The following is a 56394-nucleotide window of genomic DNA, read 5'->3' on the forward strand; positions in this document are numbered from 1 at the left end:
TACACACGACCAAACACTCTTCCCCCCCACCCCGCTCTGCCGATCTCGCGCCGCCCGGCGGCGGCGGACCACCGGGCCGGGCGCGCGGCGGGGCGGCGGCGCCGCCTCGGGGGCGCCGCCCGACCGGGTCCGCGAGCTGGCGACGTACTGGTTGGAGACCTTTGACTGGCGGGCGGTCGAGGCGCGGCTGAACGCCCACCCGCAGTTCATCACCGAGATCGACGGCGAGGAGATCCACTTCCTGCACGTCCGGTCGTCCCGGCCGGACGCCACCCCGCTGGTGCTCACCCACGGCTGGCCCGGCTCGGTGGTCGAATACCTGGACGTGATCACCCCGCTCACCGCGCCGGCCGACCCGGCCGCGCCCGCCTTCCACCTGGTGATCCCGTCGCTGCCCGGCTTCGGCTTCTCCGGCCCGACCCGCAGCGCCGGCTGGAACCGCTACCGCACCGCCCGCGCCTGGGCGACGCTGATGGCCCGCCTCGGGTACGACCGCTACGGCGCCGTCGGCAACGACGCCGGCTCGATGATCTCCCCCGAACTGGGCCGCGTCGACGCCGAGCACGTGCTCGGCGTGCACGTCACCCAACTCTTCTCGTTCCCGTCCGGCGATCCGGCCGAGTTCCAGGGGCTTTCCGAGGCGGACCAGGCCGCGTTGCAGCACCTCCAGTGGTTCTACGAGAACAAGTTCTCCTTCAACCAGGTGCAGAGCCAGCAGCCGCAGACCCTCGCGTTCGCGCTGGCCGACTCGCCCGTCGGCCTGCTCGCCTGGAACGGCCAGCTCTTCGACGAAAGCCTCGACCCGGACTTCGTCCTGGCCAACATCGCCATCTACTGGTTCACCGGCACGGCCGGCTCGTCGATGCGGTTCTACTGGGAGGACGCGCACGCCACCGAGCAGCCGACCGGCCCGACCACGGCACCCACCGGGCTGGCCATGTTCCCCGGCGACTTCCAGTCGATCCGCCGCTTCGCCGACCGGGACCACGCCAACATCGTCAGCTGGCACAGCTTCGACGCCGGCCCCGAGCGGCGCGGGGACGTCGCCGGGCACTACGCCGCGCACGAGGCGACCGACGTGCTGGTCGGCGATCTCCGGCAGTTCTTCGCCGGGCTCCGCTGAGCCCGCGCCGGGGCCGGCGCAGTCCGGCCCCGGCGGAGACGCCGCCACCGACCACGCCGGTCCCCGTGGGGGACGGCCGCCGCCGACCACGCCGCTCCTCCGCCGGGACGGCCGCCACCGGTCGGGCCGGCGGGCACGCCACGTCGCGCCGGCCGGGGAGGAATCGTCAGTCGGTGGCCAGCAGCAGCCTGATCCAGCGCCGGTTGCCGACCGGACCGACGTTCAGCACGATCTCGTCCCGCCCACGCGCCAGCAACGTCCCGTCCCGCAACAGGCTCAGGCTCTGCTCGGGCCGGACCGGCCAGTCGACCCGCTTGTACCGGCCGTCGACCACGAGGCCCACGCCGTCCGGGCCGGTCACCCCCACCCGCCCGGCGCCGACCGGCGCCACCGAGAGGACCAGGCGTGGGTGCCCCTCGGCCGGTACCGGCTGCCACACTCCCCGCCACTGCCAGAGCGCCGGGAAGCTGATCCGGTCCGGCCGCTCGCCGACCAGCCAGGGCTCGCCGTCCGGCGCGCGCACCGGGCGGAGCACACCGACCGGGTCCTCCGACGCGGGCACCGCCGTCCGCTGCCAGCTCCGGCCCTGGTCGGTCGAGACCGCCGCGTACGGCCGGCCGCCCTCGTCGGCACCGGCCGCCACCAGCAGGTCACCGGCCTCGGTCACGTCCTGCACCCGGGGCAGGCCGGGCTGGGTGGCCAGCGGGCGCAGGCGCCGACCGTTCCACCGGGCCACCCGCCCGCCACCCTCGTCGGTCACCTGGAAGCGGCCCTCCGGCCCGGTCAGGCCGGGCGGCGGCGACACCCCCGGGTAATGGGTGAAGGTGGCGCCACCGTCGGTCGAGGCGTACCAGCCGAACGGCTCGGCGCCCAGGACCAGGAGCCCGTTCGGGGCGTAGAGCTGCTGGTTCTCGGCCATCGGGCGGGGGTGCGGCAGCGCCCGCCAGGACCGGCCGCCGTCCCCGGTGGCGAAGAGCAGCGCCGGGCAGTCCCGCCCGGGTGGCCGGCCGTCGCAGGTGGCGAAGAGGGCGTACGCCCGCTCGGCGTCGACGAACTCGACGCGCGGCCGGTCGTACCGCGCGGCGACGGCGACCCCGACGTGGCGTACCTCGTCGACGTCCGCCACCGGCGGCGCGCTGGCGACCGGCCGGGACGACGTGGACGCCCGGTCCGGCGGCGGCCGGCGCACGTCCCCGATCGAGCACGCCGCCAGGGCGGGCAGGAACAACAGGATGATCAGCATGTGACCCGGTCGTCGGTCCATCACGCCTCCAGCACAGGTAGCCTCACCCGGGTGCGAGTACGTGTCGAACAGACTGCCCTACCGGGGATCGGCGTACGTCACGATCTGGTGACGGAGTCCGGCCGCCGTCTTGGCGTGGTTTCCCACCGCAACGGCCGGCGGGACCTGGTCCTCTACGACCCCGACGATCCGGACGCCTGCCAGGCGGACATACCGCTCACCGATGACGAGGCCGAGGCGCTGGCCGACATCCTCGGCGCGTCGCTGATGCTCGGCCAGCTCGCCGGGCTGCGCGAGCAGGCCGCCGGGCTGCTCACCGAGCAGGTCGTCATCCCGGCCGGCAGCCGCTACGTGGGCCGTCCGCTCGGCGACACCCGGGCCCGGACCCGCACCAGCGCGTCCATCGTGGCCGTGCTGCGGCAGGGCGAGGTGATCGTCTCCCCGGACCCCACCTTCCGCTTCGCGGCCGGGGACGTGGTGGTCGTGGTCGGCACCCGCCAAGGGCTCGACGGCGTGACGGCGATCCTCGCCGAAGCGGATCCGGACGGCTGAGGCGCGGATGCACGAAACCACAACTCTGCTCGTCGAGGTCGGCGCACTGCTGCTCCTGCTCGGCCTGCTCGGCCGGCTGAGCCGCCGGTTCGGTGTCTCGCCCATTCCCCTGTACCTGCTCGCCGGCCTGGCCTTCGGCCACGGCGGCCTGCTGCCGCTCAACGCCAGCGAAGAGTTCTTCGCCGTCGGCGCGGAGATCGGCGTCATCCTGCTGCTCGTCATGCTCGGCCTGGAATACAGCGCGAACGAGCTGGTGGGCAACCTCCGCTCGGCCGCCCCGGCCGGCGTGATCGACGCGGTGCTCAACGCACTGCCCGGCTTCGCGTTCGCGCTGCTGCTCGGCTGGGGCTGGGTGGCCGCGGTGGTGCTCGCCGGCGTCACCTGGGTCTCCTCGTCCGGGGTGATCGCCAAGGTGCTCGGTGACCTCGGCCGGGTCGGTAACCGGGAGACCCCGGTGATCCTCTCCGTCCTCGTGATCGAGGACCTGGCGATGGCCCTCTACCTGCCGCTGGTCACCGCCCTGCTCGCCGGCATCGGCCTGATCAAGGGCGGCTTCGCCCTCGCCGTCGCGGTGCTCACCGTGGTGGCCGTGCTGGCCGTCGCCATCCGGTACGGCCACCTGATCTCCGCGGCCCTCTCCGCGAAGGACCCCGAGGCGCTGCTGCTCGGGGTGCTCGGCCTGACCCTGCTGATCGCCGGCGTCGCGGCCAAGCTCCAGGTCTCCGCGGCGGTCGGCGCGTTCCTGGTCGGCATCGCCCTCTCCGGGCCGGTGGCGCACCACGCCACCGAACTGCTCTCCCCGCTGCGGGACCTCTTCGCGGCGGTCTTCTTCGTGTTCTTCGGGCTGGTCACCGACCCGCGGGACATGCCGCCGGTGCTGCTCCCGGCACTGCTGCTGGCCGTGGTGACCATGGCGACCAAGCTGGCCACCGGCTGGCTGGCCGCCCGACGGGCCGGGATCGCCGAGCCCGGTCGCTGGCGGGCCGGCTTCGCGCTGACCCCGCGCGGCGAGTTCTCGATCGTCATCGCCGGGCTCGCGGTCTCCGCCGCGTACCCGGTCGAGCCGAAGCTGGCCGCCCTCGCCACCGCGTACGTGCTGATCACCGTGGTGACCGGCCCGGTGCTGGCCCGACTGCCCGACATGCCGTGGTTCAAGCGCTGGCTGCGTCGGCGCAGCGCCCCGCGGACCCGCCTGCCGGTGGAAGCGGTCAAATGACCCCGACCGGGCCGGGTCGACCATACGGTGGACCCGGTCCGGCCAACGGTTGCCGAATTGGTTCCGGGAAGGTCTACCGCTGTCCGGGGCAACCGGGTTAACGTGTCGCCCCAGCAGCCAGTCCGCGGGTGGCCGGTGCCCCCGCCAGCGCAAGCGGAAGGTCGGCCGGTGAACGTGCAGGAAGAGACGTTCCGCGGCTTCGCCAACCCCGTCGACCCGTCGCCGGCCGAGTTGCGGTCGTGGGCGTACCAGCCCGACTCGGTGCCGCTGACCTCCATGCCGCAGGACTGGGACCTGCTGGTCGCCGGTGACCACCTGGTCGGGACGCTCTTCGAACTGGCCATGGACCCGGCCTGCCCGGCCCGCCGGTTCGCCCTGCACTGCCTCTACATCTATGCGGCCGACGGCATCCGGACCAATTTCCGGGCCCACCCGAAGCGCCGCTTCCGCAAGCTGGTCGAGCAGGCCGAGCGGGTCGGTGACGAGCTGATGCGCAACTGGGCGCACAACAGCCGGGTGCTGCTCGCCCGACCGGATCTCTTCGTCTACCGGGACTGGTGCGAGGGCGGTCTGGTCCGGGAGAACCGCCGGCTCTGAGGCTGTCCGTTCCTCGGTGGGGGTGTGGCCCCGCCGTGCCCGCACCGGCTCCGTTGTGGTGATCTCACGCGTGCTGCGCTGGGACGACGAACGGGCCGGGACCCCCCGTGGGTCCCGGCCCGCACGTCGACGGATCGTCAGCTTGCCGATCCGCCCTGCTTCTTGCGCCGCTCGTCCGCTCTGGCCCGGTCGACGCCGTGGTCCACCTGGTCCGCGAAGCGGCCCTCTCTGATCTTCTCGGTGAAGCCGCCCGCCGAGATCCGGTCGAATCGCTCCCGGACCTTCTCGGCCACCTGCTCCAGCCGCTCCTCCGCCTGCTCCGCCACCTTCTTCGCCGATTCCGCCATGGCTCCCCCTGCCAGTTCGGAGTCCGAATTGAGTTGGTTGGCCGCATTCACAGGCTACCGAACCCCACCACCTCGGGACCCCGCTTTTCCCCCGAACCCTCCCGCCGCGGCGCGGGTGGAACGCCATGGAGGTCAAACCGCGCCGGACACCTCCATCGCGTTCCACCCATGCCCGGGATTGCGCGGGAAGCGGGCGTGGACGGGTGGAAGCACCACGCGGGAAGCCCGGGGAGCGAGCACCGCGCCGGGGAACGGGGACGGGGGTGGGCACGGGAAGGCCGGCGCGGCCCCGGTGGGCGCGCCGGCCTTGGCGTACGAGTGGGTCAGCGGTCGGGGTTGCGGCGGGGGCGCCAGACCACGAGCGCGGTGGAGGTGCGGTTGGTGGGGACCAGGTCGCCGCGCGCGAAGCCGCCCAGCGACTCCAGCTCGGCGATCCGGCGGTACGCGGCATCCAGCTCCGCCTCCAGCCGGGCCACCCGCTGCTGGGCCTGCTCGAGCAGCCGCTCCAGCCCGATGATCCGCTTGACCCCGGCCAGGTTGATCCCGTCGTCCTGGCTGAGCCGCTGCACCTCCCGCAGCAGCACCACGTCCCGGACGCTGTACCGGCGGCCACCGCCGGCCGCCCGGCCGGCCTGAACCAGGCCCAGCCGGTCGTACTGGCGCAGGGTCTGCGGGTGCATGCCCGCCATCCGCGCCGCGACCGAGATCATCAGAACCTTGGCCTCGTAGGCAGGGTCACCCGAGCCGACGAACTCCTCCGACATCCCCGCTCACCTCCGCTGCCTGAATCACCGCGTCAACTGACTCGACGCACCCGCGCGTCGAGATGTTCCCGGGCGGCGGGCGGGGTCTGTTCGGCGAACGCCTCCAGCGCCGCTCGCGCCTCGTCCGACACCTTCGCCGGCACCACCACGTCGAGCGTGACCAGCAGGTCACCGGCGCGGCCGTCCCTGCGTACGACTCCCTTGCCCCGGGCGCGCAGCACCCGGCCGCTGGGCGTACCCGGCGGCACCCGCAGGGTCACCGTGCCGTCCAGGGTCGGCACCCGCAGGTCGGTGCCGAGCACCGCCTCCGCGAACGTGATCGGCACGGTCAGGGTCAGGTCGTCCCCGGTACGCCCGAACAGCTCGTCCGGGCGGACCTTCACCTGGACGAACAGGTCACCGGCCGGTCCGCCGCGCTCGCCGGGCTCGCCCCGGCCGGCCAGCCGGATGCGCTGGCCGTCGGAGACCCCGGCCGGAAAGCGGACGTTCAGGGTGCGGGTCTTGGTCACCCCGCCCGTGCCGTGGCACTCCGGGCACTTCTCCTCGACGATGGTGCCCACGCCCTGGCAGTTGCGGCACGGCTCGGAGAAGCTGAACGACCCCTGGTTGCGGGTGGTCACCCCGGCCCCGTGGCAGACCGGGCAGGCGACCGGCTGGGTGCCGGGCTTCGCCCCGTTGCCGTGGCAGGTCTCGCAGACGCCGGGCGCGCGCAGGGTGAGCGGAAGGGTGACGCCGCGAACGGCGTCGGAGAAGTCCAGCGCCACCTCGGTCTCCACGTCCCGACCCCGGGCCGGGCCGCGCGGGCGGGCCGCACCACCGGCGCCGCCGCCGGTGAAGATCGAGCTGAACAGGTCGCCCAGGCCGCCGCCGCCGAACCGCGCCTCGCCGCCGCCCGCGCCCCCGCCGAACAGGTCGGAGACGTCGAACGGCATGCCGCCGGGCTGGCCGCCGCCGCGGGCGTTGCGACGGAACGCGCCCGAGCCGAAGAGCGAGCGCATCTCGTCGTACTCGCGGCGCTTCTTCTCGTCGCCGAGCACCGCGTACGCCTCGGAGACGGCCTTGAACCGCTCCTCGGCCTTCGGGTCACCGGGGTTGTGGTCCGGGTGCGACTCCCGGGCCAGCTTCCGGTACGACTTCTTGATCTCGTCCGGGGAGGCGGATTTCTCCACGCCCAGCGCGGCGTAGTAGTCCTTCTCGATCCAGTCCTTGGAACTCACCGGTCCACCCCCTTCCACGGGACGTATCCCGGTCGTCCCGCCCGCCCGGAGTGGGCGGGCGGGACGTCACGGGTCGGCACTACTCCGGGTCGGCGACCGCGACCATGGCGGGCCGCAGCAGCCGTTCGCCGAGCTGGTAACCCCGGCGCATGACCTGCACGCAGGTCGGTTCGGTCACGTCGGCGGAGGTCTGGTGGGCCACCGCCTCGTGCCGGGTCGGGTCGAACGGGTCACCCTGCTCGCCGAACGCGGTCAGGCCGAACTTGCCCAGCGCGGCGGTGAGCTGCTCCGCCACCGAGCCGAACGGTCCGACCAGGTCACCGTGTTCCCGGGCCCGGTCCAGGTCGTCGAGGATCGGCAGCAGCGCGGTGAGCACGCTGCCGGTCGCCTGCTCCTGCACCAGGTTGCGGTCCCGGTCGACCCGCTTGCGGTAGTTGGCGTACTCCGCCGACACCCGCTGCAGGTCCCGGGTCCGCTCCGTCAGCTCGGCGCGGACCGACTCCAGCTCGGCGTCGGCGGTGCCGGCCGCCGCGGCGGCCTCCTCCTCGTTCGGCTGGGCCGGGGCGTCGACCACCGGCGGCCCGGAGACCGGGGCCTCGGCCTCGATCTCGTCGACCACGACCTCGGCCTCCTCGACCAGCCCTTCGGCCGGCGCGTCCGCCGCGGCGTCCGCCGCCGCGGCGTCCGAGGCCGGCTGCTCGGTGGTCTTGCCGATCTTGCGCTTGTCACGGATGACCACCCGCGGCTGCTCGCCGGCATCCTGCCCGGCGCTCGCGGAGCCACCCGGCGTCGACCCGGTCGAGCCCGGGTCGGCGGCTCGTGGCTTCTCCGTCATGCGGTTACCTCATCCTCTGCCGGGAGAACATGTCCGGGACCGAAGGTCACTTCTTGTCCTCGTCCACGATCTCCGCGTCGACCACGTCGTCGCCGCCGCCGGCCTGCGGGCCACCGGGCGCACCCGCGCCCGGACCGGCCGCCCCCGGACCGGCCTGCTCACCCTGCTCGCCCTGCTGGGCGGAGTAGAGCAGCGAGCCGGCCTGCTGGGAGACCTGGGCCAGCTTCTCGTGCGCGGCCTTGATCTTGTCGATGTCCTGGCCGCCGAGCGCGCTGCGCAGCTCGCCGAGGGCCTCGTTGAGCTGGTCCCGGTTTTCGCTGGGCAGCTTGTCGCCGCTCTCGGCGAGGAACTTCTCGGTCTGCCACTGGAGCGCCTCGGCCACGTTGCGGGTCTCGGCCTCGTCGCGGCGCCGCTTGTCCTCGTCGGCGTGCTCCTCGGCGTCCCGGCGCATCCGCTCGATGTCGTCCTTCGGCAGCGAGGAGCCGCCGGTGATCGTCATCTTCTGCTCCTTGCCGGTGCCCAGGTCCTTGGCGTGCACGTTGACGATGCCGTTGGCGTCGATGTCGAAGGTGACCTCGATCTGCGGCACGCCGCGCGGCGCCGGCGGGAGGCCGGTCAGCTCGAAGGTGCCGAGCTTCTTGTTGTAGGCCGCGATCTCCCGCTCGCCCTGGAACACCTGGATCAGCACCGACGGCTGGTTGTCGTCCGCCGTGGTGAAGACCTCGGAGCGCTTGGTCGGGATGGTGGTGTTGCGCTCGATGAGCTTGGTGAAGATGCCGCCCTTGGTCTCGATGCCCAGGCTCAGCGGGGTCACGTCGAGCAGCAGGACGTCCTTGACCTCACCCTTGAGCACACCGGCCTGCAGGGCGGCGCCGACGGCGACGACCTCGTCCGGGTTGACGCCCTTGTTCGGGTCGCGGCCCGTGAGCTGCTTGACCAGGTCGGTCACGGCCGGCATCCGGGTGGAGCCGCCGACCAGGATGACGTGGTCCACGTCGGAGATCTTGATCCCGGCGTCCTTCACGGCCTGCTCGAACGGGCCCTTGCAGCGGTCCAGCAGGTCCTGCGTCATGCGCTGGAACTCGGCGCGGCTCAGCGTCACGTCGAGGTGCAGCGGGCCGGCCGAGCCGGCGGTGATGTACGGCAGGTTGATGTTGCTGGTGGTGGCGGCGGACAGCTCGATCTTGGCCTTCTCGGCCGCCTCCTTGAGCCGCTGCATGGCCATCTTGTCCTGGGACAGGTCGATGCCGTGCTCGCCGCGGAAGGTCTTCACCAGGTGGTCGATGATCCGCTGGTCCCAGTCGTCACCGCCGAGGTGGTTGTCACCGCTGGTGGACTTGACCTCGATGACGCCCTCGGCCAGCTCGAGCAGCGACACGTCGAAGGTGCCGCCACCGAGGTCGAAGACCAGGACGGTCTGCTCCTTGGAGCCCTTGTCGAGCCCGTACGCCAGGGCGGCCGCGGTCGGCTCGTTGACGATCCGCAGCACGTTGAAGCCGGCGATCTCACCGGCCTCCTTGGTGGCCTGGCGCTGCCCGTCGTTGAAGTACGCCGGCACGGTGATCACCGCGTCGGTGATCTGCTCACCCAGGTACGCCTCGGCGTCCCGCTTGAGCTTCATCAGCGTGCGGGCCGAGATCTCCTGCGGGGTGTACTTCTTGCCGTCGATGTCGACGGTCCAGTTGGTGCCGATCTCCCGCTTGACCGAGCGGATGGTCCGGTCCGGGTTGGTCACCGCCTGGCGCTTGGCGACCTCACCGACGAGCACCTCGCCGTTGCGGGCGAACGCGACGATCGAGGGGGTCGTACGCGAGCCCTCAGCGTTGGCGATGACGGTGGGCTCACCGCCCTCGAGAACGCTGACGCAGGAGTTCGTCGTGCCGAGGTCGATGCCGACCGCACGTGCCATGTTCGCTTCCTCGCTTCGAGAAGGTGGGCAGGTCAACGGGCCTGCCCGGCGGGTCGCCCGCAGCGACCGCACCACAAGTTGAGTGAACTTGACTCAATAGTGCCACGCCCTCGGCAAACCGCAAGTCGGGGTTGAGTCGACCCGACGCAACCTGACCGTTATTACCGTCCGGTTGTCTTACCTTGCGTCGGTCGGGCACGCTTTAGCGGTGACGACGCATGGCGATTCCGCCACCCGTTCCGGCGCGCCCGCCGTCGCAGCCCGGACCGGCCCCGAGGCCGGGGAGGATCCGCCCGCCAGCAGCGCGGACGGTCTCCCTGCCACGCTCACCGGCCTACGGGCCGCGATCGTGGCCGCCCGGTTCCCGCTGGCCCTGCCCTCGGCCGAGCCGGCTCGCCGGACCACCGCGGCCCTCACCGACCAGCTCGACGACTACCTGCTGCCCCGGCTCGCCCGGCTCGACGCCCCGCTGCTCGTGGTGGTCGGCGGCTCCACCGGCGCCGGCAAGTCGACGCTGGTCAACAGCCTCGTCCAGGCGCGGGTCAGCGCCGCCGGGGTGCTCCGCCCCACCACCCGCTCCCCGGTGCTGGTCTGCAACCCGGCCGACTCGGCCTGGTTCCGGCAGGGCGAGCTGCTGCCCGGCCTGACCCGCACCAACGACCCGAGCGACCAGCCCGGCACCCTGCACCTGGTCACCGCCCCCGCGCTCCCCGCCGGCCTGGCCTTCCTCGACGCGCCCGACATCGACTCGGTGGTCGACGCCAACCGGGCGCTCGCCGGCCAACTGCTCGCCGCCGCCGACCTCTGGCTCTTCGTCACCACCGCCGCCCGGTACGCCGACGCCGTCCCCTGGGAGCTGCTGCGCAGCGCCCGGGCGCGGGGCACGGCGATCGCCATGGTCCTCGACCGGGTGCCCCCGGAGGCCGTCGACGAGATCGCCGCCCACCTCTCGGAGATGCTCGCCGAGCAGGAGCTGGGCGCCGCGCCGCTCTTCGTCCTGCCGGAGACCTGGGTGGACGGGCAGGGGCTGCTGCCGGACCGGGTCACCGCCCCGCTGAGCGCCTGGTTCGCCCGGCTCGCCGCCGACGCCGACGCCCGCGCGGCCGTGGTCCGGCAGACCCTGGACGGCGCGCTGGCCGCGCTGCACCCCACCGTGGAGGCGCTGGCCGACGCCGCCGACGAGCAGGTGGCCGCCGCGGACGCGCTGGACGAGCGGGTGCGGGCGGCGTACCGGGCGGCCCACCGGACGGTCGACCAGGGCCTGCGGGACGGGCGGCTGCTCCGCGGCGAGGTGCTGGCCCGCTGGCAGGAGTTCGTCGGCACCGGCGAGTTCTTCCGCACCCTGGAGGCCCGGATCGGCCGGCTGCGGGACCGGGTGGTGGCCGCCGTCACCGGGCGCCCCGCCCCCGCCGCCGAGCTGCGGACCGCCATCGAGTCGCAGCTCGTCACGCTGCTGCGCGGGGTGGCCGCCGAGGCGGCGGAGAACGCGTACACCGGGTGGAAGGCGCACCCGGCCGGGGCGGCGCTGCTCGACCCCGGCCTCGCGCACGCGTCGGACGACTTCGCCGAACGCGCCGAGCGGCTGGTCCGCGACTGGCAGCGCGGGGTGCTGGAGCTGGTCCGGGAGGAGGGCGGTGACCGCCGGTTCGTGGCCCGCACCGCCGCGTACGCGGTCAACGCCACCGGCCTGGCGGTCATGATCGGGGTCTTCGCCTCCACCGCGTTCATCCCGACCGGGCTGGAGCTGGCCACCGGCGCCGGCACGGCGGTCGCCGGGCAGGCGGTCCTCCAGGCGATCTTCGGCGACCAGGCGGTCCGCAACCTGGCCAACACGGCCCGGAGCGACCTGCTCGACCGGGTCGCCACGCTGCTCGGCGAGGAGGCCGACCGGTTCCTCGACCGCACCGGTGCCGCCCGCCCGGCCGCCGACTCCGGCGCCGCGCTGCGCCGGGCCGCGGTCGAGGTGGAGCGGGCCCGCCACCGCAGCGGCCTGGCCCGCACCGACGGTCCGGCCCTGCCCACGCCCGAGCCGGGCGGCGACCGGTGAGCGCGGGCCACCGGCGCGCGGAGGGTGGGCGACGGTGAGCAACATCGTGGGCCGGATGCGGGAGGCGTTCCGGGGCGAGCAGCGGATCGACCCGGACGTCCTGATCGCGCGCCTCCAGGCGGTCCAGCGCTTCCTCACCGCGGCGGACGGGCTGGTGCCCGACAGCCAGCTGGTCGCCGCGCACACCGTGGTCGAGCGGGCCGGTACCCGGCTCGCCCTCTCCGGGCACCACACCGTGGTCGCCCTGGCCGGGGCGACCGGCAGCGGCAAGTCGAGCTTGTTCAACGCGCTCGCCCGGCTGGACCTGTCCCCGGTCGGGGTGCGCCGGCCCACCACCGGGGTGGCGCACGCCTGCGTCTGGGGGCCGCTGGAGGGCGCGTCCCGGCTGCTCGACTGGATCGGCGTGCTGCCGCGGCACCGGTTCGTCCGGGAGAGCCCGCTGGACGGCGACGACGAGTCCGGCCTGCACGGCCTGGTCCTGCTGGACCTGCCCGACTTCGACTCGGTGCAGCAGGCCCACCGGCTGGAGGTGGACCGGCTGCTCGGCCTGGTCGACCTGGTGGTCTGGGTGGTCGACCCGCAGAAGTACGCCGACCGGGTGATCCACACCAGCTACCTGCGCGAGTTCCACCGGCACCGGGACGTGACCGTGGTGGTGCTCAACCAGGTCGACCGGCTGCCGCCGGCGGAGCTGCCCCGGGTCCTCGGCGACCTGCGCCGGCTGCTCGACGCCGACGGGCTGGAGGGCGTGCCGCTGCTGCCCACCGTGGCGGTGGACCCGGCCGGCCTGGACGGGCTCCGGGCCGAGCTGGAGCGTACGGTCGCGGAGCGGCAGGCCGCCCTGCGCCGGCTGGCCGGCGACGTGGACACCGTGGTGGAAGGGCTGACACCGCTGGTCGGGCCGGAGCCGCCGAGCACCCGGCCGGGCGACGCCTCGGCGCAGGAACTCACCACGGCGTTGGCCGGCGCGGCCGGGGTGCCGACGGTGGCCGGGGCGGTCGAGGCGGCGTACCGGCACCGCGCGGCGGGCAGCACCGGCTGGCCGCTGGTGCGCGGCTGGCGCCGGCTCCGGCCGGACCCGCTGCGCCGGCTGCACCTGCCCGGCGGGGCACCCGACGCGCCGGCGGAGAGCCTGGTCGCCGCGACCTCCGTACCCGATCCGACCGCCGCCCAGCGCTCGGCGCTCAACCTGGCCATCCGGGCGGTGGCCGACCGCTCCGCCGCCGACCTGCCGGCGCCCTGGCCGGCCACGGTGACCGGGGCGGCCCGGTCCCGGCTGGCCGACCTGCCGGACGCGCTGGACCACGCGGTGGCCGCCACCGACCTGGGCCTGACCGGGCGGCCGCTCTGGTGGCGGCTGGTCGGCGGCCTGCAGTGGCTGGTCACCCTGGCCGCGGTGGCCGGGCTGGGCTGGCTGGTCCTCGGCTACGCGCTGCGGGCGCTCGGCCTGCCCGCGCTGGACTACCCCCGGCTCGGCACGGTGCCCTGGCCGACGGTGCTGCTCCTCGGTGGCCTGCTCGCCGGGCTGCTGGTGGCGGCGTTCAGCCGGCCGGTGATCCGGCTGGCCGCCCGGCGGGCCCGGCAGCGGGCCGAGCGGCGGCTGCTGACCTCGGTGGGCAGCGTCGGCGAGAGGTACGTGCTCAACCCGGTCTGGGCGGTGCTGGCCCGCTACGGGCAGGCCCGGGAGGCGCTGCACGACGCGGCGCGCCGCTGAACCCGGCGTGCTGCGCGGCGCCCGGGCCGGCCGGGCGGCGTAGGGTCGGTGCATGGCCACGCCACAGACCCCCTACGAGGCGGTGCTGCACGCCGCACGCGACGTGACGAGGCTCGACTCCGCCCTCGACGCCGAGATGCTCGGCGCCGCGCTGCTGGGCAGCGTCTACGCCGTCGCGGAGACCGACCGGGAGGCCGCCGTCCGGGAGTTCGTGACCGGGTTCCTCGCGGTCACCGCCCGCCGGCGCAGCGCCGCCGCGACCACCATCCGCAGCGTCTTCGCCGCCCTGGTGCCGGAGGCCGAGGGCACCGCCCGGGTCCGCCCCGGCGCGTACGCCCCGGCCTGGGCCGCGCAGCTCGGGCGGGTGCACCTCACCGGCGCCTGGGCGTACGGGGACGTGTACGGCGACCAGACCTCCTACCTGGCCACCTTCGCCTACGACGATGCCGAGGGCGGGCCGGAGCACGCCCTGGTGGCCCTGGTCGACCACAACATCGGCATCACCAAGGACGTCTTCGTCGGCGGTCCGGCCGGGCGGATCGTCGAGCAGGCCCGGGAGATCTGCACCGAGGACGAGCTCACCTGGTTCCGCACCGAGGACCCGGCCCGGATGCGCGCCGAGGTAGGCCGCTACCTGACGGTCACCGACAGCCTCGGCGAGCTGCCGGCGCAGGGCTCGCTCGCCACCGACCGGGCGCTGGTCGGCGCGCGGCTGGCCGTGCTGCCGGGCCGGGCCGTCGCGGCGGACGCGGGTACCCAGCCGCCCCCGACCGACGAGGAGCGCAGCCGGCTGATCCGGGGCTTCCTCGGCTCGCCGGAGGCCGCCCGGTTCGGCCTGGACTCGGTCGCCGACGCGGAGCTGCCGTCCCTGCACTTCTGCCTGGGGCTGCTGCTGGACCACGCGGCGAGCTTCCCGGACGCCGACCCCACCCGGTGGAGCCCGATGGTCGCCGAGCTGTTCCTGCTCGACTGGGTGCACCGGCGGGCCGTGCTGGACATGGACGACGCGGCCATGCTGCCCCGGGTGCTGCGCGGCTGGGCGGCGTACGCCTCCCGCCTGCGCGGGCTGCCGGCGGCGGCGGCCCACCGGACGGACGAGGCGATCGAGGAGATGATCCCCGAGTTCGCCCGGCTCTACAGCACCGGTGAGCGGCGCAGCCCGGCCACCGCGGCGGTCGCCCAGCTGATGGCGGACGGCGTGGACCCGGACGACCCGGCCGCGCTGAACGCCTGGATCGAGGCCAACCGGCACCGGCTCACCGACGACCCGGCCTGACCAGACGCCGTCTCTCACGGACCCCCGGCCCGCACCTCAGCCGAGGGTGGCGATCGGGGCGGCCGGGCCGTCGGGTACCGCCGCGGGTAGCGGCGCCGGGGCCGGCCGGGCCGCCGGCGGGACCGCCGGGCGCAGCCGCGGCGCCGGCGTGGGCGTGGGGCGGGCGGTCGTCAGGGGACCGGATCTGCGCGGGCCCGGCCGGGGCGCGGCGGGCCGGGGGCGACGATCGGGCCCGGCGCCGGCGGGCGGGCGGGGCGACGCCGTGGGGCTCGGTGCCGGGTCGCCGGTGGGACTCGCGGTCGGCCCGGGAGAGGGCGGCGGCGGGCTGCTGGGCGCCGGGGAGTCGTCCGGCGCGGGGGAGCCGCCCGGCGAGGCGGTGTCGGCGGGGTCCGGGGACGGGCTGCTGGTCGACGGGTCCGGCACCGGCTCGGAGAAGGTGGCGGTGGGCTCGGCGGTCGGGCTCGGGGTGGGTTCCGGCGTCGCCGGGTCGGTGGCCGACGGGGTCGGCGTGGGGGCCGGGGTCGGGCGCGGCGAACTGCTCGGCGTCGGCCGGTCGGACCGGCGGGCGGGCGCGCCGGGCAGCGACCGGCGCTGCGAGCCGAGGTCGTTGTCGACGGGCAGGGCGGGGGCGGCCGGGAGCAGCGGTGGCCGACCCGGCAGGCTGGTCGCCCCGCCGGTGCCGGGCGTCGACGGGAGGGGCGGCTGGGTGCCGTCGGGCAGCGGGATCACCACCGGGCCGATCGAGGGGGTCGGAATGAACCGGCTGCCGCTGTCGGGGAGGGCGCTGTTGCCCACGGTGGCCGAGCCGGTGCTGAAGGCGGCCAGGATCGGCATCGACGCGGTGCCGGCGAGCAGCGCGACCGTGAAGAGGTAACCGCGGGTCGGGCCGCCGGTGGCGGGCGCGCGGTGGCTGCCGACGACCCGCCGGTAGCCGGCCCGGGAGCCGGCGCGGTGGCGGCCGAGAAGTGGGATACCCGGACCCTCTGCTGGTTCGGACACCGGCTCACTCCTCGTACGTCGTCGGCGGGATCCCGGCCGTACGCACGGCACAGCGAAGCGGACAAACGCCGCTTAACGCCCAGCGGGACACCAGTCAGCTTGGACCAGTGACGCTCAGTTCACCAGCCGCCACCGCGTGTCGACACACAAATTGTCCGTCGGTACTGGACGGTCCAAACCGACAAAGTACCTATCCGTCGTGAACCAGACCGAACGTCACGGGCGGGGGAGGCCATACTGTGGGCCCGCTCACCTCCTCTGCAATCATTCAGACACGACGGCAACGCAGCCGCCACCTCCGCGCACCCCGCGGCTGGTGCGGTACGGCGCCGGCGCTCCCGGGCCGGGTTCTGAAACGGACCCCGGCTCACGCCGCGCGGCAACCCTCACCGGGGCTAGGCGCGGCCGCCAGGGACCGACCCGGCACCCGCCGGATCGGGCGCACGATGTGCGCGGCACGGGTCACCCCCCGGCGCCGGCGCAGACCAGACAGGGAGAGACGGATGGCAAAGGGCGACCCCGGGGCCGCCACCCGCAGCAAGCGGGCCGCACCCCGTTCCAAGCGCGCCACCGTGGCGGGCGAGCCGGAACTCGTACAGCTGCTGACGCCGGAGGGCGAGCGGATCGAGAGCGCACTCGGCCCGGACGGGACCGAGTACCGGGTGGACTTCACCGACGAGGAGTACCGCGGGCTCTACCGCGACCTCGTGCTGGTCCGCAAGCTCGACGCCGAGGCCACCGCGCTGCAGCGCCAGGGCGAGCTGGGCCTCTGGGCCAGCCTGCTGGGTCAGGAGGCGGCCCAGGTCGGCTCCGGCCGGGCGCTGCGCCCGCAGGACATGGCCTTCCCGACCTACCGCGAGCACGGCGTCCTCTACTGCCGGGGCATCGACCCGATCATGCCGCTCGGCCTGTTCCGCGGCGTCGACCAGGGCGGTTGGGACCCCAACGAGTTCAAGTTCAACATGTACACGATCGTGATCGGGGCGCAGACCCTGCACGCGACCGGGTACGCCATGGGCGTCGCCATGGACGGCAAGACCGGTGGCGACGACGGCGAGGCCGTGATCGCCTACTTCGGCGACGGCGCCACCAGCCAGGGCGACGTCAACGAGGCGTTCGTCTGGGCCAGCGTCTTCAACGCCCCCCTCGTCTTCTTCTGCCAGAACAACCAGTACGCCATCTCCGAGCCGCTGGAGCGGCAGACCCGCGTCCCGCTCTACCGGCGGGCCGGCGGCTTCGGCTTCCCCGGCGTACGGGTGGACGGCAACGACGTGCTCGCGTCGTACGCGGTGACCCGGCACGCGCTGGACAACGCGCGGCACGGCCAGGGCCCCAGCCTGATCGAGGCCTACACCTACCGGATGGGCGCGCACACCACCTCCGACGACCCGACCCGGTACCGGATCGCCAGCGAGGTCGAGGCCTGGCAGGCCAAGGACCCGATCGCCCGGATGAAGGCGTTCCTGACCAAGCAGCAGATCGCCGACGAGTCGTTCTTCACCGAGGTCGACGAGCAGGCCCGGACCGAGTCGGTGCACCTGCGCGAGCGGGTGCTCGCCATGCCCAACCCGGAGCCGGTGACCATGTTCGACCACGTCTACCCCAACGGGTCCCCGGAGCTCGACGAGCAGCGGGCCCAGTTCACCAAGTACCTTGAGTCGTTCGAGGGGAGCGCGCACTGATGGCCACGGAGACGCTCACCCTCGGCAAGGCCCTCAACGCCGGCCTGCGCAAGGCCCTGGAGAACGACCCGAAGGTCGTCATCATGGGCGAGGACGTCGGCAAGCTCGGCGGCGTCTTCCGGATCACCGACGGCCTGCAGAAGGACTTCGGTGACCAGCGGGTGATCGACACCCCGCTCGCCGAGTCCGGCATCATCGGCACCGCGGTCGGCCTGGCCATCCGCGGCTTCCGGCCGGTCTGCGAGATCCAGTTCGACGGCTTCGTCTACCCGGCGTACGACCAGATCGTGTCGCAGGTGGCGAAGATGCACTACCGCTCGCAGGGCAAGGTCCGGATCCCCATGGTCATCCGGATCCCGTACGGCGGCGGCATCGGCGCGGTCGAGCACCACTCCGAGTCGCCCGAGGCGTACTTCGCGCACACCGCCGGACTCAAGGTGGTGAGCTGCGCCAACCCGCAGGACGCGTACCTGATGATCCAGCAGGCCATCGCCTCCGACGACCCGATCGTCTTCCTGGAGCCGAAGCGGCGCTACTGGGAGAAGGGTCCGGTCGAGCTGGAGGCCCCGCTGGCCGAGGCGTACCCGCTGCACGCCGCCCGGGTCGTCCGGCCGGGCGCCGACGCGACCGTGCTGGCGTACGGCCCGATGGTCCGTACCGCCCTGGACGCGGCCACCGCCGCCGCCGAGGACGGCCGGGAGCTGGAGGTCATCGACCTGCGCACGCTCTCCCCGCTGGACCTGACCGCCGCGTACGAGTCGGTGCGGCGCACCGGCCGCTGCGTGGTCGTCCACGAGGCCCCGGGCAACCTGGGCCTGGGCTCGGAGATCGCGGCCCGGATCACCGAGGAGTGCTTCTACTCCCTGGAGTCCCCGGTGCTGCGGGTGACCGGCTTCGACACCCCCTACCCGGCCGCCCGGGTGGAGGAGGAGTACCTGCCCGACCTCGACCGGGTGCTCGACGCCGTCGACCGCACCTTCGGCTGGTGAGCGGCATGTCCCGGATCAAGGAATTCAACCTTCCCGACCTCGGTGAGGGGTTGACCGAGGGCGAGATCCTCGCCTGGCTGGTCAAGGTCGGCGACGACATCGAGCTGAACCAGCCGATCGTCGAGGTGGAGACGGCGAAGGCGGCGGTCGAGATCCCGGCGAAGTGGGCCGGCCGAGTGCAGTCGATCTTCCACCCGGAGGGGTCCACCGTCGAGGTGGGCACCCCGATCATCGCGATCGACACCGACCCGGGCGCCGGGCCGGTGGAGGAGTCGACGACCGCCGCCCCGGCGTCGGACCTGCCCACCCCGTCGGCCGCGTCGCTGGCCGCGGTCCAGGTCGCGCCCGCCGAGGGCATGGTCGAGCCGGGCCTGATCGGCGGCGTGGCGCCGGGCGGGCGTACCGCCGTGCTGGTCGGCTACGGCCCGCGCAACGCGCCGGCCAAGCGCCGGCCGCGCAAGGGTGAGCTGCCGAGCCAGCCCGCAGCACCGGCCCAGCCGGCCCCGCCGGTGCCGGCCGCTCCGGCGGCCCCCGCGCCGGCGGTGAACGGCACCGCCCGGGCCGCCGGTCCGGTGCTGGCCAAGCCGCCGGTCCGCAAGCTGGCCAAGGATCTCGGCATCGACCTGGCCACGCTGACCGGCTCGGGTCCGCTCGGCTCGATCACCCGGGAGGACGTACAGCGGGCGGCGAGCGGGACCCCGGCGGCGGCCGAGCCGCTGGTCGCCACCGCCCCGGCGACGGCGGCCGCGAGCTTCGGCGCGGACCGCGAGCAGCGGATCCCGGTCAAGGGGGTACGCAAGCTCACCGCGGAGAACATGGCCCGCTCGGCGTTCACCGCCCCGCACGTCACGGAGTTCCTGACCGTCGACGTGACCCGGGCCATGAAGGCCCTGGACCGGCTCCGCGGCCGGCGCGAGTGGCGCGACGCGCGGGTCTCGCCGCTGCTGCTGGTCGCCAAGGCGGTGCTGCTCGCGGTCAAGCGCCACCCGATGGTCAACTCGACCTGGGCCGGCGACGAGATCGTGGTCAAGGAGTACGTCAACCTGGGCATCGCGGCGGCCACCGAGCGCGGCCTGATCGTGCCGAACATCAAGGACGCCGGCCGGCTCTCGCTGCGCGAGCTGGCGGACGCGATGACCGATCTGGTGCAGACCGCGAAGTCCGGGAAGACCTCCCCGGCGGACATGTCGGGCGGCACGCTGACCATCACCAACGTCGGCGTCTTCGGCGTGGACACCGGTACGCCGATCCTGCCGCCGGGCGAGTCCGCGATCCTGGCCTTCGGCGCGGTGCGGGAGCAGCCCTGGGTGCACAAGGGCAAGGTGAAGCCGCGCCTGGTCACCACGCTGGGCCTCTCCTTCGATCACCGGATCATCGACGGTGAGCTCGGCTCGAAGTTCCTCCGCGACATCGGGGACTTCCTGGCCGATCCGGAGGCGGCGCTGCTCGCCTGGACCTGACGGCGCTTCGCATCAGGCCACGGCCGGTGTGCACGGGTGAACGCCCGGCACACCGGCCGTTGCCGTTGGGGGAAGAAACGTCGGCTACTCGCCCCTTATGACCTACGATCCTTAGGCACGTGGCTCAGCTCACCTAATAATCGATGGAAGTTCGCGCCGTTCTGCGGTTCAATAGAGACATCAAGGGGCCGACAACCGAATAGCCAGGAGGAGAGACCCAAGATGAGCATGATCGAGCGAATCCGCACCCGCCGCGACGCCAACCGCCGGGCCCGTGCCATCGAGCACGCCCTGCGTTCCGCCAACTCGCCCGCGGTCCGCGAAGAGCTTCTCGCCATCGCCCAGCGTCACATGAGCTGACGCCACCTACTTTCCTCACCTCCTCCAGTTCGAAGACCCGCCCGGGCGACCGGGCGGGTCTTCGGCGTTCCGCCCCCCGATCGGCACCGGGATTCCACCTCGCCGCACCGCCCGGTACGGTGGGGCTCGGTCGCCACCCGCCCGCCACCGGACCACATGCGACACCCGAAGACCGATCGGCAGCGTCCGGCCACGGTGAGTGACGGCTGGTGCTCCCCCGGACGCCTCCGGGCGGCCACCGGATACGGTGCGGGGAGCCCGACCGCCGGTACCCGCCGGCGACGCCGGCGACCCTGCCGACGGTCCCGATCGGCATCGCCGGTGACATGTGACGGAGGAGGCGCACCCATGACGTCCGAGGCCCCGCACCGCCCTGGCCAGGAGCCGGGCGAGGTGTCGCCGGGAGCCGGCGGACCGGCGCCGTACGGCGACCGCCCGGCCCAGCAGGACAACGGGTACCCCGGCGCTCCCGACCTCGGCTGGGCCCCGCCCCCGCCGGCCGGCGGCGGGTCCGCACCCGCGTGGGCCGCCCAGGACGAGCCGGCCACCGGCTGGACGCCGCCCAACCGTGGGGCGGCCCAGGTGCCGCCGCCCGCCGAGCCCGGCGAGTGGGACCGAGCCGGGCAGCCGGGCTGGGGCGCGCCCGAGCAGAACCCGCCGGCCTGGACCGCCGGACCGTCGAACCCGGCCGAGCCGGGCCCGCCCTCCTGGGGCACCCCGGCCGAACCGGCCGCCCCCGCCTGGGGCGCCGCGTCGGCGCCCGGCCAGGGTGAGCAGCCGGCCTGGGCGCAGTCCGCCGACCCGAACCGGGCCGCCGCGCACGTGCCCGCCCCGGCCACCGCGCCCGAGGAGACCTGGAACGTCCCCGCCGGCCAGCAGCAGGACGACGGGTCCCGCTCCGGCGGCTGGCCCGCCCCCCAGCAGGACGACGAGTCCGCCCGCGCCGGCGGTTGGCCGGGTGCGTCCGAGCCGCAGCCGGACCGCTCCGGTGGCTGGCCGGTGGGGACCGCCGCCCAGCAGCAGCACGAGCAGCCCGCCTGGGGACAGCAGGACCAGGCCGCGCCCGCGTGGGCGCCGACCGAGCCGCCCGCCCGGGCATCCGCCAAGGTGCCCGTCCCCGGTGCCCCGACCGAGAACGCCCGGCCCACGCCGCCGGGCGACCCGAGCCAGTCCGGTGGCTGGCAGGCCGGCCCGCCCGGCGGTCACCAGGACGATCCGGACGGCTCCGGCGGCTGGGCCGCCGGCCGCGCCGCCGGGCAGCCCGACCCGCCGCAGCCCGGCTGGGACGCCTCGGACGAGCAGCGCCCGTCCTGGACCGGCGCCGCGGCCGCCCCCCAGCAGCGGGACCAGGACGCGCCGGCGCAGCCCGGCTGGGCGCCCGCCGAACGCCCGGAGGCCGCGCCCTGGAGCCCGCCGGAGGCACCGGCCCGCGCCAGCGCGTCGGTACCGTCCCCCGACTCGCCGCCCTCCTGGGCCGGCAACCAGGACGAGCCGGCACAGTGGAACCCGCCCCAGCCGCCGGCCATCCCGGCCGCCGAGCCGTGGGCGGCCAGCGAGGCGTGGGGCCGCGCGGCCGAGGCCGAGCCGGCCGAGTCGCCGTCCAACGACTGGCAGCCCAACCGGGGCGCCGAGGCGCCGGCCTACCAGCCCGCCCCCGGCCCCGGCATCTCGCCGGCGAACGCCGTGCCGCTGCCGCCGCAGGAGCAGCGGGTGCCGGGCGCCGCCCTGGCCGCCTCGCCGCCCGCCGACTACCTGCCGCCGGCGCAGTACTCCCCGGCCGCCGAGGCCGCCGAGCGGGAGCCGCAGGGCTACGAGCCGGAGCGCGCCGGCAGTTGGGGCGAGGCGTCCCACGAGAAGCCGCAGTCGCCGGCCGGGCCGGTGGTGCCCGCGCCGCGGACCTCCCCGGAGTCCGGCGCACCGGGCCACGTCTCCGCCAGCGCGTCGGTCCCGCTGGCCAGCCGGGTGATGCCCCCCACCGACCAGAGCCTGCGCCCGGCCGCCACGCCGGCCCCGCAGCCCCGGGTCTACGGCCGCCCGGTCCCGCCGGAGCCGGAGGAGGTGCCCGGCCAGGACGCCCCGAGCGGCTACCCGGGCGAGGCCGCCCGCTTCGACGAGCCGGGGCCGCGCGCCGAGGAGCCGGAGCACCCGGCGATGCCGAACGGCTACGCCGAGGTGCCCCCGGCTCCGTCGTCGCCCGCCGGTCCGCCGCCGTTCCCGCCGGGCGTGCCGTCCTTCATGGACCCGGCCGCCAACAACCGCCCGGTCAACGGGGTGCACCCGCAGGAGGGTGACCGCGCCAACGACCCGTTCGGCGGGCCGGCCGGCCAGCGGGAGCCGTACGGCAGCCCGGCCGGGCAGGACCCGTTCGCCCACCAGGGCCAGTACGGCGGGCCCGGCGGCCAGCCGGAGCAGTACGGCAGCCCGGCCGGCGGGCGCGCCTCCGTGGCCGTACCCGGTCAGGGGCCCGGCGCGCCGGGTCAGGGTGGTTTCCCGCCCGCGTTCCCGCCGCCGCCCCAGCAGGCCCCGCCGGCCTGGCAGCCGGGCCCGACCAGCGACCCCGAGCAGGGCCGGTTCGACTCGTTCAAGCCGGAGGCGGAGCCGAAGACCGAGGCGCCCGTGCCGAAGGTGCGCAACGGCCGGGTGCTCGCCCTCGTGCTGATCGCGGCGGTGCTCATCCTGGCCATCCCGCTCGGCCTGCTCACCCTGCTCGGCAAGATCGGCGGGGACGACAAGCCGGCCCCGTTCGACCCGGCCGTCGGCTCCTGCGTCAAGCAGTCGGGCAACGGCGCGACGGCCGCGCAGTGCGCCGAGCCGGGCGCGTTCTCGGTGGTCGCCAAGGTGGACAGCAAGGAGAAGTGCGCCGACCCGGCGCAGCCGCACGTGGTGCTCCCCGGCGACGGGACGAACCGGGTGCTCTGCCTGAAGCCGGCCGCCAAGTAGCAGTTCCGGCGGGCGGGGCCACGGCCGACCGTGACCCCGCCCGCCCGCTTCTCCCGGCCGGCCCGCCGCCGTTCTCCCGGTCGGCCCACCGCCATCTCCCGGCCCAGGCCGCCGCCGTTCTTCCGGCCCGGCCCGCCGCCGTTCTTCCGGCCAGGCCGCCGACTTCTTCCGGCCGCCGCCGCGCGGGTCGGTGGTGTCGGCTGCGCCTCGATCACCCCCCTTCCGGCCGGCCCGCCGCCGGTCGTGCGGCACGATGGGGCCATGAGCGCACGCGTACGCGCCCCTGAGTTGCGGGGCCGGACCTGGCTGAACACCGGCGGGAAGACGATCACCCTGGCCGACCTGCGGGGCAGGATCGTTCTCCTCGACTTCTGGACCTTCTGCTGCATCAACTGCCTGCACGTCCTCGACGAGCTGCGCCCGCTGGAGGAGCGCTACGGCGACGTGCTGGTCGTGATCGGCGTGCACTCGCCCAAGTTCGAGCACGAGAAGGACGCCGCGGCCCTCGCCGCCGCCGTCGAGCGGTACGGCGTGCACCACCCGGTGCTCGACGACCCCGAGATGGACATGTGGCAGCAGTACGCGGCGAAGGCCTGGCCGACCCTCTCGGTGATCGACCCCGAGGGCTACGTGGTCGCCACCATGGCCGGCGAGGGTCACGCCGAAGGGCTGGCCAAGCTGATCGACGAGTTGATCGCCACCCACGAGGCCAAGGGCACCCTGCACCGGGGCGAGGGCCCGTACGTGCCGCCCGCCGAGCCGGAGACCACGCTGCGCTTCCCCGGCAAGGCCGTGGTGCTCGACGGCGGCAACCTGCTGGTCTCCGACTCGGCCCGGCACTCCCTGGTCGAGCTGGCCCCGGACGGCGAGCGGCCGCTGCGCCGGATCGGCACCGGCACCCGCGGCCACGCCGACGGCCCGGCCGACGCGGCCAGCTTCTCCGAGCCGCAGGGCCTCTGCCTGCTTCCCCCGCACGCCGCCGAGGTGGCCGGGTACGACGTGGTCGTCGCGGACACGGCGAACCACCTGCTGCGCGGCGTCCGGCTGGAGACCGGCGAGGTGGTCACCGTCGCCGGCACCGGGCGGCAGTGGCGCTCGACGGTCGACGACCATGCGCACGACGCGCTCGCGGTCGACCTCTCCTCCCCCTGGGACGTCGCCTGGTACGACGACAAGGTGGTCATCGCGATGGCCGGCATCCACCAGCTCTGGTGGTTCGACCCGGTGAAGCGGACCGCCGGCATGTACGCGGGCACCACCGTCGAGGCGCTGCGGGACGGGCCGCTGCCGGACGTCTGGATGGCGCAGCCCTCCGGGCTGTCGGTCTCGGCCGACGGCCGCCGGCTCTGGATCGCCGACAGCGAGACCAGTGCCCTGCGCTACGTCGAGGACGGGGCGATGCACACCGCGGTCGGCCAGGGGCTGTTCGACTTCGGCCACGTCGACGGGGCGGCCGACCGGGCGCTGCTCCAGCACCCGCTCGGGGTGTGCGCGCTGCCCGACGGCTCGGTGCTGGTCGCCGACACGTACAACGGCGCGGTGCGCCGCTTCGACCCGGAGACCGACCAGGTCGGCACGGTGGCGGACGGGCTGGCCGAGCCGAGCGACGTGGTGCTCACCGCCGAGGGCGGCGTGCTGGTGGTCGAGTCCGCCGCGCACCGGCTGACCGCGCTGGCCCCGGGGGCGCTCAGCGCGGCCGGCGCGAACACCGTGGACGGCCCGCGGCACAAGCTGGAACGCAAGCCCACGGACGTGGCGGCCGGCGAGCTGACCCTCGACGTGATCTTCACGCCCGCACCGGGGCAGAAGCTGGACGAGACGTACGGGCCGTCGACCCGGCTGGTGGTCTCCGCCTCCCCGCCGGAGCTGCTGGTGGAGGGGGCCGGGACCACCACGGAGCTGTCCCGCCGGCTGGTGCTGGACGGGTCGGTGGCGCAGGGCGTGCTCCAGGTCACCGCGCAGGCCGCCACCTGCGACGCCGACGTCGAGCACGCGGCCTGCCACCTGACCCGGCAGGACTGGGGCGTACCGGTGCGGGTGATGGCCGGCGGCGCGACCCGGCTGCCGCTCGTCCTGCGCGGCCTGGACGAGGGCTGAGCCCGGCCGCAGGCGTCCGGCTCCTCCCGCTCGTCCTGCGCGGCCTGGACGAGGGCTGAGCCCGGCCGCGGGCGTCCGGCTCCCCCGTGTACGTCGAGCCGGGCCGGTCAGGCGAACGGGCTGAGCGTGACGCCGGCGTCGATGAGGGCGGCCCGGACCAGCTCGGCGCAGCGCACCGCGCCGGGGGTGTCGCCGTGCAGGCAGATCGACTCGACGGGGCAGGGCACCACGCTGCCGTCGACCGCCACCACGGTGCGCTCGGTGGCCATCCGGACCGCCCGGTTGGCCACCTGGTCCGGGTCGGTGATCAACGCGTCCGGGGCGCCGCGCGGCACCAGCTGGCCGTTGGGCAGGTAGTTGCGGTCGGCGAAGCCCTCGGCCACGACCCGCAGCCCGGCGCCGACCGCCAGCTGGGCGAGCACCGAGCCGGGCGGGCAGAGCACCGGCAGCTCGTGGTCGTACCCGTTGACGGCGGCGACCAGCGCGGCGGCCTGGGCCTCGTCGCAGGCCGCCGCGTGGTAGAGCGCGCCGTGCGGCTTGAGGTAGCGGACCCGGGTGCGGAACAGCCGGCAGAACGCGTCGAGCGCCCCGAGCTGGTAGATCGTCTCGTCCCGCAGCTCGGAGAAGCCGTAGGCGATGTGCCGCCGACCGAAGCCGGCGAGGTCGCGGTAGCCGACCTGGGCGCCGACGCTGACCCCGCGCTCGGCGGCCGCGGCGCAGACCCGGTGCATGGTGGACGCGTCGCCGCCGTGGAAGCCGCAGGCGATGTTGGCCGAGGTGATGAGGTCGAGCAGCGCCTCGTCGTCGCCGAGCCGCCAGATCCCGAATCCCTCGCCGAGGTCAGCGTTGAGGTCCATGGAACCTCACCGTAGTGCCTGGCCGGGCCTGCGCGAGGGGGGTCACGTCGGCCACCACCCCGAGGACCGGGTATCCGCCGGTGGTCGGATGGTCGGCGAGGAAGATCAGCGGTTGGCCGTCCGGTGGCACCTGGACCGCGCCGAGGACCAGCCCTTCGCTGGGCAGCTCGCCGGCCACCGCGCGGGGCAGGGCCGCGCCGGCCAGTCGCGCGCCGACCCGGTTGCTCAGCGGGCTGACCGCGTACGCGGTGCTCAGCAGCAGGTCGAGCGCGGCCGGGGTGAACCAGTCGTGCCGGGGACCGAGCCGCAGCTCCAGCCGCAGCCGCGCGGGGACGGGCGGGGTGGCCGTGACGTCCACCGGGGCGGGCCGGCCGGCGGCGGGACCGAGGGGGAGGTGGTCGCCGTCGCGCAGCGGGGGCGGGCCGAGGCCGGAGAGGGTGTCGGTGGCCCGGCTGCCCAGCACCGGCTCGACCGCGATCCCGCCGGTCACGGCCAGCCAGGTACGCAGCCCGACCCGGGCGGGTCCGACCCGCAGGACCGCCCCGGCGGGCAGCGACAACGGCCGCCCGGTGTCCCCGGGCCGACGCTCGATCAGCACGTCCACCGGCGCGCCGGTGAGGGCCACGGTGACGGCCCGGGTGAACCGCAGCACGCAGCCGGTCAGGGTGATCTCCAGGCCCGCGGCGGCCTCCGGGTTGCCGACGAGCCGGTTGGCCAGCCGCAGCGCGGCCGGATCGAGCGCTCCCGAGCGGGGCACGCCGAGGTGGGCGTAGCCGGGCCGGCCGAGGTCCTGCACGGTGGTGAGGGCACCGGCCCGCAGCACCTCGAGCACGCCGCTCACCGGGCCGCCACCAGCCGGACCCGGGTGCCCGGGGTGAGCCGCGCCGGAGGGTCGGCGTGCGGGTCGAAGAGGACCAGGTCGGTCCGCCCGACCAGCAGCCAGCCGCCGGGCGAGGCGGCCGGGTAGATGCCGGCGTACGGGCCGGCGAGCGCGACCGAGCCGGCCGGCACCCGGGTACGCGGGGTGGCCAGCCGGGGCACGGCCAGCTCCGCCGGCAGCCCGGTCAGGTAGGCGAACCCGGGTGCGAAGCCGCAGAAGGCCACCCGGAACTCGGTCCGCCGCAGCCGGTCGACCACGGCCGGCACCTCGACACCCCAGTGCGTGGCGACGACCGGCAGGTCGGTCCCGTCGTACACGGTGGGCACCTCGGCCTCGGCCTCGGCCTCGGCCTCGGCGGAGCCGGCGGCGGCCCCCGGGGTCCAGCCGGCGATCCGCGCGGCGGTCGCCCGGGGATCGGGTACGCCGTCGAGCAGCACGGTCGCCGCCGCCGGGACGATCTCGACGGCGGCCAGGTCACCGGCGGCGCGGCGGCGCCACAGCTCGGCGCGCCACGCCTCGACCTGGGCCGGGTCGGCGCAGTCCAGCAGCAGGGCGTGCGCGCCGACGGGACGGATCCGCATCCCGCCATCCTCCGGGAGACGGGTGGCGCACGCCACTACCTACAAGTAACCTACGCTGCCGTAACCTTAGGACGTGACCACCTCCGCACCGCTTCGACTCAAGCCGGTCGACATCGGTAAGCCCCGCATGCGGGGCTGGCTCCACACGTACGCGTTCTTCGCCGCCCTCGTCTGCGGCATCGTGCTCTGCGCGGTCGCGGCCACCCGCCCCGGCTGGGCACCCCTGGTCAGCTGCCTCATCTACAGCCTCACCGTGTGCGGCCTCTTCGGCACCAGCGCGCTCTACCACCGCCGGGTCTGGTCCGAACGCGGCTACCAGGTGATGCGCCGGCTGGACCATTCGATGATCTTCGTGTTCATCGCCGGCACGTACACCCCGTTCTGCGCCCTGCTGCTGGCGCCCCGGCCTGCCGCGATCATGCTCGGCCTGGTGTGGGGCGGCGCGGTGGCCGGGGTGGGGCTCAAGCAGGTCTGGCCGCACGCCCCCCGCTGGGTGTCGGCGCCGCTCTACCTGGCCCTCGGCTGGGTCGCGGTGGCCATGCTGCCGCAGATCCTGCACGCCGGCGGGGTCACCGCGCTGGTGCTGCTGAGCGTCGGCGGCGCGATCTACAGCGTGGGCGCGATCTTCTACGCGCTGCGCCGGCCGAACCCGTGGCCGACCGTGTTCGGCCACCACGAGTTCTTCCACGCCTGCACCCTGCTCGCGGCGATCTGCCACCACGTGGCGATCTACTTCGCGCTCTTCGCCTGACCCCGCCGGCGTCGTCCGGCGGGTAGCGGTCGCGCCGGGCCGCGATGCCGGACGGGTACCGACGCGGAGCGAGGGCCCCGCGCCGGTGCGGGGCCCTCGACGTCTGCGGGGAACTGGTCAGGCCGGGTAACCCGGACGGCGCACCTCGCGGTACTCCTCGCGCACCACCCGGTCGTCCTGGACCGGCACGGTCGGTTCGGCCACGACGCGCTCGCGGACCGGCGCGACCACTGTGCGGCGGCGGCTGCTCCAGAAGTACATGGTGAGGATCAGGCCCACCAGACCGACGAGCATGAGCACCCAACCCACGACGTTCAGGTCGAGCCACCCGAGGTTGGCGTTGATGGCGAACGCGAAGATCGCGCCGACCGCGATCAGGAAGATGCTGGCACCGATGCCCATGACGTCGCCTCCTTGGCGTCCTGCTGGCGTTTCCTACCGCCGCGGCCATGGATGAGGTAGCGGCATCCATCGACTTACCCAGGCGGTCAGATCACCAATCAGGCAAGCTGGGCACATGACGGACGGCAGGATCGAGGCGCGCACACTGCTGCTCCTCCGGCACGCCAAGACGGAGCAGAATCAGGACATGCCGGACATGGAGCGCCCGCTGACCGTGCGCGGCCACGCCGACGCGGCCGCGGCCGGCGCCTGGCTGGCCCGGCACGCGCTCCTTCCCGACCTGGTGCTCTGCTCCCCGGCGCTGCGCACCCGACAGACCTGGCACGGGGTGGAGCTGGGCATGACGGGATCCCCGGACGAGGGGGGACCGGCCGGCCCGCTGCCCGCGGTGCGCTACGAGCCGGCCGCGTACGACGCGCGGCCGGAGGCGCTGCTCGAGCTGGTGCGGTCGGTGCCGGCGGACCTCGGCACGGTGCTGCTGATCGCCCACAATCCGGGGATCTCGCTGCTCTCGGCCCTGCTCGACCCGGCCCGGGCGGATCCCGACGGGCTACGGACCACCGATCTGGCGGTGCACCGCCCGACCACCCCGTGGGCGGGGCTGACCGGCGGCGTCGCCCCGATCACCGCCCGCCACACCGCCCGCGGCTGAGCCGCCGGACGCCCGCCCGGGCGAGTGACCGCCTCCCGACTGAGCCGCCGCACGGCCGTCCGGGCGCGTGATCGCCTCCCGGCCGGGCCGCCGGACGGCCGTCCAGGGGCGTCATCGCCCCGGTTGCGGCAGGTCGGGGCTACGGGCTGCCGGGAAGCCACCGCCTGCCGCAAACCGGCTGGGTCCCACCGGGTCGCCGGGTTCACCCGGGAGGCGATCGAGAGCCGGGGCGGTCAGGACGGCGGCGCGGTCAGGACGGTGGCGCGGTGGGCGGCGGCGGGTCGGGCGGCGGCGGCATCATCGCGGTCGGGTGGGAAAGTCGGTTCTCCTCCACGATGAGCGTGCGCGCCCGCTTGCGCCGGTCCTGCCAGAACCAGAGCGTGGTGAGCAGGACGCCCAGCCCGGCCAGGATGAACACCCAGCCGACCGCGCGCAGGTCGATCCACCAGACGTTGGCCCGGATGGCGAAGGTCATGATCGCGCCGAGCGCGATGAGAAAGATGGCGCTGCCAATGCCCATGTGCGCTGCACTCCCCCGTGCGGTGGCTCTTGGGCGGGTCCTGTCGTGGTCCGCGCACGGTTACCCGTCCGGCGGCCGGCCTACCCGGCCCACCGCACCGAATCGGCAGGCCCGAGTGGCGGCAGGTGCTGATGTCGCGCCGGGTACGGCGGTGCCGGCTGGCAGCCGGTCGAGGCCGCCCGGAGCGCCGGCCTGAGTCGGTTCGCCGGTGGACAGACGACGGCGGCCGGCGAGCACCACGCTCGCCGGCCGCCGTCTGAGGTCGAACCGGTCGGATCACCCCGGAGGGGATCAGAACCGGCCGTAGTCCTGAGGTCGAACCGGTCAGACCACCCCGGAGGGGATCAGAACGCCTCCTCCGGGAGGTCCATGATCTCCAGGTCGGTGCCCTCGATGATCCGCCGGTCAGCGCCGATGCGGGGCAGCACCTCGCGGGCGAAGAACCGGGCGGCGGCCACCTTGCCGGTGTAGAACGCCTTGTCGGTCGCGGAGACCTCGCCACCGAGCGCCTTCAACGCCACGTCCGCCTGCTTCTGCAGCAGCCAGCCGACCACCAGGTCACCGATCGCCAGCAGGAACCGGCGGCTGCTCAGGCCGACCTTGTAGAGCGCGCGGGTGTCCCCGGCCTGCGCCTCGCCCAGCCAACCGGTCATCACGCCGAGGATGTTCTGGATCTCGGTGAGCGCCTTGCCGAGCGCCTGCCGCTCCTCCTTGAGCTGACCGTTGCCGGCCTCGGAGGTGATGTGCTCCTGGATCTCGGCGGCGACCGCCATCAGGGCCTTGCCGTTGTCCCGGACGATCTTCCGGAAGATCAGGTCGAGGCTCTGGATGGCCGTGGTGCCCTCGTAGAGGGTGTCGATCTTGGCGTCCCGGACGTACTGCTCCAGCGGGTAGTCCTGGAGGAAGCCGGAGCCGCCGAAGGTCTGCAGCGCCTCGTGACCGAGCAGCTCGTACGCCCGCTCCGAGCCGACGCCCTTGACCAGCGGCAGGAGCAGGTCGTTGACCCGCTTGGCCAGCTTGGTGCCCTTCTCGTCGCCGGCCGCCTCGGCGATGGCGACCTTGTCCTGCCAGCTGGCGGTGTAGCAGACCAGCGCGCGCAGGCCCTCGGCGTACGACTTCTGCATGAGCAGCGAGCGGCGCACGTCCGGGTGGTGGGTGATGGTCACCCGGGGCGCGGTCTTGTCGGCCTGCTGGATCAGGTCGGCGCCCTGCACCCGGTTCTTGGCGTACTCCAGGGCGTTCAGGTAGCCGGTGGAGAGGGTGGCGATGGCCTTGGTGCCGACCAGCATCCGGGCGTACTCGATGATCATGAACATCTGGCGGATGCCGTCGTGCTTGTCGCCCAGCAGCCAGCCCTTGGCCGGTACGCCGTGCTCGCCGAAGGTCAGCTCGCAGGTGTTGGAGACCTTCAGGCCCATCTTGTGCTCGACGTTGGTGGCGAAGACGCCGTTGCGCTCGCCCAGCTCGCCGGTCTCGGCGTCGAAGTGGTACTTCGGCACGACGAACAGCGACAGGCCCTTGGTGCCCGGGCCACCGACGCCCTCCACGCCGACCGGGCGGGCCAGCACGTAGTGGACGATGTTGTCGCTCAGGTCGTGCTCACCGGAGGTGATGAAGCGCTTCACGCCCTCGATGTGCCACGAGCCGTCGGGCTGCTGGATCGCCCGGGTGCGGCCGGCGCCCACGTCCGAGCCGGCGTCCGGCTCGGTCAGCACCATGGTCGAGCCCCACTGCTTCTCGATGAACAGCCGGGCCCACTTCTTCTGCTCCTCGGTGCCCTCGACGTGCAGCACGTGCGCGAAGGACGGGCCGGAGGCGTACATCCAGATCGGGGCGTTGGCGCCGAGCACCAGCTCGGCCAGGGACCACCAGAGGGCGCGCGGGGCGTTGGTGCCGCCCAGCACCTCGGGGAGGTCCAGCCGCCAGAACTCGGAGTCCATGAACGCCTGGAACGACTTCTTGAACGACTCCGGCAGCGGCGCGGTGTGCGTCGCCGGGTCGAAGACCGGCGGGTTGCGGTCGCTGTCCGCGTAGCTGGCGGCCAGATCCTCGCGGGCCAGGCGCTCCACCTCGGAGAGGAAACTACGGGCGGTGTCGACGTCCAGGTCCGTGTACGGCTCCTGGCCGAACGTCCGGTCCGCCCCGAAGACCTCGAACAGGTTGAACTCGAGGTCCCGAAGGTTGCTCTTGTAGTGGGTCATGCTCGCTGGCCCCGCTTCCGGACAGGTGTTACCGATCAGTAACCGCGACTCTATTACTCGCCGGTAGCCAACGACAAGCCGATCTCGGAAGTGACAGCGATTACACAGTTCCGGTTCACCCGACGGTACGGCCCGGATCAGCTCTCCGCCGCGCCCACTTCCCAGCTCGGCACGGCCGCCGTCACGCCGCTGCGCGGACCGGCGTACTCCATCAGCACCAGCGCGATGTCGTCGTCCAGCCGGCCGTGCACCCACTCGACCAGCGCGGTCTCCAGCGAGGCCAGCCCGTCGGCGACCGTGCCGTGGCCGAGCAGCCGCCAGGCCCGGTCGGCGGTGGGGAAGAACTCCCCGTCCCGCCGGGCCTCGCCGAGACCGTCGGTGAAGAGCAGCAGCCGGTCACCGGGCTCCAGCCGCTCCACCCGGGGCCGGACCACCGGCATGAAGCCCAGCGGCGGCGCCGGGGCCGGCGGTTCGAGCGGGATCACCTCGCCCTGGCGCAGCAGCAGCGGCGCCGGGTGCCCGCAGTTGACGATGGTGAGGGTGCCGCCCCGCTCCTCGACCAGCGCGGCGGTGACGAAGTCCTCGTCGCCCACGTTGCGGGCCACCGCCCGGTCCAGGTCGGTCACCACCGCGCGCAGGTCCGCCCGCTCGTACGCCACGTGCCGGTAGGAGCCGAGGACGATGCTGGCGAGCCGGACCGCGTCCAGTCCCTTGCCGCGGACATCCCCGATGATCATGCGGACGCCGTACGGGGTGTCCATCGCCTCGTACAGGTCGCCGCCGATCTCGGCGGTCGCGGTGGAGGAGATGTACCGGGCGGCCACCGCCACGGTGCCCACCTGCGGGCCGAGCGGCCGGAGCACCGCCTGCTGGGCGACCGAGGCGAGCCGGGACAGCTCGCCGATCTGCTCGGCCTGCCGCTGGCGTACCGCCGCCACGGCGGCCGCGATCGCGGCGGCGACGGCGACGGCTGCGACGTTGACGGCGGTGACCAGGGAGGCGGTCCGCTCGACGAGCGCGAAGGCCGCGGCGATGCCGGTGGCCAGGACACCGAGCGCGAGCACCACCCGCCAGGACGCCAGCGCGGCGGCGAGCAGCGGCGCGGCCACCATCAGCGCCAGGTAGTGCGCCGCCCGGCCGTCCGCCAGCTCGACGGCGGAGACGACCGCGAGCAGCGCGAGGGCCGCGCCGAGGCCGGCGCGGGATCCGGGGCTCAGTGGGCCGCGGCCCGACTGGAAGGGATGCGTGCGTACATCGGACAGCATGCCTGATGGACGTGAACGCGTGAATGAAGCTGGCCCGTCGTCCGAGAAGGTTCTGCCCGGCCGGTCCACCACGCCGGCCCGATCGCCGCCGGCCACCCGGTCAGCCGAGGACCTCGTAGCGGACCGTCACCTCGCCCAGACTGGTGGCGGCGATGGCCGCGAAGGCGGCGCGGGACAGGTCGAGGCAGCGACCGTCGATGTACGGGCCCCGGTCGTTGATCCGCACCACGACCGACTTGCCGTTGGCCGGGTTGGTCACCCGCACCCGGGTGTCGAACGGCAGCGTCTTGTGCGCGGCGGTCAGCGCGTCCGGGTTGAACGTCTCGCCGTTCGCGGTCATCTGCCCCTCGTCGTAGAAGGACGCGCCGCAGCTGCCGCTGTCGACGACCTTCGGGGCGGGGGTGGTCTTCTTCGCCGTGGGCTTCGGGCTGGCGGTCCGCGCCTTGCTCCGGGACGCCGCCTGGGTCCGGGTCGCCTTCGGGCTCGGGGTGGCCGTCGGCGAGGGGCTGAGGCTCGGCGTAGCCGACGGGCTCGGCGAGAGCGAGGTCGGGCTGGGCGCAAGGGTGCTGGGCAGGGCCTCGACCACGGCCGGCTCGGCGGCGGGCTCGGCCGCGGTGAGCCGCACCGCGCCGACGGTGCCGCCGACGGCGAGCACCACGCCGACGGCCGCGGTCGCGGCGATGCCGGCGGGCGAGGAGAACTTGCGGGTACGAAGGTGCCTAGCAGCCACCGCCCGGTCCTTTCGTCAGCGGAACAAACCGGGTGGGACCGTAACGAGAGAAGCACTTCCGACGTCAACGTGATCATGGTGGTATGTCCATATTTCCCCGGATACGTGTAGCCGATCGAGCCGGTACCACTCAGCCGTTCGGCCCAAGGAGCGCTGGTCCGGGCCGCGCCACCTGGCGTGGCGACGGTGCCCGAGGATGGATGACGTGCTACGCCGACGCCTGATCGAGCTGTTCCGCTGGGTGGACCCCGGCCCGGACAGCAGCCACCTGGTCAGCGACATCTCCGCCTGGTGGCGGGATCCGACCGTGCTGGCCGCCGTCGGGCCCGCCCTGGCCGGTCTCTTCCCGGCCGCCCGCCCGACCGTGGTGATCGCCCCCGAGGTGACCGGGCTGCTGCTCGGACCGCTGGTCGCGGTGGCCACCGGGGCCGGCTTCCTGCCCGCGTACAAGGACGGGGGCGAGCGGCGGCGGCTGGGGGCGACGCGCTGGGCCGAGACGCCACCCGATCACCGTGGCCGGCGGCTGCGCCTCGGCGTCGACGGCGACCGGCTGGGCCCCGGCGACCGGGTGCTGCTGGTCGACGACTGGGTGGACAGCGGCGCCCAGATCGAGGCGCTGGGCCGGCTGGTCGCGGCCGCCGGGGCGCGGGTGGTCGGTGCCGCCGCCCTCGTGGCGACCTGCCCGCCGGAGGTCGCCGCCCGGCTCGGGCTGCGCGCGCTGCTCACCGGCGAGTCACTGCCCCACTGACCGCTCACCTGCATTGTTCGACGACCGCGGGAGCTGGCCGGAAATCGCGCGACGGGCGGGTGGGCGGCCACTAGCCTCGGCAGGATGTGGCCCCGGATCGGTGGACTGCGCACCCTCGCCCTCGGCAACCCCGGCGAGATGCGCGCCAACCTGAACACCCTCGTGCTGGCCGGCGTGAAGACCGCCACCGCCGGCCTGCTGACGGACGAGTACGCGACGGAGAACGAGGAACTGGAGCACGTCGGCGAGCGGCTGGCCCTGGTCGACGACCACGACGCGCTGATCGGCGTCGTCGAGGTCACCGGGGTCGAGGTGGTCCGCTTCGCCGACGTGCCCTGGGAGTTCGCCCGCGCCGAGGGCGAGGGCGACCGGTCGATCGAGGAGTGGCGGGAGGGCCACCGCCGCTACTGGACCGGGGTGGGCTTCCCGGTCGACGACGACACCCAGGTGGTGTGCATCCGGTTCCGGCTGGTCTCCGCCGGTGACGGCGGCATCGCCACCGGCGACCTGGGCACCTGACCCCGGCGGTCAATGTCGGCGCAGCCCTGGCTGACCCGCAGCGCCGGCGGCGCTCCGGCTGACCCCGACCGACCGTCAGAGCCGGCGCAGCTCGGGCAGCAGGTCCGCCGCCGCCACCAGCACCGCCTCGTCGCCCGCGTACCAGCTGCTGGCCCGGGGCCAGTGCGTCACCACGTCGGTGAAGCCCAGCCGGGCCGCGCGGGCCACCTGCTCGGCGAAGAAGTCCGCGTTGCTGAGCGAGAAGACCGGCGCCGAGTCGAGCGAGAGGTAACGGTCCAGGGTGGCCGGGTCCCGCCCCGCCTTCGCCAGCGTCTCGTCCATCCGGCCGGCCAGGTCGGCCACCGTGGACCACCAGCCCTCCAGGTCGTCGCCGTCGAGGCCGGTGGTCACCCAGCCCTGGCCGTACCGGGCGACCAGGCGCATCGAGCGGGGCCCGTTCGCGGCGACCACGAACGGCACCCGGGGCCGCTGGACGCAGCCGGGGTTGCTCCGGGCGTCGACCGCGGCGAACCACTCGCCCCGCCAGGTGGTGCCGTCCTCCCGGAGGACCAGGTCCAGCAGCTCGGTGAACTCGGCGAACCGGTCGACCCGCTGCCGGGGCGGCAGGGTCTCCCCGCCGAGCACGGTGGCGTCGAAGCCGATGCCGCCCGCGCCGAGCCCCAGCAGCAGCCGGCCGCCCGAGACGTCGTCCAGCGCGGTCACCTGGCGGGCGAAGGCCGCCGGGTGCCGGAAGTTGGGCGACGCGACCAGGGTGCCGAGCCGGACCCGGGAGGTGACCGTGGCGGCGGCGGTCAACGTGGTCATCGAGTCGAACCAGGGACCGTCGACCAGGTCCCGCCAGCCCAGGTGGTCGTAGGTCCAGACGTGGTCGAAGCCCCACTCGTCGGCCTGCCGCCAGCGCCGCTGCGAGTCCGCCCAGCGCTGGTCCGGCAGGATCACGATGCCAATCCGCATGATCGCCAGGGTACGTCCCGGGTCGGACACTATCCGGCAACCACGTCGGCCACCACGCAGGCGATGTTGTCCGGGGCGCCTCCGGCGTACGCCAGCTCGACCAGGCGCCCGGCGGCGGTCTCCGGATCCTCGGCGTCGGCCAGCGTGGCGCGCAGCGCCTCCGGGGCCACCACCGCGGAGAGCCCGTCGGAGCAGAGCAGATAGCGGTCCCCGGCCAGCGCGGTCCGCAGCGCCAGGTCGGCCTCGACCGGTGCGCCCGCCCCGAGCGCCCGGGACAGCAGCGCCCGCTGCGGGTGGGCCGCGGCCTCGGCCGGGGTCAGGTGTCCCTGGTCGACCTGCGACTGCACGTAGGTGTGGTCCTGGGTCAGCCGGGACAGCTCGCCCCCGCGCAGCAGGTACGCCCGGGTGTCCCCGACGTGCACCAGCGCCAGCTGGGTGCCGCGCCGCAGGACCGCGGTGAGGGTGGTGACCGGGCGGTGCTCGCCGGCGGCGTGTGCGCGTACCGTCCGCTCGGCGGCGGCCACCGCGTCGGCCAGCGTGCCGAGCAGCTCGGCGGCCGGCGCGTCGGCCAGTTCCAGCGGCCGGAGCGCGTCCACGGCGGCGGTGCTGGCCGCGGCGCCGCCCGGACCGCGCATCCCGTCCGCCACGGCGAGCAGGGTGTCGCTGGCGTACGCGGTGTCCTCGTTGGAGTCGCGGACCGCGCCGGTCTCGCAGCGGACGGCGTACCGGAAGGTGGTCTCGGACATGGTGGTGCTCCTCTCGGTGAGCTGGTCGACGAGGAGCGCGACGGCGCGGCCGCGGGCCGCCGTGTCGGCGCTGACCCGGCGCCACCAGCCGTCGACCGCCTCGGCCGCGGCCTCGGGGTCCAGGCCGCAGACGGTCCGGATCTCGGCCAGTGGCATGCCGGCCCGCCGCAGGGCGGCGATCAGCCGGGCCCGGTCGAGTTGCGCCGGCGCGTAGTAGCGGTAGCCCGAGTGCGGATCGACCGCGGCCGGGGGCAGCAGCCCCAACTCGTCGTAGAGCCGCAGCGCCTTGGCCGTCAGCCGGGCCGCCCGCGCGAACGCACCGATGGTCAGCAACCGCACCGCCCCATCCTCCTCGTGCCGGTCCGGTGACCGGCACGACCCACGCTGGGGCTTGCCGCAGGGGCAGGGTCAAGGGATTGACGATGTATCGATCACTTATATATGTTGCCTGAGTGACTCAGATGCGTGAGCCGACGTTCCTGATCCTCACCGCGCTCGCCGCCGGTCCCCGGCACGGCTACGGGATCATCCAGGAGGTGACCGCGCTCTCCGCGCAGCGCGTCACCCTGCTGCCCGGCACGCTCTACACCGCGCTCGACCGGCTCACCGCCCAGGGCCTCGTGGAGCCCGACCGGGAAGAGGTGGTGGACGGCCGGCTCCGCCGCTACTACCGGCTCACCCCACCGGGCCTCGACGCCCTCCGGGCCGAGACCGCCCGGCTGCGCCAGCTCGCCACCGCCGCCGAGACCCGGCTGCGCGCCCTGCGCCCCCGCACCACCTGATCCGGTCACCGCCCGCCCCCGCCCGTGACGAAGGGGAGACCCGTGTCGCTCGCCCACCACTACCGCCGGCTCCTGCTCGCCTACCCCCGGCCCTACCGGCGGGAACGCGGCGAGGAACTGCTCGGCCTGCTGCTGGACACCAGCCCACCGGGACGGACCCGACCCACCGTCGCCGCCGCGCTCAACCTGCTCCGCAACGGGCTCCGCTGCCGCCTCGGCCGGCCCGCCAGCCGTACCGTGGTCGCCTGGGCCGCCCTCACCGCGCTGATCTGCGGGCTGTTCACCGCCGCGCTGGCCGCCCGCGCCGCCTGGGAGACCTCCCGGCCCCAGCCCGACCGGGCGGAGGCCGCCGCGGCGCTCGCCACCACGCTGCCCGGCCACCGGGCCACCCGGATCGACAGCGCTACCGCCCTCTTCGAGGTCGGCGGTGAACCCGTCGGCGTGCGGGGCCTGCCCTGGCTGCTGGTGCGCGGACGCGCCTACCAGGAGGGCAGCACGGTGGTGTCCGCCGCCAACCGGCCGCTGACCACCCCGGCGCAGGTTCTCGACACGGCCCGGCAGCAGCTGGTCGACGCCGGCTGGCAGGTCTCACCGACGGCCCACCGTACGGGCGGCATCGGCGCCCGCGGCGGACCCGACGTCGAGCTGACCGCCACCCGGGGCGACACCGCCCTCCGGCTGGTGCTGCCGACCGGCGCCGCCGGCTCGTTCCTCACCCTCGAGCTGCGCCGGACGACCCCGCCGGCGGTCCTGCCGGCCGCCGTGGTCGCCGGCCTCGCGGGCGCACTGACCGGCTGGTTCGTCTTCGGCTGGGCGAGCCGGCGCGGCCAGTCCCGCCGGGAGGTGACCCTCCTCTACTGGATCACCATGTGGCTCTGGGCGGGGCCGGCGCTGGCCGCCGCGCCGGTCCTCCTCCTGCACCAGGTGCGCCTGCCGCACCCGCAGTGGCACCCGCTCTGGGAGTGGCTCGGCCTACCCACCGCCTCGCCCCTCTTCCTGCTCGGCCTGATCGCCGCGTCGGCGGCACTGATCCGGGCCGCCCGGCCCGGCCCGCAGCCCGAGCCGCTGCCCCGACCCGCCGCCGCCTGAAGGACGCGCATGCCGCCGACCGGCGCTCCCCTCACCCGCCGATACCGACGGCCCCCGCTCGTCCACCCCCGGCCCGGCCCAGTCTGGTCAGCATCCGGTCGAGGTGCGGCTCCACCGTTCCCGGCTCGGCCGCGGCCACCTCGGCGGGGCTCCACCAGCGCACGCCGCGGAACTCGTCGGGATCCGGGGCGAGCCGCTGGTCGCGGCGGCCGCTGAGCACGTACCAGAGACTCACGTCGGTGTGCCGGTCCGCCGGGGTGCCGACCGTCTCCGTGACGGTGAGGAAGACCGGACGCTCGCCGAACGGCGGGGAGAAGACGGCCCGTACGCCCAACTCCTCCAGCACCTCCCGGCGTACGGTCTCCGCCGGGTGCTCGCCCGGCTCGACGTGACCGCCGGTCGGCAGCCACATCCCCGCCTTGCGGTGGTCCACCAGCAGCACCGCGCCGTCCGTCTCGTCCCGCAGCAGGAAGTACGCGACCAGGTGCGGCGAGGGGGTTCGCGGCTTCTCCCGGCGGAAGATGTCGTCGGTGCCGCGCAACCAGTCGAGGCACGCCGCACGATGGCGTGCCTCGACGTCGTCGAGCGGGCTCATGGACTGGACCAGGCGGCGGATCTCGGACTGCACTCGCACCCGCCCAGTCTCGTCCATGAGCGTCACTCGCTGGGTGACGGCTCCTTGATCGCCGGCGCCGGGGCGGTCCGCTCCATCGGCGTCCAGACCGACCTGACCGGGCGGGTCGACTTCAGCATCCGGCGGAACGCGTTCTGGAACAGCGTCGACATCGCCGGATCACGGTCGAGCCCGCCGGCGAAGGAGATCGAGGAGGCGCTGAACACCATGGCGCCGTTGGGCTTCTCGATGAAGACCATCGCGGCACCGCCCTTCTCGTTCTCGCCCCGGGCGATGACCTGGTGCTCGGCGGCCTCACCGGCCAGTCCGCGCATGCCGTCCACCTCCCAGCCGCTGGCCGCACCGTTGTAGCCGGTGGCGCCGAACCGGCTGCCCACGATGAGGCCGGTGCCGGCGAGCAACGGATGGTCGTTGACGACCCGGTACGGCGCGTAGTTCCCGGAGTTGTAGTAGTTGGTGCCCAGCACCTGCGAGGCGGGCAGCCCCAACTCGGTGTAGACGTCGCGCCGCCCGTCGGACCGGCGGTAGGTGACCTGGGTCCGGGCGCTGTCCACCCGGACCCGCTCGTAGAGCCCGTTGCCGCCGGCGTAGACGATGTGACCGCCGCCCGCCTGGTAGTTGATCAGGTGCTGGCGCATCGCCTCGGACCAGTACTCGGGGTGGCTGCCGAGCACCAGCACCCGGTACGAGCTGAGCCAACTGCCGGAGGCGTGCAGGTCGGCGTCGTCGTAGCAGTCGAAGAGGAACCCCTGCCGGGACATCCAGCGCATCAGCAGCAGGTCGGAGTGGAGCGTGTGGTCGGGGAACCCCGGGTCGTCCACGTTGAGTTCGGTGGACGGCCGGCGCAGGGTGAGCGGGCGGAGCCCGGTCGAGTCGGTGCAGTACTGGTTGTGCCCGCCCCACCCGTTGTAGGCGTTGTAGGTGAAGGTGGGCAACAGCACCGCGACCCGGTTGCTGGAAGAGGTCGGCTTCACCACGAACGGGACGTACCGGTTGAGCTGGTGCGGACCCTCCAGCCGGGCCGCGTAGAGCCCGGGCCGGCAGTCGGCCGGGATCGGGAACTGCACCCGGTCGGCCCACCGGCAGCCGGAGACCAGGAAGCCGGTCGGCAGCGCCTGCACCCCGCCGGTCACCTTGACCGGCGCGGACACCACCTCCGGCGCGCCCGGATTGGGCGCCAGCCGGACCAGCGACGCGGTGATCGACGGGAAGCCGGTCGAGACCGCCACCCGGGCGGTGCCGCCCTGGGTCACGCTCGGCGTGTTGGCGTACCCCTGCATGGCCGCCTGGGTCTGGATCGTCCACCCGCTGCCGACCTTGCGCGCGGCGCCGCTGTTGATCCAGGTCGCCTTGGCGTCGGTGCCCGTCGTCTTGTAGTTGGACAGCCGGTAGTGCATCAGGATGCCGGTCTGCTTGTTCGCGGCCGGGTCGGGCGAGATGGTGTAGAGCGACCCCTGGCCGGTGAGCCACACGCCCTCGTTCAGGCCGCAGTCGCGGAACCCGGTCTTGAGCTGGAACCGCGCCCCGGACGCCCAGCCGCCGTCGGCGGTGTAGCGGTACCAGAGGATGGTGCCGTAGCGGTACGCGTAGATCACCCCGTCGGTGTCCGCCTGCACCAGGCAGTCGGCGAAGGTGTTGCCGATCCGGCGCGCCTCGACCGGCCAGCCCTTGAGCTGCGGGTCGTACTGGTGCAGGAACAACTCGCCGTCGCGGTTCTGGCCGTAGAACGCGCCGTCGAAGCCGGCCAGCCGGGGGTACCGGTCGAAGCCCTCGCCGATCTGGCCGCCGCTGGTCCAGGTGCCGGCGCCGGTGGTCGCGTCGGCCAGGTGGTAGCGGTAGTACTGGACCGTGCCGTCGCCGCGGACGCCGTACAGCGAGCCGTCGACGCTGCCGAGCACGGTCCGGAACTGGTTCCACCCGGTGCCGATCCGCCGGCCGGATCCGCTCGCCCAGGTGGCCGCGCCGGTCTGCCAGCCGGTGTGCCGGTACCAGAGCAGCACGCCGTCCGGCTGGATGGCGTAGATGACGCCGTTGCCGCCACCGATCAGGCGGGTGAACCGCTGCTGCGGGTCGAAGGCGGGCACCGCGGCCGACGCGCCCTCCGGCAGGGCCAGCGTGACGGCGGGTACGGCGGCGGCGATGACCGCCCCGTCGCGCAGCACCCGTCGGCGTGGCACGCCACCCGCGTTCGCCCTGTCCCCCATGACTGTCCCCCGTTTCGACACCTGGTTGCCGCGCAACCTACGCCGATATACGGGAGTTCGTCGCCCCGCGCCAGGGCCTGACTGAGCAATCAGTCCGTTCCGGGGGGCACGACCGACGGATCCACCGGCCAGCTGTGCCGGGTGGGGGGATTGACGGTACGGGCGACCCCGCTCGCGGACCGTCCGCCGCCGGTCGGGCCGCCGGCGAACCGGCCCGGAAAACGGGCGAGGGGCCCGGTCAGCTCGACCGGGCCCCTCGTCGCATCGTGGCGTTACTTGCGGAGACGCTCCCGGAGCTTCTGGAGCTCCTGGGCCGCCGCCAGTTCCTCGGGCGAACGCACGCCGCTCACGTCGCTTGCCGCGGCGTCAGCCTGGCGCAGGTTGGCACCCGACTTCAGCGGAGCGAGCGAGATCCCGACGTCGGTGGCGTTGGTGAGCAGGTTCGAGCCCAGCGGGCCGCCGATCCAGGTGCCGAGCTGGCTGTGCTGGCCGCTGTTGACAACCGCAGCCGACCCGAAGACCAGCCCGGTGTGCACCGAACCGCTCGTCTCGTCCAGCCCCCAGGTTGCCGCAGCGCTCAGCTCGCTCTGGGTGCCCCAGGTGAGCAGCAGCGGGCCGTTGAGGCGACCCATCAGCGCGCCACCGGAGAGCGCGTCCGGCCAGTCCATGCCGGTGGCGAGACCGACGTGGTTGGGCCCACCGAAGAACCACCAGGCAACCATGTACGCGGTCTCGAAGCGGTTCTCGCCGAGCACGTCGATCGTGCTCGAGTCGTACGCGGCACCCGCCTGGTAGGCGGACTTGCCGATGCCGAACAGGTAACGCGAGTCGGCCGGCAGCGTGTCGAGGAACGCCTTGGTGTCCGCCGGCATCTTGGCGTCCTGGGTCAGCACCACCACGGCGTCACCGCGGTAGGAGCCGGCCGCGGCGCCCGCCGCGAGCGCGTCGGGGAAGTTCATCCCCGTGGCGAGCAGCACCAGCTCCGGGTTCGGGTTGATCTCCTTGGCGATCGCCACCGAGGTGCTGAACCGGTTGCTGCCGGCGAGCCGGACCGGGTGGAAGCCGAGGCTCGTCACCGCGTTGAAGACCGTCGCGGAGAGCGCACCCTCGCTGCCGAGCACGTAGACCGTGGCGCCCGGGGCCAGCGTCCGCTTCAGCTCGTTCGCGGTGTCCACGTTGAGCGAGGCGGTCGGGGTCATCAGCAGCGGGCCGCCCTTGGCGGCGGCGAGCGCCGAGCCGGCCAGCGCGTCGGCGAAGGTGTCCGACCGGGACAGCACCGCGACCTGCGCCTGCTCGCGCTGGTCGGCCGAGGCGCCGTAGGTGGCCCAGTGCGACTGCGACGAGGCGGTCGCGGTGGTGAACCGGTTCGAGCCGGCGAGCCGGATCGCCCGGTCCTTGTTACGCGGCTGGTAGGCGGGCACGCCGCTGGCGCCGCTCACCGTGACCGGCGCGCCGGACTGCGAACCGTCCGCCAGGGCGGTGGACACCCCGCCGCCCCGGGTGAAGGCCAGCGTCTTGCCGTCCGGCGACCAGGTGGGGTTGTCGTTCGTGCCGGTCGCCACCACGATCTCGTCCTCGCCGGCCAGGTCGGAGGTGATGATCTGGCCGGCGCGGACGAACGCCACCCGCTTGCCGTCCGGCGAGATGGCCGGGTTGGACCCGTTGTCGTCGACGACCTCGACACCGGAGTTCGGGTTGTAGAGCATGACCGCCGCCTGGCCGGTCGGCGTGCCGGAGCCGTTGTCGGCCTGGCGCTGGAACACCACCAGACCCTCGACGCCGCCGTCCGGGTTCAGGTAGTCCTGGCCGTCGTCCGGGGTGAGCTGTCCACCCGAGAAGAGGGAGGAACTGGGGGCCACCCGGATGGCCCAGCGGTTGGTGCCGTTGCCGGACCCGTCCCGCTCGGCCCAGACGACGCTGCTGCCGTTGCCGCGCCAGGACACGCTGCTCCGGAGGACGCTGTCCTCCGGAGGAAGGATGTAGAGGATGTCGCCCGCGCCGTTGAAACGGATCGAGGAGATCCCGCCGTCCTGGTCGATGTAGGCGGCTCGGCTGCCGTCCGGTGACCAGGAAGCGCCGATCATCTGCGAGTCGACCGGGTTGGTCAACAAAGATGGGGAGGCGCCGTAGAACTTCAGGGCATTGCTGCCGTTGGACGTGGTCAGGACGCTGCCAGTGCCGGGCAGGCTGGCCTGGGCCGGGCCGGTGGCCGCGAATGCGGTCGAACCCACCGCGAGGGCGGACGCAAGCGCGGTGGCCCTACGAAGAGAACGTGAACGCAAGGGAACTCCCTGCTAGAAGCGCGCCGTAGCAATTCACCCGTCCGCCGGCCGATCCGGCGCGGGGCGGCGCGTTGTTTCAGTCACCATAGGAGGTGGCGGAGGATTTCGCTGCCCCGCTCGCCGTCATATTGATCACTGGACCGTTCGGGGGAGGCGAGACCGGTGCGAGCGGGTTGGCGTCGACCGCCGCCCGGACGAACTCGCGTACCCGGGCGGTGGTGTTGCTGGCCAGCCAGACGGGGCCGCGCAGGATCGGCGGCGCGTCCCGGATCGGCACGTACACGACGTCGGGTCGGGCGTAGTACTGCCGCGCCTGCTCGCCGACCGGCAGCACGCCCCGGCCCATCGCGACCAGGGCCAGCAGCTCCGAGAAGGTGTTGCCGACCGGCCCCTTCGGCACCGGCCGGCCCGCGGGCGTCCGGTCCGGGGTGCGGTCGCGCTTGAACTCGACCGAGGTCACCGCCGGGTACTGCACGACCGGATAGTCACCGAGCACCTCCAGCGACACCGACTCGGCGCCGGCCAGCGGGTGGTCCGCGGCCACCGCGAGGACCCGCTCCTCGCGGAGCAGCGCGGGGCCGTTGGCCATCCCGCCGAAGGGGTACGAGGCGATGAGCACGTCGAGCGTGCCGTCCCGCAGGCTCGACCGGGTGGTGGCCAGCGACGCCTCCCGGACGTGCACCACGCAGTCCGGGTGCCGCCCGGCGAAGAGGCTGACCGCCCGGAGCAGCACCGGCGCGGTCGACTCACCGACGTACGCCACCCGCAGCTCGCCGGTGATCCCCCGGCCGGCCGCCACGGCCCGCTCCACGGCGGCGGCCATCCCGGCCACCAGCGGGCGCAGGTCCGCGGCGAGCCGGGTGCCGATCGGGGTGAGCCGGACGACCCGGCTGGTGCGCTCGAAGAGCGGCGCCCCGATCCGGCGTTCCAGCTTGCGCACCACCTGACTGATCCGCCCGGTGGTCACCCGCAGCCGCTCGGCGGTCCGGCCGAAGTGCAGCTCCTCGGCCAGGGTCAGGAACGTCTCGATCTCGTACCGCTCCAGCATTCCGCCCTCACCGTTGAATCCTGGTCAACGATCGTAGCCCGATCGTGTCTTGGTCGGCCCCGACGGCCGGACCAGGGTGGAGGCTGACCGCTTCGAGGAGAGGAACCCCATGGACCCCGTCACCGCCTACCTGGCCGGTCTGGAAACACCGCTGCGGGAGATCGGCGAGAAGCTGCGGACCATCATCGACGTCGCGTTGCCGGAGGCCACCGCCGCGATGTGGCACGGCCACCCGGTGTGGGGGCTCGGCGACCGGCCGGGTCAGACGCCGATCTGCCTGGTGAAGGCGTACCCGAGCCAGCTCACCTTCGGGCTGTGGCAGGGGCAGGACGTGGTGGACGACACCGGCCGGCTGGCACCCGGCGCGCGGCGGATGGCGTCGGTCAAGCTCCGCGCCGTCGACGACATCGACCCGGAGCTGTTCACCGGCTGGCTGCGCCAGGCGTACGGGCTGGCCGACCGATGAGGGGCGTGGGGGTCACCGGCTTCGACCATCTGGTCCTCACCGTCGCCGCCATCGAGCCGGCCCTGGCCTTCTACTGCGGCACCCTCGGCCTGGAACCGGTCCGGGTCGACCGCTGGCGGGCCGGGGAGGTGCCCTTCCCCTCGGTACGGGTGAACGCCGACACCATCATCGACCTGGTGGAGGGCGAGCCGAGCGGGTCGAACGTCGACCACTTCTGCCTGGTCGTCGAGCCGCTGGACTGGCAGTCGGTGATCGACTCGGGAATGTTCACGGTGCTGGCCGGGCCGGTGTCCCGGTTCGGCGCCCGGGGCACCGCCACCTCGATCTACGTACGCGATCCGGACGGCAACACCGTCGAGCTGCGCTGGTATCCGGAATGACGAGGGGCCCGGCCGCACCCGGCCGGGCCCCTCGTGCCGCGATACGGCTCAGCCGGCCAGCCGCGCCCGGCGCGCCGCCTCGGCCTTCTCGTCCGCCACGCTGCCGGTCCGGTCCGCGCGAGCGGTCAGGGCCGGCGCGGTGCGGAATCCGGTCAGATCCGTCGGGTTGACCACCGCGCGGGCCCCCGCCGGGCCGCCGAGCCAGGTCCCGACCTGCCCGAGCTGACGGTCGGTAACCGCGCCCGCCGAGCCGAAGACCACGCCGGTACGCACCGCGCCGCTGGTCTCGTCCAGGGTGGCCTGGCACGCCGCGCCGAGGTCGGTGGCCGTGCCCGGGGTGAGCAGCAGCGGGCCGTCGAGCGTGCCCATCAGCGCGCCACCAGCGAGCGCGTCCGGCCAGTCCATACCGGTGGCGACGCCGGCGTACCGCTGGCCCTCGAAGAAGATCTTCGCGACCTGCGAGGCGGTGTCGAACCGGTTGTCACCGATCACCTCGAAGGCGTCGGTGTCGTACGACTTCGCCGCCTGCGCCCCGGACCGGCCGATGCCGAAGATGGTCAGGTCGGGGCCGAGCGAGTCGAGGTAGTCGCGGCTGGCCTGCGGCATCACGCCGTCGTTGGTCAGCACCACCACGGCGCGCGGGATGTCGGCGAAGTCGTAGTTCCGGGCCGCCGCGCCGGCGGCCAGGGCGTCCGGGAAGTCCATCCCGGTGGCCACGAAGATCATCGCGAGGTTGTCGGGCTCGGGCCGCATCTCCCGGGCGATGGCCACGGCGGTGGCGAACCGGTCCGGCCCGGCCAGCCGGCGCACCTGGTAGCCCAGCACGGTGACCTGGTCCGCCACCTGGGTGGAGAGCGCACCCGGGCTGCCCAGCAGGTAGACGGTGCCGCCCGGAGCCAGCACCCGGGTCAGCTCGGCGGCGGTGTCCGCCTGGAGCGCGGTCGGCGGCGTCAGCAGCAGCGGCCCGTGCTTGGCCGCGGCCAGCGCGGAGCCGCCGAGCGCGTCGGCGAAGGTGTCCGAGCGGGACAGCACCACGGTCCGGGCCCGCTCGCGCGGGTCGGCCTGGTCGGCGGCGCTCGCCCAGTGCGACCGCGAGATCGCCGTGCCGGTGGTGAACCGGTTGCTGCCGGAGAGCCGGGCCACCCGGTCCACGTTGCGCGGCTGGTACGCGGGCACCCCGGCGGTGTCCGAGACGATCTTCGGCTGGTCGCCGGCCACGATGCCGACCGTGCCGACCTTGCCCTCCTGGCTGTACGCGATCGTCCAGCCGTCCGGGGACCAGGTCGGGTTGTCGCGGACCGGCGGGCTACCGGCCACCACCCACTCGCTGCCTCCGGTCAGGTCGGACACCACGATCTGGCCGTCCCGGACGAAGGCGACCCGGGTGCCGTCGGGCGACAGCGCCGGGTTCGCACCGTTGGAGCTGACCAGCGTCACCCGGTTGCCGTCGGGCTTGCGCGGGTCGTAGAGCATGACCGCCGGGCGGCCCGTCGGGTTCCCGGCACCGTCGTCGTCCTCGCGCTGGAACACCACCAGCCCGTTCGGGCCGCCGTCCGGGTTCCGGTAGTGCTTGCCGGTGCCGTACGGCGAGATCTGTTCCGAGGCGACGCTCCAGGTGCTCGGGCCGATCCGGATGGTCCACCGCTGGTCGAAGTCCCACTTCTCGGCCCAGACGATGCTGCTGCCGTCGCCCACCCAGGAGGTGCCCGCCCGCTGGTTGCCCGAGATCGGCGCGATGGCGACGTCCGCCACGCTCGCCGCTCCCGTCCAGCGCACCGACCGGATGCGCTGGTCCGGGCTCAGGTAGATCATCCGGCTGCCGTCCGGCGACCACGACACGTCCCGCATCGCCTCGCCGACCGGGCTGGTCAGGGTGGACCGGGACGGGTCACCGACGATCCGCACCGTGCTGCTGCTGTTGCCGATGGTCAGCACGTTGCCGCTGCCGGGCAGGCTGGCGGAGGCGGGTGGCGCCGCGGCGACCAGGGCGCCCGACGCGATCGTGAGGGCCGCGGCGAACCCGCCGGCCCGGCGTAGCTGGTGTGCAGTCAAAGAAACACTCCCCGTTGGAGGAACGGTCGCGGACCGCGTGTCGCCGGCTGTCGCGGCGGCGAGGGCGACGCGTAAGGGTCACCACTGTAGAGAAACCCTTTCGCCCGTGCTGCCCCCGTTTCGGCCCGAGCGGGGGGCAGCGGGACACCTCCACGTCCCCCTAGAGTCCGATGGCGCGCGCCGTTCGGGCGCCCACTTTCTGACTCCTCCCGTGCGAGAGGACTCCGTCTTGCCTCCACACCTGACCCGCCGGCCGGTGGCCCTGGCCGCCGTCTCGCTCCTCGTCGCCGGCACCGCGGCGGTCACCGCGGGCGCGGCCCCGGCCACCGCCGGGCACAGCGGCACCGGGGCGGTGCTCTCCGCGAGCGACGGCGGCTCCGCCATCACCTTCGCCGACGGCACCGCCGTGCGCAGCACGTCGTTCGTGAAGATCGGGTACGCCTCGTGGTCCCCCGACGGCAGCCTGGCCGCCTTCGTCACCCAGTTCGGCGACATCCGTACCCTCCGTCACGACGACGCCGACGTCGGTTTCTCCATCGCCTCGCCCGGCTACCAGACCGAACGCCGCGACCCGCACTGGATCGGCGACAGCACCAGCATCGTCTGGTCGGCGAAGCCGTTCGGTGATCGCTGGCGGCTGGAGCTGAACACCCCCGAGTGCTGCGACAACGACCCCATCCAGGTCTCACCCCACGACGGCCGGCACTACCTGAACCCGGACACCGCCGACAGCCAGCAGGTGGTGGCGCAACGGCAGGCCGACGACGGCGCCGGCAACCCGACCGGCACCCCCGAGATCGGCTTCGTCAGCGGGAACAGCTTCACCCTCATCGCCGGCGACGCCGCCAACCCGGCGCTCTCCCCGGACGGCAACCGGGTGGCGTTCGTCCGCGGCGGCCAGATCTGGGTCGCCGACACCTCCGGCGGCGGGCTGGTCCAGGTGACGTCGAACGCGGTCGCCCACGACAACCCGGACTGGTCGCCGGACGGCACCACCATCGCGTTCAACCAGGGCACCGGGACCTCGACCGTCGCGACCGTGCCGGCCGACGGCAGCCAGGCCGCCGCGCCGCACGTCGTGGCGGGGCTCAGCGGCGTCCCCGCGTACCAGCCCCGGCGGCGGGACCACGTGGTGCGGCTCGCCGGTACGGACCGCTTCGGCACGGCGGTGGCGGTTTCCCGGTCGTACTGGGGCACCGCCGGTGACGCGGCGGACAAGCGGCCGCGCGCCGGCTCCGCCGTCCTGACCCGGTCGGACACCTTCGCCGACGCGCTGGGCGGATCGGCGCTGGCCGCGGCGAAGCGCGGCCCGCTGCTGATGACACCGCCGGACCGGCTCAACGCGGCGGCGGCCGCGGAGATCAAGCGGGTGCTGCCGCCCGGCGGCACGGTCTTTCTCCTGGGCAGCACCGGCGCGCTCGCGCAGAGCGTGCAGGACCAGATCGGCGCCCTCGGCTACCGACCCATCCGGCTCGCCGGAGCGGACCGGTTCGCCACCGCGACCGCCATCGCCAACCTGATCGATCCGACCCCCGACCTGATCCTCGCCGCGACCGGGATGGACTTCCCGGACGCGCTCACCGCCGGGGCGGCCGCCGGTTCCCGCTACGGCGGCGGCACGTCGGCCGTGGTCGTCCTCACCAACGACGACAAGCTGCCGCCGGCCACCAAGGCGTACCTGGACGCACACGCCGGTTCCGGCACGCTGTACAGCATCGGCCGGCAGGCGGTGGCCGCCACCGCGCCGTACGAGGCGACCGACCTGTGGGGCGACGACCGGTTCGGCACGGCGGCCAAGGTGAACTGGACCTTCTTCGGCCGGGGCCACCACGTCGGCCTGGTCACCGCGATGAACTGGCCGGACGCGCTGGCCGGCGGTGCGCTCATGGCGCAGCTCAAGGGTCCGCTGCTGCTCACCGCCGGCGCCAACGGCAGCCTCCACCCGGACGCCTGGCTGTACGGCAGCTACTACGGCGGATCGGTGCACACCGCCCTGGTCTTCGGCTCCTCGGCCGTCGTCGGTGACGCGGAGGCGGCCCAGCTCGGCGGTGCGCTGAGCGGACCGCTCCGCTATGACGTGACCACCAACGGCACCGTCACCGACGGCGTCGCACCGGCCGCCGCAACCGGGACGCCGGCCGCCGCGGACCCCGGCAGCCTGCGGATCACCGACTAGCCACGGCTCGCACGGCAGCGGGACGGCCGGTGCGGCCGGGCCCCGCTGCGTCCCGGCCCCGGGACGGCTGTTGCTAGCGTTTCCCGATGCCCGAACTCCAGCGGCTCGCCCCCCGGCACGCCCCCGCGCTGCTCCGCTTCGAGCGGGAGAACCGGGCCTGGTTCGCCCGGTCCGTGCCCGACCGGGGGGACGACTACTTCGCCGACTTCGACGCCCGGCACGCGGCCCTGCTGGCCGAGCAGGCCACCGGTGCGGGCCACTTCCACCTGCTGGTCGACGAGGACGGCACGGTGCTGGGCCGGTTCAACCTGGTCGACGTGGCCGACGGCAGCGCCGAGCTGGGCTACCGGGTGGCCGAGCGGGCCGCCGGGCGCGGCCTGGCCAAGCAGGGCGTACGCCGCCTCGGCGAGCTGGCCCGCGACCGGTACGGGCTGCGTCGGCTGGTCGCGTCCGCGGCGCTGGCCAACCCGGCGTCGCTGGCGGTGCTGCGGCGAACCGGGTTCGTCCCCGTCGAGGAGATCCTGCTATGCGGCCAGCCCGCCCTGCGGCACGTCCTGGACCTCACGGGCTGAGCCGGCCCGCGCTCCCCGGTCAGCGGCGGTTCCGCGACCGGACCGCCCAGGCGCCCCCGACGATCGCCGCGGCGATCGACACAAAGCAGCAGATCGCCAGGATCGCCAGATGCCACGGCTTGACAGCTCCCATGGGCGCGAGACTAGGGGCCGCCGTCCACCGTCGCTGACCCGGTGACCCGCCGCGCTCGCGCGGCGGCGCACCGTGTCAGTGGTCGTGTCAGGGCGGTGTCAGGGCCGTGACAGGCCGGCCGCCGACAGTGGGCGCATGACAAGTTCAGCGATCGCGGTCTCAGGGCTGCGCAAGGCGTACGGGGACAGGGTCGTGCTCGACGGCATCGATCTGGAGGTCCACCGGGGGACGGTCTTCTCCCTGCTCGGCCCGAACGGGGCCGGCAAGACGACCACGGTGAACGTGCTGACCACGTTGCTCAAGCCGGACGGCGGGACGGTGCGGGTGGCCGGACACGACGTGGCGACGGAGACCCGGGCGGTACGGGCGGCGATCGGGGTGACCGGCCAGTTCGCCGCCGTGGACGAACTGCTGACCGGGCAGGAGAACCTGCGGCTGATGGCGGATCTGAAGCGACTGGACGCCGGTGCCGGCCGGCGCGTGATCGGCGAGTTGCTGGAGCGGTTCGACCTGGTCGGGTCGGCGCAGAAGCCGGTGTCGAGCTATTCCGGCGGGATGCGCCGCAAGCTGGACCTGGCGATGACGCTGGTCGGCAAGCCCCGGATCATCTTCCTGGACGAGCCGACGACGGGACTGGACCCGCGCAGCCGCCGCACGATGTGGCAGCTCGTGCGGGAGTTGGTGGCCGACGGGGTGACCATCTTCCTCACCACCCAGTACCTCGAGGAAGCCGATCAGCTCGCCGACCGGGTGGCGGTGCTCGACCAGGGCCGCCTGGTCGCCCAGGGCACCCCCGACGACCTCAAACGACAGGTCCCCGGCAGCCACGTCCGGCTCCGGTTCGCCGACGCCGCCCAACTCGACGCGGCGGCCCGGGTCCTCACCGAGGCCACCCGCGACGACGACGCGCTGGCCCTGCGGGTTCCCGGCGACGGCGGCACGAAGTCGCTACGGGCCCTCCTCGACCGGCTCGACGAGCACGCGATCAGCGCCGACGAGTTCTCCGTCCACACCCCCGACCTCGATGACGTTTTCCTCGCCCTGACGGGCCGCACCACGGAGGTGGCGAAGTGAGCGCCCAGCCCTATTCGATCGTCATGCTGCGTCGCAACGTCACGCACACCGTGCGGAACCCGACCTCGGTGTTCAACGCGGTCCTCATGCCGATCGTGATCATGCTGATGTTCGTCTACATGTTCGGCGACGCGTTCGACGTCGGTGTCGACTACATCGACTACGCCACGCCGGGGCTGATGCTGCTGGCCGTCTGCTACGGGCTGGGGGCCACCGCCACCTCGGTGAACTCCGACATGACGAAGGGCGTCATCAACCGGTTCAAAGTGATGGACGTTCCCCGTGGCGCGGTGCTGAGCGGTCACGTCATCGCCGGTCTGCTGACCAACCTGATCGCCATCGGGGCGCTCGTCGGGGTGGCCTTCCTGCTCGGCTTCGACCCGGCGGCGAGTGCCCTCGACTGGCTGGGCGTGGCCGGCGTCGTGGTGCTGCTCGCGCTGGCGGCCGGCTGGCTCACCGTCGCCCTGGGGCTGGCGGCGAAGTCCCCGGAGACGGCGGGCCTGGCCGCCGTGCCGCTGATCATGCTGCCCTTCTTCAGCAGCGCGATCGTCCCCGCCGAGAAGATGGGGCCGGGCCTGCGGCAGTTCGCCGAGTACCAGCCCTTCACCCCGATCATCGAAACGCTGCGCGGGCTGCTCAACGGCGCACCGTCCGCCGGCGACGCGATCACCGCCGTCGCCTGGTGCGTCGGCATCGCGCTCGTCGGCTACCTGTGGGCCCGGTCGACCTTCGAGAAGCGGGCCTGACCGGCCTCGGCGGACCCGTCCGGCGCGCGCCCCGGTGCGCGCCGGCGGTCCGCTCAGCCGACGAGCGTGACCGCGATCAGGTCGGACCACTTCGTGCGGGTGCCGTCCCGGACCGCCTCGGCGAACCCCGCCGCGCCGAGGCGGCTCCGGGCGGCCTGCTCGATCCGGGCCACATCCGGTTGGCTCCGGTCCGGCAGGCCGCGCACCTCGGCGCTCGCCGCGAGCAGGCGCGCGGCCTGCGCGTACTCCTCGCGGCGCAGGGCCAGGTCCGCGACCCCGACGATCACCTGCGCGATCAGCGGGGCGTGTCCCGCCTCGATGGCCGCCTGGAGGGCCGCCACCAGGTGGTCGCGGGCCGCGCCGAGGTCGTCGGCGAGGTGCCCGCGCAGGTGGTGGGTGAACGCGCGGACGTTCGGCTGCTCGGCGTCGTCACCGAGCAGCCGGGTGGCGACGTCGAGTTGCCGGTACGCCTCCTCGGCGTCGCCGCCCCAGCGGGCCAGTTCCGCCTTCGACAGGGCCAGCTCAGCCAGCGCGTCGGGCCAGGTGACCCGCTCCGCGCACCGTTGCGCCTCGGCCAGCGCGGCCGCGCTGGCGTCCGGATCGCCGCGCAGCCAGTGCAGCTGAGCCTGCCGCGACCGCATCCGGATGACATCCTCGATGGCGCCGACCTCGGTGACCACCGCGATCGCCTGCTCGTAGTGCTCGCCGGCGGCGGCGAACTCGCCGCGTACGGCGACCCGCTCGGCCAACTCGGAGAGGGCGATCGAGATCCCGTACCGTTCGCCGAGCGCGCGGAACTCGGCGAGTGCCGTCTCGAGATACCCGTCGACCTCCCGGCCGCCCTGGCCCAGCATGATCCGCATCTTGCCGAGGTGGAACCGGGCCAGCGCGCGTACCCAGGGGTCCTCGTCGTCGAGCAGGGGTTCCCACGCGGGCAGGAACGCGTCCGGCTCCTGCAACATGCGTTCCAGCGGGACGACCAGCCCCAGCAGCGGGTTGCCGGACCCGCTGCGCCGGCTGTACCGGTACGCCTGGTGGATCCACTCCGCCGCGTGGTGTTCGTCCCCCCGCCCGGCGCTCGCGAAGAGCACCATGAGCGCGTACACAATGGCCCGGACCTCGTCGGTCACCGCACCGGGCGTCTCGGTGGCCGCGATGATCAGCTCGATGCCTTCGGCCTTGTGCCCGCTGAGCCACCAGTACCAGCCGGCGCCGGCCGCGAGCCGCATCGCCGCCTGCGCCTCGCCGGCGGCGAGCGCACCGCGCATCGCGGCACTGATGTTGTCGTGCTCGGCGCCGAGCGTGGCGAGCCAGGCGAGCTGCTCGGCGCGGCGCAGATGCGGCTCGGCGGTCTCGGCGAGTTCGGTGAAGTAGGCGAGGTGCGCCCGGCGGGCCAGGTCCGATTCGCCCGCCGCCGCGAGCCGCTGCCCGGCGTACTCCTTGATCGTGCCGAGCATCCGGAAGCGTGGTGCGCTGGCGCGCTCGGCGACCAGCAGCGACTTCTCGGCGAGCGCGGTGAGCAGTTCGAGCACCTGCTCCGGCTCGACCCCGTCGCCGGCGCAGACCCGCTCGGCCGCGTCCAGGCTGGCCCCGCCGGAGAACACCGAGAGCCGGCGCAGGACCACCCGTTCGGCGTCGGTCAGCAGCTCCCAGCTCCAGTCGACCACGGCGCGCAGCGTCCGGTGCCGGGGCAACGCGGTACGGCTGCCGCCGGTCAGCAGCCGGAACCGGTCGTCGAGCCGGTGGGCGAGCTGATCGAGGGACATGGTGCGCAGCCGGGCGGCGGCCAGTTCGATCGCCAGCGGCATCCCGTCCAGCACCCGGCAGACGCGGGCCATCGTCGGCAGGGTCCGCGGGTCGACCGCGAGGTCCTTGCGCACCGCGCCGGCCCGGTCCCGCAGCAGCCGGACCGCGGGAGAGATCTCGACCTCGCCGGGGCCGGCGTCCCCCGCCGGCAGGGCCAGCGGCTCGACCAGCCACAGCGCCTCACCGGTGATGCCGAGCGGTTCCCGGCTCGTCGCCAGGATCCGCAGCCGCCGGCACTCCCCGAGCACCCGGTGGGCGAACGCCGCCGCCGACTCGATCACGTGCTCGCAGTTGTCGAGGATGAGCACCATCGCCCGCTCGTTGACCGCGGCGATCAACCGGTCGGTCGGCTCCGCCCCCGGCGCGTCGCCCAGCAGCGCGTCCCGCAGGCCGAGCGCGGCGAGCGTCGCCTGCGCCACGTCACCGTCCGCGCCGATCGCCGCCAGTTCCACCAGCCAGGCCCCGTCCGGCAGGTCGTCGAGCAGGGTACGCGCGCTCTCCGTGGCGAGCCGGGTCTTCCCCGACCCGCCCGGGCCGATCAGGGTGGTGAGCCGGTGTTCGGCGACGAGTTCCCGGACCGCGGCGACATCGGCGTCCCGGCCGACGAAGCTGGTCAGCTCGGCCCGCAGGTTCGTCTTCCGGTCCTCCGCCCGGCCGCGCGCCGACCCGCCCCGCAGCAGCGCCACGTGCAGGGCCGACAGCTCCGCGGAGGGGTCGACGCCCAGCGCGTCGGCCAGCGCCTCCCGGGCGCGCTGGTACACCAGCAGCGCCTCGGTGTCGCGGCCGGCCGCCGCGAGGGCCCGCATCAGCGCCCCGACCAGCCGTTCCCGCACCGGGTGCGCGGCCACCAGATCGGTCAGCTCGGCGACCAGTCCGGCACCGTGACCGAGGCCGACCTCCGCGTCGTACCGGTCCTCCAGGGCCGACAGGCGCAGCCCTTCGAGTCGGGCGACGGCCGCGTCGAACGCCGCGCTGTCCGGCAGGCCGACGTCCTGCAGCGCCGCCCCGCGCCACAACGCGACGGCCTCGCGCAGCAGCCGCACCCGTTGCGGCTCCTCGTCGGCGCGGGCGCGGCCGATCAGGCGTTCGAACCGCACGGCGTCGACGGCATCGGGCTGCACCGCCAACCGGTAGCCGTCCGCCTGCCCCTCCACCGACCCCGCCGGCAGCACCTTGCGCAGCCGGGAAACCAGCCGTTGCAGGGCGTTGGTCGCGTCGGCCGGCGGGTGCTCGCCCCAGATCCAGTCGACGAGCGTCGCCTTCGGGACCACCCGGCCGGGATCGAGCGCGAGGGCGATCAACAGACCGCGCAGCCGGGCCCCCGGTACGTCGACCAGGACGTCGCCGTCCGAGCGGACCTCGAAAGGTCCGAGCATCCTGATCCGCACCCGGCAGATCCTGCCACGCGGGGGCGCGGCCGCGACCCGCCGGCCAGGCCGGAGTACGCGCCGGGTGCCGGCCGATCCGCCGCCGCGTTCGCCGCCGCTAGGTGGCGGCGCCCAACGGGCGCTCAGCGCTTCTGCACGAACTTGACCTGGTGGCCGTCCGGGTCGCGGACCCATGCGTAGTGCAGCCGGCCGTCCGGCGAGTCCATCGGGGGTACGACGCTCGTGGCACCCGCCGCCATGGCCCGGTCGTAGTACGCGTCGGTGTCCTCGCACCAGAGCACGAGTTCGGTCGACGGGCTGCCGCCCGGCTCCACCCCGAGACCCACGAGAGCGTTCGCGACCCGCGCCGAGGTCAGCCCGATCCGCACCCCGGCAGCCTCGACCTCGAC

Annotated in this window: 49 protein-coding genes (1 of these 49 running past the window's edge); 25 read left to right on the top strand and 24 right to left on the bottom strand. The window is 74.2% G+C overall.

Going from position 1 to position 56394, the window contains the following annotated elements; all coding sequences use genetic code 11:
* The coding region (locus ACIBPB_RS24920) for an epoxide hydrolase (protein ID WP_396841891.1) at window positions 1-1123 on the top strand (1123 nt) is incomplete at its 5' end.
* A 166-nt stretch (window positions 1124-1289) separates the two neighbouring features.
* Here the strand turns inward: ACIBPB_RS24920 and ACIBPB_RS24925 are convergent.
* Window positions 1290-2387 carry a hypothetical protein gene (locus ACIBPB_RS24925; protein WP_396841892.1) on the bottom strand — a complete coding sequence of 366 codons (1098 nt, stop codon included), beginning with the start codon at window positions 2385-2387 and terminating at the stop codon, window positions 1290-1292.
* Window positions 2388-2417: 30 nt separating this feature from the next.
* On the opposite strand from ACIBPB_RS24925, the gene ACIBPB_RS24930 reads away from it, so the two are divergent.
* The 3 genes from ACIBPB_RS24930 (at window position 2418) to ACIBPB_RS24940 (ending at window position 4731) form a co-directional block, all read left to right on the top strand.
* Window positions 2418-2918: a cation:proton antiporter regulatory subunit gene (locus ACIBPB_RS24930; RefSeq protein WP_357308460.1), complete on the top strand. Its 501-nt coding sequence runs from the start codon at window positions 2418-2420 to the stop codon at window positions 2916-2918.
* Between the two features lie 7 nt (window positions 2919-2925).
* Window positions 2926-4134, top strand: a complete 1209-nt coding sequence (locus ACIBPB_RS24935) for a cation:proton antiporter (protein WP_396841893.1) — start codon at window positions 2926-2928, stop codon at window positions 4132-4134.
* Window positions 4135-4302: 168 nt separating this feature from the next.
* Complete coding sequence (locus tag ACIBPB_RS24940) at window positions 4303-4731, top strand: hypothetical protein (RefSeq protein WP_357308454.1); 429 nt, start codon at window positions 4303-4305, stop codon at window positions 4729-4731.
* Between the two features lie 137 nt (window positions 4732-4868).
* Here the strand turns inward: ACIBPB_RS24940 and ACIBPB_RS24945 are convergent, their stop codons facing one another.
* The 5 genes from ACIBPB_RS24945 to dnaK form a co-directional block, all read right to left on the bottom strand.
* A complete protein-coding gene (locus ACIBPB_RS24945) occupies window positions 4869-5078 on the bottom strand; it encodes a hypothetical protein (RefSeq protein WP_396841894.1) in 210 nt (69 codons plus the stop codon).
* Between the two features lie 323 nt (window positions 5079-5401).
* Window positions 5402-5842 (bottom strand): heat shock protein transcriptional repressor HspR, encoded by a 441-nt coding sequence (locus ACIBPB_RS24950; protein ID WP_396841895.1) that lies wholly within the window; start codon window positions 5840-5842, stop codon window positions 5402-5404.
* A gap of 32 nt (window positions 5843-5874) precedes the next feature.
* Complete coding sequence (gene dnaJ / locus ACIBPB_RS24955) at window positions 5875-7059, bottom strand: molecular chaperone DnaJ (protein ID WP_046571069.1); 1185 nt, start codon at window positions 7057-7059, stop codon at window positions 5875-5877.
* A 79-nt stretch (window positions 7060-7138) separates the two neighbouring features.
* The gene (gene grpE, locus ACIBPB_RS24960) at window positions 7139-7894 is read right to left on the bottom strand and encodes a nucleotide exchange factor GrpE (protein ID WP_357308445.1); all 756 of its coding nucleotides are present in this window, start codon (window positions 7892-7894) and stop codon (window positions 7139-7141) included.
* 46 nt (window positions 7895-7940) lie between these two features.
* Window positions 7941-9803 (bottom strand): molecular chaperone DnaK, encoded by a 1863-nt coding sequence (gene dnaK / locus ACIBPB_RS24965; protein WP_357308442.1) that lies wholly within the window; start codon window positions 9801-9803, stop codon window positions 7941-7943.
* Between the two features lie 208 nt (window positions 9804-10011).
* On the opposite strand from dnaK, the gene ACIBPB_RS24970 reads away from it, so the two are divergent.
* Genes ACIBPB_RS24970 through ACIBPB_RS24980 form a run of 3 tightly spaced genes read left to right on the top strand, consistent with a single transcriptional unit; the run spans window position 10012 to window position 14840 of the window.
* Window positions 10012-11850, top strand: a complete 1839-nt coding sequence (locus ACIBPB_RS24970; protein ID WP_357308439.1) for an ABC transporter — start codon at window positions 10012-10014, stop codon at window positions 11848-11850.
* A gap of 55 nt (window positions 11851-11905) precedes the next feature.
* Window positions 11906-13564 (top strand): GTPase, encoded by a 1659-nt coding sequence (locus ACIBPB_RS24975; protein ID WP_396842007.1) that lies wholly within the window; start codon window positions 11906-11908, stop codon window positions 13562-13564.
* A gap of 52 nt (window positions 13565-13616) precedes the next feature.
* Window positions 13617-14840 carry a hypothetical protein gene (locus ACIBPB_RS24980; RefSeq protein WP_396841896.1) on the top strand — a complete coding sequence of 408 codons (1224 nt, stop codon included), beginning with the start codon at window positions 13617-13619 and terminating at the stop codon, window positions 14838-14840.
* A gap of 36 nt (window positions 14841-14876) precedes the next feature.
* On the opposite strand, the gene ACIBPB_RS24985 is transcribed toward ACIBPB_RS24980, so the two are convergent.
* Window positions 14877-15839 carry a hypothetical protein gene (locus ACIBPB_RS24985; RefSeq protein ID WP_396841897.1) on the bottom strand — a complete coding sequence of 321 codons (963 nt, stop codon included), beginning with the start codon at window positions 15837-15839 and terminating at the stop codon, window positions 14877-14879.
* 503 nt (window positions 15840-16342) lie between these two features.
* Here ACIBPB_RS24985 and pdhA point away from each other — a divergent pair.
* The 6 genes from pdhA (at window position 16343) to ACIBPB_RS25015 (ending at window position 25367) form a co-directional block, all read left to right on the top strand.
* Window positions 16343-17521 carry a pyruvate dehydrogenase (acetyl-transferring) E1 component subunit alpha gene (pdhA, locus tag ACIBPB_RS24990; protein ID WP_396841898.1) on the top strand — a complete coding sequence of 393 codons (1179 nt, stop codon included), beginning with the start codon at window positions 16343-16345 and terminating at the stop codon, window positions 17519-17521.
* Window positions 17521-18510: an alpha-ketoacid dehydrogenase subunit beta gene (locus ACIBPB_RS24995; RefSeq protein WP_396841899.1), complete on the top strand. Its 990-nt coding sequence runs from the start codon at window positions 17521-17523 to the stop codon at window positions 18508-18510. Before pdhA ends, ACIBPB_RS24995 begins: the two co-directional genes overlap by 1 nt.
* A 5-nt stretch (window positions 18511-18515) precedes the next feature.
* Window positions 18516-19970, top strand: a complete 1455-nt coding sequence (locus ACIBPB_RS25000; RefSeq protein ID WP_396842008.1) for a dihydrolipoamide acetyltransferase family protein — start codon at window positions 18516-18518, stop codon at window positions 19968-19970.
* A gap of 222 nt (window positions 19971-20192) precedes the next feature.
* A complete protein-coding gene (locus tag ACIBPB_RS25005; RefSeq protein ID WP_013283356.1) occupies window positions 20193-20330 on the top strand; it encodes a hypothetical protein in 138 nt (45 codons plus the stop codon).
* Between the two features lie 348 nt (window positions 20331-20678).
* Window positions 20679-23270 carry a hypothetical protein gene (locus tag ACIBPB_RS25010; protein WP_396841900.1) on the top strand — a complete coding sequence of 864 codons (2592 nt, stop codon included), beginning with the start codon at window positions 20679-20681 and terminating at the stop codon, window positions 23268-23270.
* A 261-nt stretch (window positions 23271-23531) separates the two neighbouring features.
* Entirely contained in the window at window positions 23532-25367 is a 1836-nt protein-coding gene (locus tag ACIBPB_RS25015) for an NHL domain-containing thioredoxin family protein (protein WP_396841901.1), read from the top strand.
* A gap of 107 nt (window positions 25368-25474) precedes the next feature.
* Here ACIBPB_RS25015 and ACIBPB_RS25020 read toward each other — a convergent pair whose 3' ends face one another.
* Genes ACIBPB_RS25020 through ACIBPB_RS25030 form a run of 3 tightly spaced genes read right to left on the bottom strand, consistent with a single transcriptional unit; the run spans window position 25475 to window position 27685 of the window.
* Window positions 25475-26224 carry a LamB/YcsF family protein gene (locus ACIBPB_RS25020; RefSeq protein WP_396841902.1) on the bottom strand — a complete coding sequence of 250 codons (750 nt, stop codon included), beginning with the start codon at window positions 26222-26224 and terminating at the stop codon, window positions 25475-25477.
* The gene (locus tag ACIBPB_RS25025) at window positions 26208-27056 is read right to left on the bottom strand and encodes a biotin-dependent carboxyltransferase family protein (RefSeq protein WP_396842009.1); all 849 of its coding nucleotides are present in this window, start codon (window positions 27054-27056) and stop codon (window positions 26208-26210) included. Before ACIBPB_RS25025 ends, ACIBPB_RS25020 begins: the two co-directional genes overlap by 17 nt.
* A 5-nt stretch (window positions 27057-27061) precedes the next feature.
* A complete protein-coding gene (locus tag ACIBPB_RS25030) occupies window positions 27062-27685 on the bottom strand; it encodes an allophanate hydrolase subunit 1 (protein ID WP_396841903.1) in 624 nt (207 codons plus the stop codon).
* A 73-nt stretch (window positions 27686-27758) separates the two neighbouring features.
* Here ACIBPB_RS25030 and ACIBPB_RS25035 point away from each other — a divergent pair, with 73 nt between their 5' ends.
* Window positions 27759-28436, top strand: coding sequence for a hemolysin III family protein (locus ACIBPB_RS25035; RefSeq protein ID WP_046570924.1), 678 nt, complete (start codon window positions 27759-27761; stop codon window positions 28434-28436).
* Between the two features lie 117 nt (window positions 28437-28553).
* On the opposite strand, the gene ACIBPB_RS25040 is transcribed toward ACIBPB_RS25035, so the two are convergent.
* On the bottom strand, window positions 28554-28838 hold the full coding sequence (locus ACIBPB_RS25040) for a DUF6458 family protein (protein WP_357308409.1): 285 nt from the start codon (window positions 28836-28838) through the stop codon (window positions 28554-28556).
* A gap of 115 nt (window positions 28839-28953) precedes the next feature.
* Here ACIBPB_RS25040 and ACIBPB_RS25045 point away from each other — a divergent pair, with 115 nt between their 5' ends.
* A complete protein-coding gene (locus tag ACIBPB_RS25045; protein ID WP_396841904.1) occupies window positions 28954-29490 on the top strand; it encodes a SixA phosphatase family protein in 537 nt (178 codons plus the stop codon).
* 250 nt (window positions 29491-29740) lie between these two features.
* On the opposite strand, the gene ACIBPB_RS25050 is transcribed toward ACIBPB_RS25045, so the two are convergent.
* From ACIBPB_RS25050 to ACIBPB_RS25065, 4 genes are all read right to left on the bottom strand, one after another.
* Entirely contained in the window at window positions 29741-30010 is a 270-nt protein-coding gene (locus ACIBPB_RS25050) for a DUF6458 family protein (protein ID WP_013283345.1), read from the bottom strand.
* 344 nt (window positions 30011-30354) lie between these two features.
* Entirely contained in the window at window positions 30355-32211 is a 1857-nt protein-coding gene (locus tag ACIBPB_RS25055; protein WP_396841905.1) for an acyl-CoA dehydrogenase, read from the bottom strand.
* Window positions 32212-32348: 137 nt separating this feature from the next.
* Complete coding sequence (locus ACIBPB_RS25060) at window positions 32349-33476, bottom strand: PP2C family protein-serine/threonine phosphatase (protein ID WP_396841906.1); 1128 nt, start codon at window positions 33474-33476, stop codon at window positions 32349-32351.
* Window positions 33477-33576: 100 nt separating this feature from the next.
* A complete protein-coding gene (locus tag ACIBPB_RS25065) occupies window positions 33577-34206 on the bottom strand; it encodes a septal ring lytic transglycosylase RlpA family protein (RefSeq protein ID WP_396841907.1) in 630 nt (209 codons plus the stop codon).
* A gap of 196 nt (window positions 34207-34402) precedes the next feature.
* Here ACIBPB_RS25065 and ACIBPB_RS25070 point away from each other — a divergent pair, with 196 nt between their 5' ends.
* A complete protein-coding gene (locus ACIBPB_RS25070; RefSeq protein ID WP_396841908.1) occupies window positions 34403-34954 on the top strand; it encodes a phosphoribosyltransferase in 552 nt (183 codons plus the stop codon).
* A gap of 84 nt (window positions 34955-35038) precedes the next feature.
* Entirely contained in the window at window positions 35039-35473 is a 435-nt protein-coding gene (locus ACIBPB_RS25075; protein WP_396841909.1) for an ASCH domain-containing protein, read from the top strand.
* A 75-nt stretch (window positions 35474-35548) separates the two neighbouring features.
* On the opposite strand, the gene ACIBPB_RS25080 is transcribed toward ACIBPB_RS25075, so the two are convergent.
* Both ACIBPB_RS25080 and ACIBPB_RS25085 read right to left on the bottom strand, forming a co-directional pair.
* Window positions 35549-36427, bottom strand: a complete 879-nt coding sequence (locus tag ACIBPB_RS25080) for an LLM class flavin-dependent oxidoreductase (RefSeq protein WP_396841910.1) — start codon at window positions 36425-36427, stop codon at window positions 35549-35551.
* A gap of 29 nt (window positions 36428-36456) precedes the next feature.
* Window positions 36457-37512, bottom strand: coding sequence for a MerR family transcriptional regulator (locus ACIBPB_RS25085; RefSeq protein ID WP_396841911.1), 1056 nt, complete (start codon window positions 37510-37512; stop codon window positions 36457-36459).
* 122 nt (window positions 37513-37634) lie between these two features.
* Here ACIBPB_RS25085 and ACIBPB_RS25090 point away from each other — a divergent pair, with 122 nt between their 5' ends.
* Both ACIBPB_RS25090 and ACIBPB_RS25095 read left to right on the top strand, forming a co-directional pair.
* Window positions 37635-37955, top strand: coding sequence for a helix-turn-helix transcriptional regulator (locus ACIBPB_RS25090; protein ID WP_357309995.1), 321 nt, complete (start codon window positions 37635-37637; stop codon window positions 37953-37955).
* A 42-nt stretch (window positions 37956-37997) separates the two neighbouring features.
* Window positions 37998-39044: a hypothetical protein gene (locus tag ACIBPB_RS25095; RefSeq protein ID WP_396841912.1), complete on the top strand. Its 1047-nt coding sequence runs from the start codon at window positions 37998-38000 to the stop codon at window positions 39042-39044.
* A 31-nt stretch (window positions 39045-39075) separates the two neighbouring features.
* Here the strand turns inward: ACIBPB_RS25095 and ACIBPB_RS25100 are convergent, their stop codons facing one another.
* The 4 genes from ACIBPB_RS25100 to ACIBPB_RS25115 form a co-directional block, all read right to left on the bottom strand.
* Complete coding sequence (locus ACIBPB_RS25100; protein WP_396841913.1) at window positions 39076-39678, bottom strand: NUDIX hydrolase; 603 nt, start codon at window positions 39676-39678, stop codon at window positions 39076-39078.
* Window positions 39679-39701: 23 nt separating this feature from the next.
* Window positions 39702-41855: a N,N-dimethylformamidase beta subunit family domain-containing protein gene (locus ACIBPB_RS25105; RefSeq protein WP_396841914.1), complete on the bottom strand. Its 2154-nt coding sequence runs from the start codon at window positions 41853-41855 to the stop codon at window positions 39702-39704.
* Between the two features lie 299 nt (window positions 41856-42154).
* Window positions 42155-44113, bottom strand: a complete 1959-nt coding sequence (locus tag ACIBPB_RS25110) for a cell wall-binding repeat-containing protein (RefSeq protein WP_396841915.1) — start codon at window positions 44111-44113, stop codon at window positions 42155-42157.
* A gap of 127 nt (window positions 44114-44240) precedes the next feature.
* On the bottom strand, window positions 44241-45212 hold the full coding sequence (locus ACIBPB_RS25115; protein ID WP_396841916.1) for a LysR family transcriptional regulator: 972 nt from the start codon (window positions 45210-45212) through the stop codon (window positions 44241-44243).
* Between the two features lie 109 nt (window positions 45213-45321).
* On the opposite strand from ACIBPB_RS25115, the gene ACIBPB_RS25120 reads away from it, so the two are divergent.
* Together ACIBPB_RS25120 and ACIBPB_RS25125 are read left to right on the top strand one after the other, a co-directional pair.
* Window positions 45322-45678 carry a DUF1801 domain-containing protein gene (locus tag ACIBPB_RS25120; protein WP_396841917.1) on the top strand — a complete coding sequence of 119 codons (357 nt, stop codon included), beginning with the start codon at window positions 45322-45324 and terminating at the stop codon, window positions 45676-45678.
* Complete coding sequence (locus ACIBPB_RS25125) at window positions 45675-46058, top strand: VOC family protein (protein ID WP_396841918.1); 384 nt, start codon at window positions 45675-45677, stop codon at window positions 46056-46058. Before ACIBPB_RS25120 ends, ACIBPB_RS25125 begins: the two co-directional genes overlap by 4 nt.
* 48 nt (window positions 46059-46106) lie before the next feature.
* On the opposite strand, the gene ACIBPB_RS25130 is transcribed toward ACIBPB_RS25125, so the two are convergent.
* The gene (locus tag ACIBPB_RS25130; RefSeq protein ID WP_396841919.1) at window positions 46107-48110 is read right to left on the bottom strand and encodes a cell wall-binding repeat-containing protein; all 2004 of its coding nucleotides are present in this window, start codon (window positions 48108-48110) and stop codon (window positions 46107-46109) included.
* Window positions 48111-48339: 229 nt separating this feature from the next.
* Here ACIBPB_RS25130 and ACIBPB_RS25135 point away from each other — a divergent pair, with 229 nt between their 5' ends.
* The 4 genes from ACIBPB_RS25135 to ACIBPB_RS25150 all read left to right on the top strand — a co-directional run bounded on the left by ACIBPB_RS25135 (window position 48340) and on the right by ACIBPB_RS25150 (window position 52811).
* Entirely contained in the window at window positions 48340-50286 is a 1947-nt protein-coding gene (locus tag ACIBPB_RS25135; protein ID WP_396841920.1) for a cell wall-binding repeat-containing protein, read from the top strand.
* 86 nt (window positions 50287-50372) lie between these two features.
* A complete protein-coding gene (locus ACIBPB_RS25140; RefSeq protein ID WP_396841921.1) occupies window positions 50373-50858 on the top strand; it encodes a GNAT family N-acetyltransferase in 486 nt (161 codons plus the stop codon).
* A gap of 268 nt (window positions 50859-51126) precedes the next feature.
* Window positions 51127-52065: an ATP-binding cassette domain-containing protein gene (locus tag ACIBPB_RS25145; protein WP_396841922.1), complete on the top strand. Its 939-nt coding sequence runs from the start codon at window positions 51127-51129 to the stop codon at window positions 52063-52065.
* A gap of 23 nt (window positions 52066-52088) precedes the next feature.
* Window positions 52089-52811 (top strand): ABC transporter permease, encoded by a 723-nt coding sequence (locus ACIBPB_RS25150; RefSeq protein WP_396842010.1) that lies wholly within the window; start codon window positions 52089-52091, stop codon window positions 52809-52811.
* 53 nt (window positions 52812-52864) lie between these two features.
* Here the strand turns inward: ACIBPB_RS25150 and ACIBPB_RS25155 are convergent, their stop codons facing one another.
* Together ACIBPB_RS25155 and ACIBPB_RS25160 are read right to left on the bottom strand one after the other, a co-directional pair.
* On the bottom strand, window positions 52865-56005 hold the full coding sequence (locus ACIBPB_RS25155; protein WP_396841923.1) for a BTAD domain-containing putative transcriptional regulator: 3141 nt from the start codon (window positions 56003-56005) through the stop codon (window positions 52865-52867).
* Between the two features lie 122 nt (window positions 56006-56127).
* Window positions 56128-56394 carry the 3' portion of a VOC family protein gene (locus ACIBPB_RS25160; RefSeq protein ID WP_357308346.1) on the bottom strand. 129 nt of this gene lie beyond the right edge of the window, so 267 of the gene's 396 nt are visible here — the last part of the coding sequence; the start codon falls outside the window, past its right edge; it ends in the stop codon at window positions 56128-56130.

Source organism: Micromonospora sp. NPDC049836 (assembly GCF_044465125.1).
Taxonomy (GTDB): Bacteria; Actinomycetota; Actinomycetes; order Mycobacteriales; family Micromonosporaceae; genus Micromonospora.

Excerpts from the sequence above, each read along its gene's own strand:
- ACIBPB_RS24925 (WP_396841892.1), bottom strand. The coding sequence starts at position 2,387 with ATGGACCGACGACCGGGTCACATGCTGATCATCCTGTTGTTCCTGCCC.
- ACIBPB_RS24935 (WP_396841893.1), top strand. The coding sequence starts at position 2,926 with ATGCACGAAACCACAACTCTGCTCGTCGAGGTCGGCGCACTGCTGCTC.
- ACIBPB_RS24945 (WP_396841894.1), bottom strand. The coding sequence starts at position 5,078 with ATGGCGGAATCGGCGAAGAAGGTGGCGGAGCAGGCGGAGGAGCGGCTG.
- ACIBPB_RS24950 (WP_396841895.1), bottom strand. The coding sequence starts at position 5,842 with ATGTCGGAGGAGTTCGTCGGCTCGGGTGACCCTGCCTACGAGGCCAAG.
- grpE (WP_357308445.1), bottom strand. The coding sequence starts at position 7,894 with ATGACGGAGAAGCCACGAGCCGCCGACCCGGGCTCGACCGGGTCGACG.
- dnaK (WP_357308442.1), bottom strand. The coding sequence starts at position 9,803 with ATGGCACGTGCGGTCGGCATCGACCTCGGCACGACGAACTCCTGCGTC.
- ACIBPB_RS24975 (WP_396842007.1), top strand. The coding sequence starts at position 11,906 with ATGCGGGAGGCGTTCCGGGGCGAGCAGCGGATCGACCCGGACGTCCTG.
- ACIBPB_RS24980 (WP_396841896.1), top strand. The coding sequence starts at position 13,617 with ATGGCCACGCCACAGACCCCCTACGAGGCGGTGCTGCACGCCGCACGC.
- pdhA (WP_396841898.1), top strand. The coding sequence starts at position 16,343 with ATGGCAAAGGGCGACCCCGGGGCCGCCACCCGCAGCAAGCGGGCCGCA.
- ACIBPB_RS24995 (WP_396841899.1), top strand. The coding sequence starts at position 17,521 with ATGGCCACGGAGACGCTCACCCTCGGCAAGGCCCTCAACGCCGGCCTG.
- ACIBPB_RS25000 (WP_396842008.1), top strand. The coding sequence starts at position 18,516 with ATGTCCCGGATCAAGGAATTCAACCTTCCCGACCTCGGTGAGGGGTTG.
- ACIBPB_RS25005 (WP_013283356.1), top strand. The coding sequence starts at position 20,193 with ATGAGCATGATCGAGCGAATCCGCACCCGCCGCGACGCCAACCGCCGG.
- ACIBPB_RS25010 (WP_396841900.1), top strand. The coding sequence starts at position 20,679 with ATGACGTCCGAGGCCCCGCACCGCCCTGGCCAGGAGCCGGGCGAGGTG.
- ACIBPB_RS25015 (WP_396841901.1), top strand. The coding sequence starts at position 23,532 with ATGAGCGCACGCGTACGCGCCCCTGAGTTGCGGGGCCGGACCTGGCTG.
- ACIBPB_RS25020 (WP_396841902.1), bottom strand. The coding sequence starts at position 26,224 with ATGGACCTCAACGCTGACCTCGGCGAGGGATTCGGGATCTGGCGGCTC.
- ACIBPB_RS25030 (WP_396841903.1), bottom strand. The coding sequence starts at position 27,685 with ATGCGGATCCGTCCCGTCGGCGCGCACGCCCTGCTGCTGGACTGCGCC.
- ACIBPB_RS25040 (WP_357308409.1), bottom strand. The coding sequence starts at position 28,838 with ATGGGCATCGGTGCCAGCATCTTCCTGATCGCGGTCGGCGCGATCTTC.
- ACIBPB_RS25045 (WP_396841904.1), top strand. The coding sequence starts at position 28,954 with ATGACGGACGGCAGGATCGAGGCGCGCACACTGCTGCTCCTCCGGCAC.
- ACIBPB_RS25050 (WP_013283345.1), bottom strand. The coding sequence starts at position 30,010 with ATGGGCATTGGCAGCGCCATCTTTCTCATCGCGCTCGGCGCGATCATG.
- ACIBPB_RS25055 (WP_396841905.1), bottom strand. The coding sequence starts at position 32,211 with ATGACCCACTACAAGAGCAACCTTCGGGACCTCGAGTTCAACCTGTTC.
- ACIBPB_RS25060 (WP_396841906.1), bottom strand. The coding sequence starts at position 33,476 with ATGCTGTCCGATGTACGCACGCATCCCTTCCAGTCGGGCCGCGGCCCA.
- ACIBPB_RS25070 (WP_396841908.1), top strand. The coding sequence starts at position 34,403 with ATGGATGACGTGCTACGCCGACGCCTGATCGAGCTGTTCCGCTGGGTG.
- ACIBPB_RS25075 (WP_396841909.1), top strand. The coding sequence starts at position 35,039 with ATGTGGCCCCGGATCGGTGGACTGCGCACCCTCGCCCTCGGCAACCCC.
- ACIBPB_RS25080 (WP_396841910.1), bottom strand. The coding sequence starts at position 36,427 with ATGCGGATTGGCATCGTGATCCTGCCGGACCAGCGCTGGGCGGACTCG.
- ACIBPB_RS25090 (WP_357309995.1), top strand. The coding sequence starts at position 37,635 with ATGCGTGAGCCGACGTTCCTGATCCTCACCGCGCTCGCCGCCGGTCCC.
- ACIBPB_RS25115 (WP_396841916.1), bottom strand. The coding sequence starts at position 45,212 with ATGCTGGAGCGGTACGAGATCGAGACGTTCCTGACCCTGGCCGAGGAG.
- ACIBPB_RS25120 (WP_396841917.1), top strand. The coding sequence starts at position 45,322 with ATGGACCCCGTCACCGCCTACCTGGCCGGTCTGGAAACACCGCTGCGG.
- ACIBPB_RS25125 (WP_396841918.1), top strand. The coding sequence starts at position 45,675 with ATGAGGGGCGTGGGGGTCACCGGCTTCGACCATCTGGTCCTCACCGTC.
- ACIBPB_RS25140 (WP_396841921.1), top strand. The coding sequence starts at position 50,373 with ATGCCCGAACTCCAGCGGCTCGCCCCCCGGCACGCCCCCGCGCTGCTC.
- ACIBPB_RS25145 (WP_396841922.1), top strand. The coding sequence starts at position 51,127 with ATGACAAGTTCAGCGATCGCGGTCTCAGGGCTGCGCAAGGCGTACGGG.
- ACIBPB_RS25150 (WP_396842010.1), top strand. The coding sequence starts at position 52,089 with ATGCTGCGTCGCAACGTCACGCACACCGTGCGGAACCCGACCTCGGTG.